This window comes from Agromyces arachidis (assembly GCF_052805135.1).
This window is the reverse complement of record NZ_JBRBDK010000002.1, coordinates 1-56647: the sequence shown is the minus strand read 5'-3', so window position 1 is coordinate 56647 and position 56647 is coordinate 1. Positions and strand designations below refer to the sequence as shown.

The 56647-nt window shown below is 69.7% G+C and carries 51 protein-coding genes (1 of these 51 cut by a window edge); 22 read left to right on the top strand and 29 right to left on the bottom strand.

The features are described from left to right. On the top strand, positions 1 to 1360 hold the 3' portion of the coding sequence (locus ACUY4T_RS03230; RefSeq protein WP_446017465.1) for a hypothetical protein. It extends 908 nt beyond the left edge of the window; the window shows 1360 of its 2268 coding nt (coding positions 909-2268); its start codon lies off the left edge, out of view; it ends in the stop codon at positions 1358 to 1360. Between the two features lie 79 nt (positions 1361 to 1439). Continuing rightward, positions 1440 to 2405 carry an alpha/beta hydrolase gene (locus ACUY4T_RS03225; RefSeq protein WP_446017464.1) on the top strand — a complete coding sequence of 322 codons (966 nt, stop codon included), beginning with the start codon at positions 1440 to 1442 and terminating at the stop codon, positions 2403 to 2405. Between the two features lie 33 nt (positions 2406 to 2438). Here ACUY4T_RS03225 and ACUY4T_RS03220 read toward each other — a convergent pair whose 3' ends face one another. Continuing rightward, positions 2439 to 3749, bottom strand: coding sequence for a cation:proton antiporter (locus ACUY4T_RS03220; RefSeq protein WP_446017463.1), 1311 nt, complete (start codon positions 3747 to 3749; stop codon positions 2439 to 2441). 108 nt (positions 3750 to 3857) lie between these two features. Further along, positions 3858 to 4895: an NADPH:quinone reductase gene (locus ACUY4T_RS03215; protein ID WP_446017462.1), complete on the bottom strand. Its 1038-nt coding sequence runs from the start codon at positions 4893 to 4895 to the stop codon at positions 3858 to 3860. 65 nt (positions 4896 to 4960) lie between these two features. On the opposite strand from ACUY4T_RS03215, the gene ACUY4T_RS03210 reads away from it, so the two are divergent. After that, on the top strand, positions 4961 to 5311 hold the full coding sequence (locus tag ACUY4T_RS03210) for a metallopeptidase family protein (protein WP_446017460.1): 351 nt from the start codon (positions 4961 to 4963) through the stop codon (positions 5309 to 5311). A 9-nt stretch (positions 5312 to 5320) separates the two neighbouring features. Here the strand turns inward: ACUY4T_RS03210 and ACUY4T_RS03205 are convergent, their stop codons facing one another. Beyond that, positions 5321 to 5674 (bottom strand): Fe-S protein, encoded by a 354-nt coding sequence (locus tag ACUY4T_RS03205; RefSeq protein WP_446017459.1) that lies wholly within the window; start codon positions 5672 to 5674, stop codon positions 5321 to 5323. A 187-nt stretch (positions 5675 to 5861) separates the two neighbouring features. Here ACUY4T_RS03205 and ACUY4T_RS03200 point away from each other — a divergent pair, with 187 nt between their 5' ends. Together ACUY4T_RS03200 and ACUY4T_RS03195 are read left to right on the top strand one after the other, a co-directional pair. Continuing rightward, positions 5862 to 7487 carry a hypothetical protein gene (locus tag ACUY4T_RS03200; RefSeq protein ID WP_446017458.1) on the top strand — a complete coding sequence of 542 codons (1626 nt, stop codon included), beginning with the start codon at positions 5862 to 5864 and terminating at the stop codon, positions 7485 to 7487. Between the two features lie 8 nt (positions 7488 to 7495). After that, complete coding sequence (locus tag ACUY4T_RS03195) at positions 7496 to 8779, top strand: hypothetical protein (protein WP_446017457.1); 1284 nt, start codon at positions 7496 to 7498, stop codon at positions 8777 to 8779. 33 nt (positions 8780 to 8812) lie between these two features. Here the strand turns inward: ACUY4T_RS03195 and ACUY4T_RS03190 are convergent, their stop codons facing one another. From ACUY4T_RS03190 to ACUY4T_RS03180, 3 genes are all read right to left on the bottom strand, one after another. Then, on the bottom strand, positions 8813 to 9196 hold the full coding sequence (locus tag ACUY4T_RS03190; protein ID WP_446017456.1) for a YciI family protein: 384 nt from the start codon (positions 9194 to 9196) through the stop codon (positions 8813 to 8815). Between the two features lie 7 nt (positions 9197 to 9203). Then, positions 9204 to 9671: a VOC family protein gene (locus ACUY4T_RS03185; protein ID WP_446017455.1), complete on the bottom strand. Its 468-nt coding sequence runs from the start codon at positions 9669 to 9671 to the stop codon at positions 9204 to 9206. A 93-nt stretch (positions 9672 to 9764) separates the two neighbouring features. Next, positions 9765 to 10244, bottom strand: coding sequence for a hypothetical protein (locus ACUY4T_RS03180; protein WP_446017454.1), 480 nt, complete (start codon positions 10242 to 10244; stop codon positions 9765 to 9767). Positions 10245 to 10450: 206 nt separating this feature from the next. On the opposite strand from ACUY4T_RS03180, the gene ACUY4T_RS03175 reads away from it, so the two are divergent. Continuing rightward, on the top strand, positions 10451 to 10819 hold the full coding sequence (locus ACUY4T_RS03175; protein WP_446017453.1) for a nuclear transport factor 2 family protein: 369 nt from the start codon (positions 10451 to 10453) through the stop codon (positions 10817 to 10819). A gap of 59 nt (positions 10820 to 10878) precedes the next feature. Here ACUY4T_RS03175 and ACUY4T_RS03170 read toward each other — a convergent pair whose 3' ends face one another. The 6 genes from ACUY4T_RS03170 to ACUY4T_RS03145 form a co-directional block, all read right to left on the bottom strand. Further along, a complete protein-coding gene (locus tag ACUY4T_RS03170) occupies positions 10879 to 13167 on the bottom strand; it encodes an exo-beta-d-1,3/1,6-glucosidase (RefSeq protein WP_446017774.1) in 2289 nt (762 codons plus the stop codon). 23 nt (positions 13168 to 13190) lie between these two features. Next, the gene (locus ACUY4T_RS03165) at positions 13191 to 14297 is read right to left on the bottom strand and encodes an ABC transporter permease (protein WP_446017452.1); all 1107 of its coding nucleotides are present in this window, start codon (positions 14295 to 14297) and stop codon (positions 13191 to 13193) included. A gap of 3 nt (positions 14298 to 14300) precedes the next feature. Continuing rightward, a complete protein-coding gene (locus ACUY4T_RS03160; protein WP_446017451.1) occupies positions 14301 to 15398 on the bottom strand; it encodes an ABC transporter permease in 1098 nt (365 codons plus the stop codon). Further along, positions 15395 to 16204, bottom strand: coding sequence for an ABC transporter ATP-binding protein (locus tag ACUY4T_RS03155; RefSeq protein WP_446017450.1), 810 nt, complete (start codon positions 16202 to 16204; stop codon positions 15395 to 15397). Before ACUY4T_RS03155 ends, ACUY4T_RS03160 begins: the two co-directional genes overlap by 4 nt. After that, on the bottom strand, positions 16201 to 17025 hold the full coding sequence (locus ACUY4T_RS03150; protein WP_446017449.1) for an ABC transporter ATP-binding protein: 825 nt from the start codon (positions 17023 to 17025) through the stop codon (positions 16201 to 16203). Before ACUY4T_RS03150 ends, ACUY4T_RS03155 begins: the two co-directional genes overlap by 4 nt. Positions 17026 to 17105: 80 nt before the next feature. Beyond that, positions 17106 to 18761 carry an ABC transporter substrate-binding protein gene (locus ACUY4T_RS03145; protein ID WP_446017448.1) on the bottom strand — a complete coding sequence of 552 codons (1656 nt, stop codon included), beginning with the start codon at positions 18759 to 18761 and terminating at the stop codon, positions 17106 to 17108. Positions 18762 to 18934: 173 nt separating this feature from the next. Here ACUY4T_RS03145 and ACUY4T_RS03140 point away from each other — a divergent pair, with 173 nt between their 5' ends. The 5 genes from ACUY4T_RS03140 (at position 18935) to ACUY4T_RS03120 (ending at position 26683) form a co-directional block, all read left to right on the top strand. Continuing rightward, a complete protein-coding gene (locus tag ACUY4T_RS03140) occupies positions 18935 to 19579 on the top strand; it encodes a TetR/AcrR family transcriptional regulator (RefSeq protein WP_446017447.1) in 645 nt (214 codons plus the stop codon). 52 nt (positions 19580 to 19631) lie between these two features. Beyond that, positions 19632 to 20543, top strand: a complete 912-nt coding sequence (locus tag ACUY4T_RS03135) for an aminoglycoside phosphotransferase family protein (RefSeq protein WP_446017446.1) — start codon at positions 19632 to 19634, stop codon at positions 20541 to 20543. Between the two features lie 159 nt (positions 20544 to 20702). After that, on the top strand, positions 20703 to 23804 hold the full coding sequence (locus tag ACUY4T_RS03130) for a M14 family metallopeptidase (RefSeq protein ID WP_446017445.1): 3102 nt from the start codon (positions 20703 to 20705) through the stop codon (positions 23802 to 23804). Between the two features lie 162 nt (positions 23805 to 23966). Then, positions 23967 to 24569 carry a TetR/AcrR family transcriptional regulator gene (locus ACUY4T_RS03125; RefSeq protein WP_446017444.1) on the top strand — a complete coding sequence of 201 codons (603 nt, stop codon included), beginning with the start codon at positions 23967 to 23969 and terminating at the stop codon, positions 24567 to 24569. Next, the gene (locus ACUY4T_RS03120; protein WP_446017443.1) at positions 24566 to 26683 is read left to right on the top strand and encodes an alpha/beta hydrolase; all 2118 of its coding nucleotides are present in this window, start codon (positions 24566 to 24568) and stop codon (positions 26681 to 26683) included. The genes ACUY4T_RS03125 and ACUY4T_RS03120 overlap by 4 nt, the downstream gene beginning before the upstream one ends. Positions 26684 to 26722: 39 nt before the next feature. Here ACUY4T_RS03120 and ACUY4T_RS03115 read toward each other — a convergent pair whose 3' ends face one another. The 4 genes from ACUY4T_RS03115 to ACUY4T_RS03100 all read right to left on the bottom strand — a co-directional run bounded on the left by ACUY4T_RS03115 (position 26723) and on the right by ACUY4T_RS03100 (position 31490). Next, positions 26723 to 28471 (bottom strand): ABC1 kinase family protein, encoded by a 1749-nt coding sequence (locus ACUY4T_RS03115; protein ID WP_446017442.1) that lies wholly within the window; start codon positions 28469 to 28471, stop codon positions 26723 to 26725. 37 nt (positions 28472 to 28508) lie between these two features. Continuing rightward, the gene (locus ACUY4T_RS03110) at positions 28509 to 29108 is read right to left on the bottom strand and encodes a PadR family transcriptional regulator (RefSeq protein ID WP_446017441.1); all 600 of its coding nucleotides are present in this window, start codon (positions 29106 to 29108) and stop codon (positions 28509 to 28511) included. A gap of 96 nt (positions 29109 to 29204) precedes the next feature. Then, positions 29205 to 29813, bottom strand: coding sequence for a dienelactone hydrolase family protein (locus tag ACUY4T_RS03105; protein WP_446017440.1), 609 nt, complete (start codon positions 29811 to 29813; stop codon positions 29205 to 29207). A gap of 114 nt (positions 29814 to 29927) precedes the next feature. Continuing rightward, positions 29928 to 31490: a peroxidase family protein gene (locus tag ACUY4T_RS03100; protein WP_446017439.1), complete on the bottom strand. Its 1563-nt coding sequence runs from the start codon at positions 31488 to 31490 to the stop codon at positions 29928 to 29930. A 330-nt stretch (positions 31491 to 31820) separates the two neighbouring features. Here ACUY4T_RS03100 and ACUY4T_RS03095 point away from each other — a divergent pair, with 330 nt between their 5' ends. Beyond that, positions 31821 to 32099 carry a helix-turn-helix domain-containing protein gene (locus tag ACUY4T_RS03095; RefSeq protein WP_446017438.1) on the top strand — a complete coding sequence of 93 codons (279 nt, stop codon included), beginning with the start codon at positions 31821 to 31823 and terminating at the stop codon, positions 32097 to 32099. Here ACUY4T_RS03095 and ACUY4T_RS03090 read toward each other — a convergent pair. The 3 genes from ACUY4T_RS03090 to ACUY4T_RS03080 all read right to left on the bottom strand — a co-directional run bounded on the left by ACUY4T_RS03090 (position 32011) and on the right by ACUY4T_RS03080 (position 34836). Next, entirely contained in the window at positions 32011 to 32775 is a 765-nt protein-coding gene (locus tag ACUY4T_RS03090) for a hypothetical protein (protein ID WP_446017788.1), read from the bottom strand. The two genes, ACUY4T_RS03095 and ACUY4T_RS03090, sit on opposite strands and share 89 nt — an antisense overlap. A 307-nt stretch (positions 32776 to 33082) precedes the next feature. Then, complete coding sequence (locus ACUY4T_RS03085; protein WP_446017437.1) at positions 33083 to 33643, bottom strand: hypothetical protein; 561 nt, start codon at positions 33641 to 33643, stop codon at positions 33083 to 33085. A gap of 224 nt (positions 33644 to 33867) precedes the next feature. Then, the gene (locus ACUY4T_RS03080; RefSeq protein WP_446017436.1) at positions 33868 to 34836 is read right to left on the bottom strand and encodes an EamA family transporter; all 969 of its coding nucleotides are present in this window, start codon (positions 34834 to 34836) and stop codon (positions 33868 to 33870) included. 72 nt (positions 34837 to 34908) lie between these two features. Between ACUY4T_RS03080 and ACUY4T_RS03075 the strand changes: the two genes are divergently transcribed. Beyond that, the gene (locus ACUY4T_RS03075; RefSeq protein WP_446017435.1) at positions 34909 to 35850 is read left to right on the top strand and encodes a LysR family transcriptional regulator; all 942 of its coding nucleotides are present in this window, start codon (positions 34909 to 34911) and stop codon (positions 35848 to 35850) included. 12 nt (positions 35851 to 35862) lie between these two features. Here ACUY4T_RS03075 and ACUY4T_RS03070 read toward each other — a convergent pair whose 3' ends face one another. The 3 genes from ACUY4T_RS03070 to ACUY4T_RS03060 all read right to left on the bottom strand — a co-directional run bounded on the left by ACUY4T_RS03070 (position 35863) and on the right by ACUY4T_RS03060 (position 37548). Further along, a complete protein-coding gene (locus ACUY4T_RS03070) occupies positions 35863 to 36336 on the bottom strand; it encodes an SRPBCC family protein (protein WP_446017434.1) in 474 nt (157 codons plus the stop codon). Positions 36337 to 36403: 67 nt separating this feature from the next. Further along, the gene (locus tag ACUY4T_RS03065; protein WP_446017433.1) at positions 36404 to 36976 is read right to left on the bottom strand and encodes a DUF6036 family nucleotidyltransferase; all 573 of its coding nucleotides are present in this window, start codon (positions 36974 to 36976) and stop codon (positions 36404 to 36406) included. Continuing rightward, entirely contained in the window at positions 36973 to 37548 is a 576-nt protein-coding gene (locus ACUY4T_RS03060; protein ID WP_446017432.1) for a helix-turn-helix domain-containing protein, read from the bottom strand. Before ACUY4T_RS03060 ends, ACUY4T_RS03065 begins: the two co-directional genes overlap by 4 nt. Positions 37549 to 37713: 165 nt before the next feature. On the opposite strand from ACUY4T_RS03060, the gene ACUY4T_RS03055 reads away from it, so the two are divergent. Then, positions 37714 to 38067: a SpoIIAA family protein gene (locus tag ACUY4T_RS03055; protein WP_446017431.1), complete on the top strand. Its 354-nt coding sequence runs from the start codon at positions 37714 to 37716 to the stop codon at positions 38065 to 38067. An 84-nt stretch (positions 38068 to 38151) separates the two neighbouring features. Here ACUY4T_RS03055 and ACUY4T_RS03050 read toward each other — a convergent pair whose 3' ends face one another. Next, positions 38152 to 38523: a 6TM ABC transporter family protein gene (locus ACUY4T_RS03050; RefSeq protein ID WP_446017430.1), complete on the bottom strand. Its 372-nt coding sequence runs from the start codon at positions 38521 to 38523 to the stop codon at positions 38152 to 38154. 52 nt (positions 38524 to 38575) lie between these two features. Between ACUY4T_RS03050 and ACUY4T_RS03045 the strand changes: the two genes are divergently transcribed. Together ACUY4T_RS03045 and ACUY4T_RS03040 are read left to right on the top strand one after the other, a co-directional pair. Beyond that, complete coding sequence (locus ACUY4T_RS03045) at positions 38576 to 39421, top strand: substrate-binding domain-containing protein (protein ID WP_446017429.1); 846 nt, start codon at positions 38576 to 38578, stop codon at positions 39419 to 39421. 72 nt (positions 39422 to 39493) lie between these two features. After that, positions 39494 to 39673: a hypothetical protein gene (locus ACUY4T_RS03040; protein ID WP_446017428.1), complete on the top strand. Its 180-nt coding sequence runs from the start codon at positions 39494 to 39496 to the stop codon at positions 39671 to 39673. 16 nt (positions 39674 to 39689) lie between these two features. On the opposite strand, the gene ACUY4T_RS03035 is transcribed toward ACUY4T_RS03040, so the two are convergent. Further along, complete coding sequence (locus tag ACUY4T_RS03035) at positions 39690 to 41036, bottom strand: SMODS domain-containing nucleotidyltransferase (RefSeq protein WP_446017427.1); 1347 nt, start codon at positions 41034 to 41036, stop codon at positions 39690 to 39692. Continuing rightward, positions 41033 to 41986, bottom strand: coding sequence for a CBASS cGAMP-activated phospholipase (locus ACUY4T_RS03030; RefSeq protein WP_446017426.1), 954 nt, complete (start codon positions 41984 to 41986; stop codon positions 41033 to 41035). Before ACUY4T_RS03030 ends, ACUY4T_RS03035 begins: the two co-directional genes overlap by 4 nt. A gap of 190 nt (positions 41987 to 42176) precedes the next feature. Between ACUY4T_RS03030 and ACUY4T_RS03025 the strand changes: the two genes are divergently transcribed. The 5 genes from ACUY4T_RS03025 (at position 42177) to ACUY4T_RS03005 (ending at position 51403) form a co-directional block, all read left to right on the top strand. Further along, the gene (locus tag ACUY4T_RS03025) at positions 42177 to 44018 is read left to right on the top strand and encodes an N-6 DNA methylase (protein ID WP_446017425.1); all 1842 of its coding nucleotides are present in this window, start codon (positions 42177 to 42179) and stop codon (positions 44016 to 44018) included. A gap of 38 nt (positions 44019 to 44056) precedes the next feature. Then, on the top strand, positions 44057 to 45208 hold the full coding sequence (locus ACUY4T_RS03020) for a restriction endonuclease subunit S (RefSeq protein WP_446017424.1): 1152 nt from the start codon (positions 44057 to 44059) through the stop codon (positions 45206 to 45208). Then, positions 45205 to 48150 (top strand): type I restriction endonuclease subunit R, encoded by a 2946-nt coding sequence (locus ACUY4T_RS03015; RefSeq protein WP_446017423.1) that lies wholly within the window; start codon positions 45205 to 45207, stop codon positions 48148 to 48150. Before ACUY4T_RS03020 ends, ACUY4T_RS03015 begins: the two co-directional genes overlap by 4 nt. Next, on the top strand, positions 48150 to 48479 hold the full coding sequence (locus ACUY4T_RS03010) for a M48 metallopeptidase family protein (RefSeq protein WP_446017422.1): 330 nt from the start codon (positions 48150 to 48152) through the stop codon (positions 48477 to 48479). The genes ACUY4T_RS03015 and ACUY4T_RS03010 overlap by 1 nt, the downstream gene beginning before the upstream one ends. A 302-nt stretch (positions 48480 to 48781) precedes the next feature. After that, complete coding sequence (locus tag ACUY4T_RS03005) at positions 48782 to 51403, top strand: ATP-dependent Clp protease ATP-binding subunit (RefSeq protein WP_446017421.1); 2622 nt, start codon at positions 48782 to 48784, stop codon at positions 51401 to 51403. Positions 51404 to 51497: 94 nt separating this feature from the next. Here ACUY4T_RS03005 and ACUY4T_RS03000 read toward each other — a convergent pair whose 3' ends face one another. The 4 genes from ACUY4T_RS03000 to ACUY4T_RS02985 form a co-directional block, all read right to left on the bottom strand. After that, a complete protein-coding gene (locus ACUY4T_RS03000; protein WP_446017420.1) occupies positions 51498 to 52139 on the bottom strand; it encodes a DUF2306 domain-containing protein in 642 nt (213 codons plus the stop codon). Positions 52140 to 52609: 470 nt separating this feature from the next. Beyond that, complete coding sequence (locus ACUY4T_RS02995) at positions 52610 to 54064, bottom strand: DUF1254 domain-containing protein (protein ID WP_446017419.1); 1455 nt, start codon at positions 54062 to 54064, stop codon at positions 52610 to 52612. Between the two features lie 181 nt (positions 54065 to 54245). Next, positions 54246 to 54944 (bottom strand): class I SAM-dependent methyltransferase, encoded by a 699-nt coding sequence (locus tag ACUY4T_RS02990; protein ID WP_446017418.1) that lies wholly within the window; start codon positions 54942 to 54944, stop codon positions 54246 to 54248. A 137-nt stretch (positions 54945 to 55081) separates the two neighbouring features. Continuing rightward, entirely contained in the window at positions 55082 to 55624 is a 543-nt protein-coding gene (locus tag ACUY4T_RS02985) for a TetR/AcrR family transcriptional regulator (protein ID WP_446017417.1), read from the bottom strand. A 91-nt stretch (positions 55625 to 55715) separates the two neighbouring features. Between ACUY4T_RS02985 and ACUY4T_RS02980 the strand changes: the two genes are divergently transcribed. After that, a complete protein-coding gene (locus ACUY4T_RS02980; protein ID WP_446017416.1) occupies positions 55716 to 56636 on the top strand; it encodes an oxidoreductase in 921 nt (306 codons plus the stop codon). Positions 56637 to 56647: the final 11 nt, after the last annotated feature.

The following is a 56647-nucleotide window of genomic DNA, read 5'->3' as shown; positions in this document are numbered from 1 at the left end:
CGAGGAGGACCCGACCAGCATCCTCGCCGAGTACGACCGGGTCTTCGACCGGTTCGAACGGCTCGAGGACCGTGAGTCGCTCGAGGCGTTCATCGACCAGGGCCTCGAGCCCGTCGTCAACCACGCCGCGTGGCTGTGCGGCGAACCCGAGGTGTTCGCCGACCGGCGACCGAAGGCCCGTCACGAGTACGTGCGCGTCGCCGCCGAGCTGGGCCCGGCCCGCCTCGATCCGGCCGACATGCGCCGGGGCACGCGTGCACTCCGCACCCGGTGGGACGAGCGCCGCCGCATCCGGCCGCCGGCGCCCGAGCCGCGTGCGATGCTGCTGCGCACGCTCATGCTGTACATGACGGCCGCGCGCAACTGGGCCGCGTACGTCGAGCTCGACGGCGGATCGGCCGATCCCGCGGCCGTCGACGATCGGCGCGCGCGCATCCGCGTCGCCGTCGACCGCTACATCGAGCTGCTGGAGCGCGAGAGCGCCGCGCCGCGCCGCGACCCCAACCGGGTGCTGTCGCGCATGCGGGCCCGTGCCGCGCTCTGCTACATGATCTTCAACCCGGATGCCGCGGACGACTGGGGCGTCGAAGGTGCCCCCGGCTCGGCGGCCGGGGCGACGGGTGACGCGTCGCGGCAGGCCGCGGCGGCGCGCCGCTGGCTGCGCGAGGCGGGGGCGTCGCTCGAGACCGAGATCCGCTACTCGTACGCCTGCTTCACGGCGCGGCGGGCGCGCGCGATGGAGGGCGACGCCGAGCGCGGGCTGCTGATCGACGAGGCGATCCGAGGGGTGCGCTACGCCCGCCACATCGACTCGTACCAGCGCGGCGCGGCGCGCGACCCGGAGCTCATGCTGCTCGGCAGCGAGCCCCGGATGCGCGAACTCGTGCTCGCGCCGATCGCGTCGGCCTGGCAGGTCGAGCGGTTCGCCGCGCTGCGCGACCGACTCGAGCGGCACGGCATCCTCGATCCGTCCCGGATCGCCGTCGACCCCGACCTTCACGCCTTGCGCGAGGAGCTCGGGCTCGGGACCGAGGACTTCTCGCAGCTCGTCGACGCGTCGTCGATCCTCCGCGCCGCGCTCGCGACCGACGAGGGCGGGCTCTCGACGGACGAGCGGCTCCGCGCCGTGCGCCACCTGGTCGACGACGTCGGCTACAGCGTGCGGGCACTCACCGGCACGTTCGCGGAGCAGTTCGACCGGCTCGCGCGCTCGGTCGCGGCGGCCGTCCACTGGGTGCCGACCGCCGACGAGCTCGAGGACGTCGCGCGTTTCCTCGCCGGGCTCACGGCCCGCCTCGACGCCGGTTCGGGGGAGCCCGCGCCGACCACTCCCGAGCCGCCCGTTCGCCTCGTCGGCTGACGCCGGTCGCCGAGGCGCCGTCCCGGCCCGTACGCTACGAGCAGTTCCGCCGGCGGCCGGCGGGCCGGTGGGAGGACGGATGTCGCAGCGTGCGCTCGACGAGCGACGGAGGATGCGCCTCGCGGACCTCGATCCGCAGCTGCGCCCCGCGTTCCGATGGTTCGCCCGCCTGCCGGTGCGGCGTGCCTGGCAGCGCCGGCTGGTGCAGGCGGCGATCGGGCGGATCCCCACGCCGAAGCCCGCGGGCGGCGTGCGGTTCGAACGCGTCGACTTCGACACCGATGGCACGGGCGTGAGGGTCTTCACGCCGGCCGGCGGCGGTGACGGCGGCGCCCTGCTCTGGATCCACGGCGGCGGCTTCGTGATCGGCGGGGCCGCGATCGACGACCGGTTCTGCGCGGAGGTCGCGGCGGAGCTCGGCACCGTGGTGGTCTCGGCCGAGTACCGGCTCGCACCGGAGCATCCGTTCCCGGCGCCGCTCGACGACTGCATGGCGGCGTGGGACTGGCTCCGTGACGCGGCATCCGCGCGCGGCATCGACGAAGACCGGATCGCGGTCGGCGGGGAGAGCGCGGGCGGATCGCTCGCGGCCGCCCTCGCCCAGCGGCTGCTCGACGACGGCGGCGCGCAGCCCTGCGCCCAGCTGCTCTTCTGCCCCATGCTCGACGACCGGACCGCCGCGCGGCGCGAGCTGGACGCCATCCGGCACCTCACGTGGGACAACCGCGACAACCGCGTGGGCTGGACCGCGTACCTCGACGGCCGCCCGGGCGCCGGGTCGCCGCCGCCCGGCGCCGTGCCGGCGCGCCGCTCCGACCTCCGCGGGCTCCCGCCGGCGTGGATCGGCGTCGGCGACATCGACCTCTTCCACGACGAGGACGTCGCGTACGCGAACGCGCTCACCGCCGCGGGCGTCGACTGCACGCTCGACGTCGTCGCCGGTGCGCCGCACGGGTTCGAGACCGTGGCCCGTGCCACCCCCGTCGCCCGAGCGTTCCACGCACGGGCCCGGGCATGGCTGGCGGGCCGGCTCGCCGTGCGATGACGGCGTGCGCCGGTCGTCGGGGAGGTCGGTACCTCAGCCGTCGAGGTCGTCCGGGCCGAGCGAGGTCGATGACCAGCGCGCCGCGGGCACCTGGCGGCGGCGACGCGGCATCCGTGCCGGCACCGCCTCCTCGGCCGACGGTTCGGCCGCCACGTGCCGCTCGTACCAGCGGTGGTACGCCCCGCTCAGAGGCACCGAGGTGAGGCCGTGCAGCAGGATGCTCAGCGCGATCGTCGTGAGCACGGTCGTGAGCACCAGGTCGTCCTCGGGGATGCCGCGCTCGAACGCGATGAGCGCGAACACCAGCGAGGCGAGGCCCCGCGGGCCGAACCAGCCGATGAAGGCCATCGTCTGCAGGCGGATGCCGCGGCCGGCCAGCGCCACGGCCACCGGCACCATCCGCACGACGGTCAGGCTGAGCACCGCGTAGAGGACCACCTGCCAGGTCAGGTTCGGGATCGTGAGCGTGAGCGCCAGCGCCCCGAAGGCGATCCAGGTGACCGACGCCAGCACCTCGCCCGCCTCCTCGGCCAGCAGGCTCACGGTCGACCGCACCGGCCCGGCGAGGCGACCGAACACCGCCCCCGCGACGAAGGCCGCGATGAATCCGCTTCCGCCCAGCGCGGCCGCCACGGCGTACGAGAGCAGCGCCGCGCTCAACGGCAGCACCTGCCGCCATCCCGACTCCATCCAGCCGCGCCGGTCGGCGATCCGGAAGAGCCATCCGCCGAGCAGTCCGGCGCCGACGCCGCCGACGAGGCCCCACCCGACCTGCTGGGCCATGCTCGAGGCGACCGCCGTCGTGATCCCGCCCTCGAGTTCGGCGTTGGCGATCGACAGCACGACGAGGAAGATCGGCACCGTCAGTCCGTCGTTCAGGCCGCTCTCGACGTCGAGCGACTGCCGCACGCGCGGGGGCACGGACGGGTCGGAGACGACCTTCTGCCCGAGCGCGGCATCCGTCGGAGCGAGCATCGTGGCGAGGAGCACGATCGAGGCGAACTCGACCCCGGGGAACACCAGCACGCCGGCCCCCACCCCGGCGAGCAGGGTGAGCGGCAGCCCGATCAGGAGCAGGCGGCTCGGCCACGCGAGCTCGTGCCGGAGCGCACGCAGGTCGAGGCGGGTGGCATCGCTGAAGAGCAGCAGCACCAGGGCGACCTCCGCGACCCGCGCCGCCTCCTCCGCCTCCAACGAGATGTCCGGCACGCCGGGGACGACGACGGCGACGGCCAGGCCGCAGACGACGAGGAACAGCGCCGACGTGATCCCTCGCCGGTCGAGCGGCCCCGAGACCGCGCTCCACACGAGGATGAGACCCACCGCGATCGCCAGTTCGACCATGTCATCCGCTCCCGGTGGCTCGCCGACGGGTTCCGCTGTGACGCGAGACTATACCCGCGCGCGGCCGACCCGGGCGGTGCGCACCGGAACGGCGGAGGGCGCGGCCCCCTACTCCGGTGCGGAACCGGCGACGTCGACGAGCACCTTCCCGACCGTGCCCGCCTCCACCGCGTCGTGCGCCTCGGCGGTGCGTTCGAGCGGGAACCGGGTGATCGGCAGGCCCGCGTCCGCGCCGACCGGCAGCGCGCCGTCGTGGGCGGCGGTCGTGACGTCCTCCGCGGCCGCCCGGAGCGCCGCGTCGCCGACCGTGTAGAGCAGCAGGAACTGGTAGCGGGCGTTGAGTGAGAAGTGGTGCCGCACGTCGAGCGTCATCTCGGCACCGCCGTCGGTCGCGTAGACGGCGATCGAGGCGTGGTTCGCGATGACCTCCGCGTTCAGGGACGCATTGCGGGCGGGGGAGACCTCGACGACGTGGTCGACCCCCTCGCGGGCGATCGCGCGGATGGCGCGCGCGGCGTCCTCCGCCCGGTAGTCGACGACGTGGTGGGCGCCGGCCGCGGTCGCGAGCGCGGCCTTCTCCGGGGAGCTCACCGTGGTGATCACGCGGGCGCCCGCCCATCGCGCGAGCTGGATGGCCGCGTGCCCGACCGCGCCGGCGCCGCCCGCCACGAGCACGGTTCGGCCCTCGAGCGCACCCGGGTGCAGCCGGCTCGGTCCTGACTCGTGGACGGTGAGGGCGCGATGCGCCGTCATCGCGGGGACGCCCAGCGAGGCGCCGAGGTCGAAGCCCGCGGCATCCGGCAACGAGACGACGCGGCCGGCCGGAAGCACCGCGTACTCCTGCGCCGTCCCCGTCGGGCGCTGGTGCGCGGCGAGGAACACCCACACCCGGTCGCCGACGGCGAGGCCGTCCACGTCGGGCCCGAGCGCGTCGACGACGCCGGCGCCGTCCTGGTTCGGCACGACCTCGGGGAAGGCCGTGGCGCTGCCGGCGGTCGCGCCTGCCCGCGCCTTCCAGTCGGTCGGGTTGACCCCGGAGACGACGATCCGCACGCGCACCTCGCCGGGCCCGGGCTCGGGGCGATCGCGCTCCACGAGCTGGAGGACGGATGACGGGCCGGTGGCGGAGTACGCGATCGCTCTCATGACCGTGGCAACGCGATCAGGGGCGGGGATGTTCCGACCGATGGTGGCGCGAGCATGATGAGGGGATGGTCCAGATCTCCGACGACGACTTCGATCGACTGCTCGGCGAGGTGTTCGACTCGCTGCCCGACGACATGGTCCGCGGGCTCGAGAACGTCGCGATCTCGTTCGAGGACCAGCCGCCGGGGCAGCGTCCGAGGCTCTACGGGCAGTACCGCGGCCACCCGCTGACCACGCGCGGCGTCTACGGATTCGGCGAACTGCCCGACCGCATCACGCTGTACCGGAACACGCTCCAGGAGCACAGCGCCGATCTCGACGCGTTGCGCGAGCGGGTCCGGATCACGCTCGTCCACGAGATCGGCCACTACTTCGGCCTCGACGACGCGCGCCTGCGGGAACTGGGCTGGGCGTAGCGGATCCGGTCAGCGCCAGAGGACGGCGATCGCCGCGTTCGCGAGGGTGAGGATGCCGATCGACCAGAAGATCGCCGGGGCGACCGAGCCGCTCTTGCGCTGGCGGGCCGAACCGATGCCGAGGAGCGCGCCGATGACCACGAGGATCACGAGCTTGGTGCCGAGCTTGGCGTAGTCCAGGTCGTGGTCGATGCCCCACGGCGCGGCGAGCGCGAGACCGGCGACCGCCGCGATCGCGAGGCCCCAGTTCATGATGCGCGTGACGCCGCGCTTGCCGTTGAACAGTTCGACGACCCAGGCGCCGAAGAGCACGGCGAAGCCGACGAGGTGGACGAGCACGACGAGGTGGCGGAGGAATTCCATGTCGTCACGCTACCGCGACGGGCGCGGCCGCCGTGGGCGACGCCCTGATGGCCGACCCACGATACGGCGTGCCGGGTCCGGGAAACCCCTCGTTCGGGGTTGGTGGCGCCCCGCTCATGGGCGTAGGACGAGGCATGTCTCGTCGCGCTCCGAACCTCGGCGACGAGGCATCCGGGGGGATGTCATCATGCGGGCAGCACGGGCGCTCATCGCGCCGACCGCCATGCTTCTCGTCGCGGCGCCGTTGGTCGTGCCGTCGCCGGCCTACGCCGATCCCACGGTCAGGGTGTCCGTCACCGTCGAGCGGATCCTGCTGCTCGCCGGCGACGACGGAGCGGGGTGCGGCGCGCCCGACTGGTATGTCAGGGTCGACCTCGCCGGGCAGCTGTTCGACAACGAGGACACCCCGTCGCAGGACGCGTTCGAGGGCAACGACGACATCAGTCCGGGTTGGGAGTTCGCCCGCACACTCGATCCGGGGGCGCTCGCCACTCCCGGGCAGATCCCGATCAGCGTGGAGGTCTGGGAGGAGGACGGGTTCACGTGCGGCTCCGATGAGCGGTTCGACGCCTCGGCCGGGCCCGGCGACGCGGTCACCGGCTTTGCGACCGTCGCACCGTGCGAGGCGCAGCTCGACGGCCAGGTCATCGGGTGCGCCACCACCGGGTCGTTCTCCGGCACGGCCGACGACCGGGTCCAACTCCAGTTGCGGGTCGTCGTGCAACCCCCGGTCAACGCGCCGGGCCTCAGGGTCCGCTGCACCCACACGCCGGCGTGGCCCCAGCCGGGCGAGACCGTGAGGATCATGGCGGAGGCGCTCGACGGCGCCCTCGCGCAGGTCTACGTCGACGACCTCGAGATCTGGATCCAGGACGACGTCGACGACCTCGCCACGCGCAGGCTGGAAACGGACCTGGCCGGAGTGAACGTCGCGTACGCCACCTTCACCGCGCCGGGGGACGATGCCGACGGCTTCCGGTTCGGATACGCATGCGGCCTCGCGAAGGGGTCGGAGCGGATCTCGAGCGGCTGGCGCATCGCCACCGAGGGAGACCCCGGCACGGCGGTCTTCCCGGTGGTCTACACGGGCCCCAGCTCCTCGCGCCTGGACGTCGTCTTCATCGCGGACGACATCACCTACCCGTTCGGCGTCGCGCCGCCGGCCGGGCGCCGATTCCTGAATGACGTCGCCAGGGTCATCGGCATCTCGTACTACGGGTTCGACCCGTTCCTCACGGCCCAGGACTCGTTCAACTTCTGGATCCTCACCCGTCCGGGCTCGGCATCCGATGCGAACGTGGAGTGCGCGCACGACGCGCCGGCCGGGTGGGAGGACGAGTACGCCTGGGCCGACGTCGGGATGATCCTCCACTTCCGGTCTCAGCGGGACTGCGCCCTGTCGAGCGAACGTCTCGCGTCCGGGACACTGAACCTCGCGTTCCGGGGGGATGCCTTCCAGATCGTCACGCACGAGACCAGCCACCAGCCGTTCGGGCTCGCCGATGAGTACTGCAACCTCCGGCCGGGCTCGTTCAGTCCGACGTGCGACGGAGGCTACTGGATGGCGGATGTCGCTCCGAACGTGTATGCCGAACGCGACATCTGCCTCGGCGAGCTGTCCCTGTTCGCCGACGGGCGCGACGCCGACGACTGCCAGGAATTCCTCGAGCCCACCGACTGGGCGCCCGACCCCGACTGGACGGTCTCGGACCCGGTCGTCAACGACATCATGGTCGACAACGGGATGGCGCGTGGCGCGGACCTCCGGCGGTACCGGTACATCCTCGACGAATGCCGCGCGGCGGGATGCTGAGGCCGACCATGCGATCGATCCACGCTGCCGCCGCCGGCCTCGGGCTCGCCGGAGCAGTGCTCCTCGCCCTCGCATCGCCCTTCGTCGCCCGGTCCGACCCGCCCGACGAGCTCGCCGAGGCCCCATTGCCGGTGTTCGTCGACGGCGCGGAGGACCCGGCGAAGTCCATGATCGTGCGGGTCGACTTCGCCTCGCGCACCGAGGCGACCCTCACGTCGGCCGAGGTGTCGATCGAGCGCGCGCACACGCACGTCGGCGATCCGCCGTTGCTCCGGCTGGTGGTCGAGGATGCCGACGGCGCGACGATCCGGACCCTGAACGCCTGGAGCCCGCTGTGGACGTTCACGTGGGATGACTCGGAGCGCCTCGAGATCCGCGAGTCGGGCGCGGGCACGTTCATCGTGCCGTTCAGCCCGGAGATGGCGCAGATGCGGGTGCTCGACATCGCCCTCGACGAGGAGGTCCTCGCCGTCGACCTCGCGGCGCCGGTCCGCGACTTCTGCATCGCCACCCCGGACGACCCGGACTGCGTCGAGGCGGACCTCGCGGTGACCGGCCTCGACGTCTCGGTGCCGCGCTTCGGAATCGTCGGGGACGTCATCGAGGTCGCGGTCGCGAGCGAGATCGCGAACCTCGGCCCGGACGGGCCGGTCGACGCCGAGGTCACCCGATCGAGCAGCGCGGGTGCGGGGCTGACGGTGGATCCGGCAGGCGATGACGTCGTCGACGTGGCGGCGATCCCCGCGGGCGGTTCCGAACGGCTCGACGCTGCGTACACCGTCGGCTGCGTCGACCCGGGACGGCACGAGCTGACGTTCCGCACCGCGATCGCTCCCGAGCGGGCGAGCGTCATCGATCCCGACCCGGACAACGACGCTGCGGAGGCGACGGTCGTCGTCGACTGCGCCCTGCCCGTTTCGATCGACGTGGTCCCGGGCAGCCCGACGAACCCGGTGCGCCTGAACGGAGGCGTCGTTCCGGTCGCTCTGCTGACCACCGCGGCGGGCGAGGATGGCGCTACGTCGGCATTCGACGCCGTCCTCGTCGAGCCGTCGTCGCTGCGCTTCGGCTCACTTGATGCCCTGTTGGACGATCGAGGCGTGGGTGAGGCCCATGGGGCCGTCCATCCGGCGGACTCGGATGGCGACGGCGACCTCGATGCGCTCCTGCACTTCGGTCCCCGTGTCGGTGCCCTTTCGGCTGACGACACGGAGGCGTGCGTGTTCGGTCGCACCGACGAGCCGTCGGGGTCCGTCGCCTTCGTCGGCTGCGACGCGGTCGCGCCGCGTTGAGCGGCAGCGGCGCCCGTGCCTCGCGTCGCGCGCTCAGGCGCCGGGCATCGCCCGTTGTTCGCCGACGGGACCGGGTGCCGCCGGGAACGCGAACGTGCCGGCCGCGACCCACCACTCCATGACGTCGTAGACGAGCCGGCCCGCGATCACCGACGGGTCGCCGTCCGAGAGCCGCGCGGCCTCCGCGAGGTCGCAGGCGTAGATCGACATGCCGCGGTACGACGGGTCGCTCTGCTCGCCGAACGGGCCGTTCGCCACGAGCACGCCGTCGCGGCGGAGCTTCGCCCGGTACGCGAGGTGCCGGCGCTGGAGCTCGTCGAGCTCGTCGTCGGAAAGCTCCGGGGGATCGGCGGGGCGCCGGAGGACGACGACGGTGTAGACGTCGAACGCGTCGGGGATGTCGGGGTTGCGTGACATCCGCGGCTCAGGCGTTCTCGAGTTCGGCGATGACGATCTTCTTCTGCCGCATCATCGCCCGGATCTGCTCCGGTCGGCGGGTGAGCTCCTCCATGTCCGCCGGCACGATCTGCCAGCTGACGCCGAAGCGGTCCTTGCACCATCCGCAGGCCTCGGCGTCGGGCTCGTGCGAGAGGCGCTCCCAGTAGTGGTCGATCTCGGCCTGGTCGGCGCACGAGACGATGAACGAGATCGACTCGTTGAACCGGAACAGCGGGCCGCCGTCGAGGCAGGTGAACGGCACCCCGTTCAGCGTGAACCGCCCGTTCAGGACCTTGCCCGACATCCCGCGGAAGTGCTCGTCGAGCGACTCGTCGGGGTACTCGTCGATGCGATCGATGCGCGAGTCGGGGAACACCTCGACGTAGAACTCCATCGCCTCGCGCGCCTGGTCGTCGAACCACAGGCACGGATGGATCGGTGCGAGCTCGGCCATCGGAAACCCCCTCGTCCGGTCGCGCACGTCGCGCGATCGAGGGCAGGCTACGCCCCGGCGCCGACCGGGGGGAAGGGGTCCTGCGTCGGAACGTCAGGGTCTCGTCCTGGTCTCGATGTCGACCCACGCGATGAGGCTGGGCAGCACGTCGTTGCCCGTCGGCGACCACGGGTCGTCGGTCGGGAGCGACGCGAACCACGAGTGCGCGAGCACCAGCGAGCAGATCGGAATCGCGATCACGAGCCGGCGGGCGCGAGCGAGGGTGCGGAGCGCGGCATCCGTCGTCGCCGACCCTTCGAGCACGGTGGTCATCGCGTGCATCACGATCAGCGCGACCGCGAGGTAGACGAGCGCGCTCGGCTCGAGCGTCACCGTCGTGCAGGTCTCGATGCCGCCGTCCGGACCCGAGCCGTCGCTCCGGCACGTACCGCGTGACGCCCGGGCGAACCAGCCGTAGAACGCCGAGGCGCCCACGGCCGCGCCGACGAGCACCCGCGCCTGGCGGAAGAGCGCCGCCTCGGCCGGCAGCATGGGCGTGGTCGGGGCGGGAGGGGTGGAGATCGGGTCGGACATGCGGCCTCCGCATTGGTAGGGTCGCCGCCATGCTCGCAGCGCGGCCGAGACCGGCACAAGAGCGCGATCAGGGATGCCGCGGCAGCTCGGAAGACGACGGCATCGTGCCATCCGCCCCGACGCATCTTGACGGGCGGGCTCCGGCGGGGTGAGGGTGAAGGCGTCATCCGCGACGGTGCGGATGCCGCGCGAGGGGAGCGAGCCGCATGCAGACCATGACCGACCTCAGCACCGAGCAGATCGCCCGGGCGTTCTCCGGCCATCGATTCGAGGTGGCGTTGCCGCACCTCGCCGACGACGTGATCTGGACCTCCGTCGGCGGAGGACCGCTGGTCGGCCGGAAGGCGGTGACGAAGGCGATCGAGCGCACCGCCGCCGAGCTCGCCGACGTGACCACGGAGTTCCAGCGCTTCCGCTCGGTCGTCGGGGAGGACAGCGTGGTCGTCGACGCGCTCGCCCGCTACACCGATGCGGACGGCGGGGTGTCGATCGTGGCGTCGTGCGACGTGTTCGACTTCGCGGCCGACGGACGCATCACCGAGATCGTCTCGTACATGATCGAACTGCCGAACTGAGCCGCGTCGGCGCCGGGGGCGGCCGTTCCGGCCGGTCCCCGGCGCGAGCGCGGTGCCGCCTACACCCGGACGGGGCCGTCGGCCTCCACGGCGAAGGACGCCGCGAGCAGCGCCTCGTCGCGTGAGGACGGACCGACCAGCAGCTCGAACGCGCCCGGCTCGACCACGCGCCTTCCGCGCGCGTCCACGATCGAGCAGTCCGCGACCGCCACCTCGATCGGGACGATGCGAGACTCGCCGGGGTCGAGGTCTACGAGTCGGAACGCCTTCAGCTCCTTGTCGGCCCAGCTCACCGACGTCACCGCGTCGCGCACGTACGCCTGCACGACCTCGCGGGCCGGACGGGTGCCGGTGTTCGTGACGCGCACCTCGGCGCGCACGGTGCCGCCCGGGTCGACGGCGTCCTCGAGCACGCGGAGCTCGTCGTACTCGACCGTCGTGTAGGTCAGGCCCTCGCCGAACGCGTGCGCCGGGCTCTGGGTGAGGTCGGCGTACCGGGTGCCGTGCTGGCCGCGGACCTGGTTGTAGTAGGTCGGCTGCTGCCCGGCGTGGCGTGCGAACGAGATCGGCAGGCGTCCGCTCGGCTCGGCGAGGCCCAGCAGCAGGTCGGCGATCGCGCGACCGCCCTCCATGCCCGGGTTCGCTGCCCACAGGAGCGCCGACGCGCGGTCCGCCGACGGCGGGAGCACGAGCGGCTTCGAGGCCAGCAGCACCACGACGAACGGCGTGCCGGTCGCGGCGACGGCGTCGAGCAGCGCGACCTGGTCACCGACGAGTTCGAGGGTCGCGGTGGAGCGGCCCTCGCCGACGAGCTCGATGCGGTCGCCGACGACCACGACCGCGAGGTCGCTGCGTCGGGCGGCGTCGGATGCCTCGGCGATGAGCTCGGCGTCGGGGGCGCAGGGCACGACGACCTGCGGTCGGGGCTGGCCGTCGGGGAAGAACGCGCCCTCCGGGTCCTCCTCGAGGGTCAGGATGCGCGCGCCCTCGGCGTGCTCGATCGTCCAGTCGGCCGGCGCCGAGCGCCGGAACCCGTCGAGCACGGTGGTGATCATCTCGCGCGGGTGCCCGTCGGGAAGCCAGTCGGCCTGACCGGAGGAGCCCGCCCAGTCGCCGAGCTGGGTCTGCGCGTCGTCGGCGAGCGGCCCGATCACCGACACCCGGCGCGGGGTGCCGTCGGAGACCGCTCGGCCCGCGTCATCCGCGACCCGGCCGGGCAGCAGCGGCAGCACGCCGTCGTTCTGCAGGAGCACGAGCGACCGGCGGGCGGCCTCGAGGTTGAGCGAGGCGTGCGTCGAGCTGCCGACGACGCCCTCGATGCGGGCGAGGTCGGGCTTGCGGGGATTCTCGAAGAGCCCGAACTCGAACTTCAGCAGCAGGATCCGCGAGACGGCGAGGTCCAGGTCGGACTCGGCGAGGAGCCCGCGCTCGATCGCCTCGAGCGCCCCGCGGAAGAACCCCGGGGTCGTCATGACCATGTCGTTGCCGGCCTTCACCGCGGCCGCGGCCGCATGGGCGTAGTCGGGCTGCACCTTCTGCTCCCAGACCATGCGGCCGACGTTGTCCCAGTCGGTGATGAGCGTGCCCGTGTACCCCCACTCGCCGCGGAGCACGTCGTTCAGGAGCCAGTCGTTGACCGTGATCGGCACGCCGTCGGTGGTCTGGTAGCCGAGCATGAAGGTGCGGCAGCCCTCCTTCGCGACCCGCTCGAACGGCGGCAGGAACCACGAGCGGAGCTTGCGCGGCGACAGGTCGGCCTCGCTCGCGTCGCGGCCGCCCTGCGTCTCGGAGTACCCGGCGAAGTGCTTGGCGGTGGCGAGGATCGCGGTGTCGTCCTCGAGCCCGCCGCCCTGGTAGCCGCGCACCATCGCCGAGGCGAGCTCGCCGATCAGGAACGGGTCCTCGCCGAACGTCTCGTCGATGCGGCCCCAGCGGAGGTCGCGCGCGATGCAGAGCACGGGGGAGAAGGTCCAGTGCACGCCCGTCGCGGCGACTTCGACCGCGGTCGCACGGGCGACGCGCTCGAGCAGGTCGGCGTCCCACGACGCGGCCATGCCGAGCTGCGTCGGGTAGATCGTGGCGCCCTCGAAGAACGAGTGCCCGTGGATGCAGTCCTCGCCAACGAGGAGGGGGATCCGCAGCCGCGTCTGCTCGACGAGGTCGTGGGCGCGCGCGATGCGCTCCGGCGAGGCGTGCAGGATCGACCCGACGTGCTGGCGCAGCACCTGGTCCTCGAGGTCCTCGCGGGCGTCGAGCTGCATCATCTGGCCGACCTTCTCCTCGTTGGTCATGCGTGCGAGCAGGTCGGCGATGCGGTCGGCGACGGGGGTGGCGGGGTCGAGGTACATGGGAGTGACGATATCGGCGGTGGTCACTGGTTCTCCTCGGTCGAGTTCGTCGGGTCGGTCGCGGGGGTGTGCCGGGATGCGCTCGGCGGGCGCACGACGGTCACGGTGTCGTTGACGTCCAGGCCCTTCCGCTTCATCGCCCGGGCACGTTCGCCCGCCGAGCGCAGGCGAGGGTTCACGTACTCGTCGATGCCGAAGTTGATGAGCGACAGGGCGACGCCGATCGCGGCGATGCAGAGGCCCGGCGGCAGGTACCACCACCACTGGTTCTGGCGGAACGCGCCCTGCGCGCTCGCCCAGTTCAGGATCGTGCCCCAGTTGTAGGTCGTGACCGGGATGACGCCGATGTACGACAGCGTCGTGAGGGCGAGGATGGCGGCGGTCACCGTGCCGACGAAGCTCGCGGCGATGAGCGCCATGAGGTTCGGGAGCATCTCGACGGTGATGATGCGGCGCAGCGGCTCGCCGTTCGCGCGCGCGGCCTGGATGAAGTCGCGGTTGCGCAGCGACATCGTCTGGGCGCGCAGCACGCGGGCGCCCCACGCCCAGCCGATCAGGCCGAGCACGGCGGCGATGACCCACAGCGGAGGATCCTCGAACATCGACGCCACGATGATGATGAGGGGGAGCCCGGGGAGGACGAGGAACACGTTCGTGAGCGCCGAGAGGCTCTCGCTGCGCCATCCGCGGAGGTAGCCGGAGAGCACGCCGACGACGATCGCGATGAACGTGGCGATGATCGCGGCGAGGAAGCCGACCGCGATCACGCCGCGCGTGCCGTGGATGACCTGACTCAGCACGTCCTCGCCGATGTGGGTGGTGCCGAGCCAGTGCTCGGCCGACGGCGGTTCGAAGCGGGCCGTGTGGTCGACGCCGGTCGGCGAGTACGGTGCCAGGACGTCGGCGAAGATCGCGACGAGGACGAAGAAGCCGAGGATCGACAGTCCCGCGATCGACTTGCGGTTGCGGAACATCGCGAAGGCCGCGCCGAGCTTCGCCCCGAACGCGGGTCGGGGACGCGCGGGCGTGGTGCTCGCCTCGTCGGCGGTGCGGATCGTCGCGGTCGCCGGCGCACTCGCGGGCAGGTCGGCCGCGCGGTCGGTCGGGCGGTCGGTCAGGATGGGGTCCATGGGTCAGGCCTCCGTCTGGCGGGTGCGCGGGTCGAGGAATGCGTAGGCGACGTCGGCCAGGAGGTTCGCCAGCAGCACCGAGAGCGTGATCACGAGGAACACGCCCTGCATGAGCGCGTAGTCCTTGGCGTTGGTGGCATCCAGCAGCAGCTTGCCGACGCCGGGGTAGCTGAAGACCATCTCCATGACGATCGTGCCGCCCACGATGAAGCCGATCGACAGCGCGAAGCTCTGGATCTGCGGGAGCACGGCGTTGCGCGCCGCGTAGCGCCAGAGCACGCGCCCGCGGGGCATGCCCTTCGCCTCGGCGACCATCACGTAGTCCTCATCGAGCACGGTCAGCATCATGTTGCGCATGCCGAGCATCCAGCCGCCGAGCGAGGCGATGATGATCGTCGCGGCGGGCAGCGTGCCGTGGTGGATCACCTGGCCGATGAACTCGGGCGTGAACTCCGGCGTCATCCCGACGCCGTAGGCCTTGCCGATGGGGAACCAGCCGAGGTTGACCGAGAACAGGGCGATCGCGAGCAGCCCGAGCCAGAAGTACGGGATAGTGCTGAGGAACGTCGTGATCGGGATCAGCGCGTCGAGCCGGCTCCCGCGCCGCCATCCGACGATCGCGCCGCCGATCGTGCCGATCGCGAACGAGACGAGGGTCGCGAATCCCACGAGACCGATTGTCCACGGCAGTGCCTGGCCGATGACCTCGGTCACGGGGCGCAGGCCGTGCAGCAGCGAGACGCCCAGGTCGCCGCGCAGCAGCAGCACCCAGTAGTCGACGTACTGCTGCCAGAGGGTCTTGTCGGTGTCGAGCCCGAGCAGCGAGCGCAGCGCGTCGGCCGCCTCGGGGCTGACGTTGCGGTTGCGCGCGAGGTACTGCGTGACCGCGTCGCCCTTCATCATGCGGGGCAGGAAGAAGTTGATGGTGATCGCGGCCCAGAGGGTGAAGAGGTAGAAGAGCGCGCGTCCGCCGAGGAACCGCCAGGGGATGCGCGAGTGGCCCTTCACGGCGCCGGTCGCGGTCGTGCCGACCTCGACGGCGTCGGCGTCGATGCCGCGCTCGGCGTCGTCGGTGACGGGCTGGGGCTGGACCGCGGTCATTCCGCACCTCCGAGGATTCCGGTCGTGGTCGCGAAGTGCGCTTCCGGGTCGGGCGAGGCCGCCCGGAGCTCGCGCGTGTACGGGTTCGCGGGTCGGAGGATGACGTCGTCGGCGGGCCCGCGCTCGACCACCCGCCCCTGGTTGAGCACCAGGATCTCGTCGCTGAAGTGGCGGGCGGTCGCCAGGTCGTGCGTGATGTACAGCACGCCGAGGCCCTCCTCGCGCTGCAGGTCGGCGAGCAGGTTGAGCACGCCGAGGCGGATGGACACGTCGAGCATCGAGACCGGCTCGTCGGCCACGAGCAGCCTCGGCCGGGAGGCGAGGGCACGGGCGATCGCGACGCGCTGCCGCTGGCCCCCGGAGAGCTCGTGCGGGCGGCGGTCGATCACGGCGTCGGGATCGAGTCGCACCCGCTCGAGGAGACGGCGGACCTCGTCCTCCTCCTCCGCCCTCGGCACGACGCGGTCGAGCCGGAGCGGACGCTGCAGGTGGTACCGGATCGAGTGGTACGGGTTCAGGGACGCGAACGGGTCCTGGAAGACCATGCGCAGCTGCTGGCGGTAGGCGCGCAGCCCGGCTCCGTGGCGCGGGATCGGCGTGCCGTCCAGTCGCACCTCGCCGGTCGTCGGGGTCTCGAGTTGGGTCAGGATCTTCGCGATCGTGGACTTGCCGCTGCCGGACTGGCCGACCAGGCCGATCGTCTGCCCGGAGCGGAGGGTGAAGCTCACGTCGTCGAGGGCCTTGATGTGACCGGCGCCGCGCACCGAGTACACCTTGGTGACGGCATCGAACTCGAGGAGGGTCATCGCAGCACCATCCGCTTCTCGCCGGTGAGGCGTGGGAAGGACGACAGGAGGGTCTTCGTGTAGTCGTCCTGGGGGTCGGTCCAGATCCGCTCGGCGGTGTCGAGCTCGACGATCTCGCCGCTGCGCATGATCGCGATGCGGTCGCTGATCTCGAGGAGGAGCGGCAGGTCGTGGGTGATGAAGACGACGGAGAAGCCGAACTCGTGGCGCAGCGCCGAGATCTGCTTGAGGATCTCGCGCTGGACGAGCACGTCGAGCGCGGTGGTCGGCTCGTCCATCACCATCAGTTGCGGGCGGAGGGCGAGGGCCATCGCGATCATGACGCGCTGGCGCATGCCGCCGGACAGCTCGTGGGGGAAGGATCGGGAGCGTTGCGCGCCGACCTTGACGATCTCGAGCAGCTCGACGACTTCGGCCTTGCGCTGCGCACGGGTCATGCCGGGGCGGTGGACCTCGTAGACGTCCTCGAGCTGCGAGCCGATCGTCGCGACCGGGTTCAGCGAGTTCATGGCACCTTGGAACACCATCGAGATCCTGTCCCAGCGGAAACGGCGCATCTCGTCGGTGTCCAGGGCGTTGACGTCGACATCCTCGCCGTTCGCATCGTGGAAGACGACCGAACCGCCGGTGATGACCGCGGGCGCCTTCAGCAGGCGCTGCACGCCGTAGGCGAGGGTGGTCTTGCCGCATCCGCTCTCGCCGGCCAGGCCGAGGATCTCGCCGCGGCGGAGGTCCAGGGTGACGTTCCGGACCGCGTGGACGGGCGGGTCGACGTCGTACACGACCGAGAAGTCGTGGACGGACAGCAACGTGTCTCTCATCGGAGCTTGTTCCTTCTCGTGGTGCCTGGCGGATGGGCGGGGCGGATGCACCGGGGTGCACCCGCCCCGCCCGGTTCGGATCAGCCGGCCGGCGTCAGCTTCGTCAGGATCTGCACGATCCCCGGCTGCGTCGGGTCGGCGGACGCGTACTGGTCGTCCTCCGTCGGGAATCCGACGTAGTTGCGGGTGTTGTACTCGCCGAGCAGCGGGTGCGAGCCGAGCGGGATCGCCGGGACGTTCTCGACGAACGCCTCCTGCATGATCGCCAGCGCCGCCTGGCGGTCCTCGTCGGAGGACGCGTTGGCGTAGGTGTTCAGCGCGTCGGTCACGGCGGGGTCGTCGAAGCGGCCGAAGTTGAACTGCGCGCGGTCGTCGACGATCCACTTCTGGTCCATCGTGGAGGTGTAGAGGCCGTAGGCGTTGCCGGAGTCCTCGAGCCAGTGGATGATCGCCTGGAAGGTGCCCTCCTGGCGCGCGGCGTCCCAGCCGCCCCAGTCGGGCTGGTCGACCTTGACCTCGATGCCGAGCGCCGCGTCGAGCTCCTCGGCGATGAGCGCCTGCTCGGTGTTCCAGTCGCTCCAGCCGGCCGGCACCGAGATCGAGAACGAGACGGCCTCGCCGTCCGGGTCGATCAGTCGGTCGTCCTTCCACGTGTAGCCGGCGTCCTCGAGGATGCCCTTGGCCTTGTCGACGTCGACCTCGTAGACGTCGTCCTCGTACTCGGGCAGGATCTCGTCCCCGAGCAGGTCGCTGAGGCCCGTGGCGCTCCAGATGGCGCTGCTCGCGCCCTCGCGCGCGATGTCGACGTAGGCGTCGCGGTCGATCGTCCACGCCAGCGCCTTGCGCAGGGCGGGGTCGTCGAACGGCTTCGCCTGGAGGTTCATGAAGAGGGTGCCGGCGCCGGCGGTCGGCGACGCGAGGAAGTGGTTGTCCTCGTCGGCGGCGAGGTAGCTGTCCTCGACCTGGGGGATGAACGCCTGCGCCCAGTCGGCCTCGCCCGAGACGAGCGCGGTCGTGAGGGCGGCGTTGTCGCCGTAGGAGATGTAGTTGAGCTCGGGGACCGCGAGGTCGCCGCCCCAGTAGTCGGGGTTGGCGCTGAGGGTGACCGACTCGGTCGACCAGGTGTCGAGCACGTACGGGCCGGTGCCGACGGCGAGGCCGTCCTCGGTGAGCGGGTCGGTGTTCGGGTCCGCGATGCCCTCCCAGATGTGCTTGGGCACGATCGGGGTGTGCAGGACGCGCGACTGTGAGACGAACTTCGAGTCGGCGAACTTCAGCGTGATGGCATCGCCGTCGACGGTCGCGCCCTCGTACTTCAGGCCCGAGGAGTCGGCGAGCTTGCCGTTCAGGTACATGTCGAAGGTGAAGACGATGTCGTCGCCGGTGAACTCGGTGCCGTCGCTCCAGGTCACGCCGCTGCGAGGCACGACGGTGAGCTCGGTGTAGTCCTCGTTCCACTCCACCGACTCCGCGAGCCACGGCGTGGTGCCGAGGTCGCCGGTCGGGTTCACGAGGGCGAGCGGCTCGAAGATGACCTTGGCGTAGCCGTACTTCGAGGCGGACGAGTCGCCGAGGTACGGGTTGTGCGATTCGGTGGTGATCGCGCCGTCGGGCTTGGCGATCGTCAGGGCGGCGCCGCTCTCCGCCGGGGTGGTGTCGGTGTTCGCGCCGGCGCAACCGGTGAGCACCAGCGTGGCGGCGATGCCGACGACGCCGAGGGACGTACTGAGCCTCATTGCTTCTCCTTCGTGTGGGGGCACGACACCGTGCCCTGCCCGAAGGGGCGACGCCGGCGTCGAGTGATTGCGGGGTTAACTTACTATCAAGTAAGTAAGTTAAACAACGCACGCCGTCGAGCCCCCGGATCGCGTGCGTAGACTCGGTTCCGGCGGGCCGGAAGGGGGCGATGATGTCAGGAGCGACGGCCGGCCAGCGCCGGCAGCCCCGTTCGCGCCCCGAGACCCTCGCGCGTCGGCGCGACATCCTCGACGCCGCGGTCGAGATCTTCGGCAACAAGGGGTTCGCGGGCGGGACCCTGCAGGAGATCGCCGACCAGGTCGGCATGACCCACGCCGGGATCCTGCACCACTTCGGCTCCAAGGACCAGCTCCTCCTCGCGGTGCTCAGCCACCGCGACGAGACCGACGTGGCCGACCTCGAGGAGCAGCACATCCCCGGCGGGATGGCGCTCTTCCGGCACCTCGTGCGGACGGCGTTCGTCAACGCGCACCGGGCCGGCATCGTGCAGGCGTACGTCGTGCTGTCGGCCGAGTCGGTCACCGACGACCACCCGGGGCGCGTGTTCTTCCAGAAGCGCTACGAGACGCTGCGGGGCGAGGTCGCCCGCGCCTTCGAGGTCGTGTGCGCCGAGCGCGGCGTCACGGCGCCGGACACCATCGAACTCGCCTCGGCGAGCATCCTCGCCGTCATGGACGGCCTGCAGGTGCAGTGGCTGCTCGACCCTGACGCGGTCGACCTCGGCCGCGCCTCGGAGTTCGCGATCGAGGCGATCGTCGACTCGGTGGTCTCGCCGTCTCCGTCGCCGCTGGCATGAGGGCCGGGGCGCGCCGGCGGTGAACCGGGGCAGGGGCTGCGAGACTGGCCGGATGCCGTTGCACCCCGACGAGTTCGCGATCGACGCCGGCCTCGCGGCATCCCTCGTCCGGCGGGAGCGCCCGGACTGGGCGGACCTGCCGCTGACGCCCGCCGGCGGCGGAACCGACAACGTGATGTTCCGCCTCGGCGACGACCTGCTGGTGCGGATGCCGCGCACGCCCGGCGGCGTCGCGTCGCTGCGGAAGGAGCGCGGGTGGATGCCGCGGCTCGCGCCCGGCCTGCCGGTCCGCATCCCTGAGCCGGTCCACGCGGGCGCGCCGTCGGAGGCGTACCCGGTCGAGTGGTCGGTGTACCGGTGGATCGAGGGCGCACCGCCGGGGGATGGGACGGTCGCCGACTGGGCGCGCTTCGGGGCCGACCTCGCGGCCTTCGTCGCCGACCTGCACCGCATCGACCTGATGGGCGCCGAACGCTCCGGGGCGTTGAGCTGGTACCGCGGCGGAAGCCTGCATGAGCCGGTCGACTGGGTCGAGCCGTCGTTCGCGGCGTCCCGCCCGCTGGTCGGCGACGTGCTCGACGTCGACCGGCTCGAGGCGTGGTGGCGGGAGGCCCTCGCGCTGCCCGACTCGCCGGCGCCGCACGTGTGGCTGCACGGCGACCTGCGCCCGGGCAACCTGCTCGCCCGCGACGGGCGCCTGCACGCCGTCATCGACTTCGGCGCGCTCTCGGTCGGTGCGCCCGACGCCGAGCACGCCGCCGTCTGGGACCTGCCCGCGGCCGCGCGCCGCGCCTACCGTGACGCGCTCGACCTCGACGAGGCGACCTGGCTGCGCGCCCGCGGCTGGGCCATCGCCGTGGCGATGAGCGGCATCCCGTACTACTGGGAGACGTTCCCCGAGTTCGTCGCCGAATGCATCGCGCGGCTCGAGGCGATCCTCGAGTCGGGCTCATCTGCGTCTTGACAGACGGCGGCGGCGACCGACAGTGTTGCCGCTAGGGTCCGCACGGCGCCAGAAGCGCAGCGGGCTCGGTACGCATGAGCGCCAACCGCGTGGCGAGCCCCCGAGCGCACGACAACGACGTCACATTCCGCTGGTCAGGGGCGGGCCGGAGGGGTCGTCATGACAGGAAACCGTTCCACCCGAACCCGGATCGCCCTCGGAACCGCGGCGATGGCGATGCTCGCAGCGACGCTGAGCCCCATCACCGCGAACGCGGCCGAGGACGACGTCGGGGAACTCGACATCTACGCTGCCGAGGTCAGTGCCGAGCAGGCCGCCGAGCTCGCGAACGCGGGACTCGACATCGCGGCGAGCAAGGCCGGCGCCGACGGGGTCTCGCTCGACCTCGTCCTCACCGAGGCCGAGGCCGAGGGGCTCGCCGAGCGCGGCATCGACGTGAAGGTGAAGAAGGGCAAGGACGGCAAGTCGGCCAAGCAGGCCGCCGCTGAGCAGGCTGCGGAGGGGTACACGGTCTGGCGGTCTTACGACGAACCCGGCGGCATCCGCGACCAGATGTACGAGATCGCCAAGAAGTACCCGGATGTCGTGAAGCTGGTCGTGCTCGGCGAGACCTACGAGGGCCGCGAGATCATCGCGCTCAAGGTCACCCAGGGCGCCAAGGCCAAGAAGGACGGATCGCGCCCGGCGGTGGTCTATAGCTCGACGCAGCACGCGCGCGAGTGGATCTCGACCGAGACGAACCGGCGGCTCCTGAACTGGTACCTCGACGAATGGCGCTCGGGGAACCAGGAGGTCAAGAACCTGCTGAAGTCGACCGAGCTCTGGTTCCTCGTCGTCGCCAACCCCGACGGCTACCAGTACACGTTCGACAACGAGCGGCTCTGGCGCAAGAACCTGCGCGACAACGACGGCAACGGCGAGATCACCCGCGGTGACGGCGTCGACCCGAACCGCAACTACCCGGAGCACTTCGGGTACGACGAGGAGGGCTCGTCGGCGCAGACGTCGAGCGAGACCTACCGGGGGCCGTCCGCGGCATCCGAGCCGGAGACCCAGGCGATGATGGCGCTGTTCGATCGCGCCAACCCGGAGTTCCAGGTCAACTACCACTCGTACGGCGAGTACCTGCTCTACCCCGAGGGGTGGCAGATCGGCACGCCGAGCGCCGACGACCCGATCTACTATGCGCTGTCGGGCAACCTCGACGAGCCGGCGATCGAGGGCTACGAGCCCGGCCTGTCCGCCGACGTGCTGTACGTCACGAACGGTGAGACGACCGACTTCGCGCACGTGTCGCACGGCACGCTGGCCTGGACGCCGGAGCTGAGCGACGGCGGATCGGGCCAGGGCTTCGTCTTCCCCGACGACGAGGCCCTGGTGCAGGAGGAGTTCGAGCGGATCCTGCCCTTCTCGACGGATGTCGCGAAGTCGGCGAAGGATCCGGCGAACCCGGTGTCGCACCTCGGCATCGAGACCGAGCCCTTCTACCTCGAGAGCGACGACGACTACAAGGTCGGGCTGCCGCAGTCGAACTTCACGTTCGACTACTCGTACGGGGACCCGCAGGAGGTGCGCGTCCTCGCGAAGCGCAGCCTCGGCGACGTCACGCTGAAGTACTCGATCAACGACGGCGCCGCGCAGAGCGCGCCGACGGAAGAGTGGGACGGCGGCGACCGCTACGGGAGCGCGACCGACGTGCACTACCGGGTCATGAGCGGCGTCGTGACGGGAACCTCGCCGGGTGACACCGTCGAGGTGTGGTTCGAGGGCGGCGGTGAGACGAGCGACTCGTTCGACTACGAGATGATCTCGGACTCGGACGCCGACGTGCTGGTGCTCGCGGCGGAGGACTACACGGGCGCCTCGCCGGGCATCGGCGGCACGTCGCCGGCCTACCTGTCGTACTACACCGACGCGCTCGACGAGAACGGCACGAGCTACGACGTCTACGACGTCGACGCCCGCGGCCGGACCGCGGCCGATGCGCTCGGCGTGCTCTCGCACTACGACGCCGTCGTCTGGTACACCGGCGACGACATCGTGACGCGAGAGCCGGGTTGGGGCGGTGGCAACGGGTCGCGCCTCGCGATGGACGAGCTGCTGAACGTGCGCGACTTCATGAACGAGGGCGGGCGCGTGCTGTACACCGGCGATTGGGCGGGCAGCCAGTTCACCCCGAACGTCGGCACGCAGTACTTCGACCCGACCTCGGCGAACGCGCAGTGCCGCGCCGACGCGGCCGTGTTCGCGCGGTGCAAGCCGCTCGGCGGATTCGGCGACGGGACGAACGACGTGCTGCAGTACTGGCTCGGCGCCTACGTGGCGGTCGACGGGGGCGGCCTGGACGACCAGGGCGACGCGCTCGACGCGTTCGGCATCGGCGACCCGCTCGAGGGGCTCAGCTGGAGCTTCAACGGCAGCGACAGCGCGCAGAACCAGTTCCACACCAACTCGTTCATCACGACGAGCGGTGTGCTGCCGGTGGCCGACTACCCGCAGTTCGAGAGCCGCGTCGCGGGCCGCTGGGATCGCGTGGGCGGCCCGTACGAGCCGCATACGGGTGACTACTACCTGTACTCGCAGCTCGGCGACGTCTCGTACAAGCAGGTGAAGCGCACGATCACGGTTCCGGCCGAGGGCGCGACGCTGTCGTTCTGGACGTCGTACGACACCGAAGCCCACTGGGACTTCCTGTTCGTCGAGGCGCGCACCGCGGGTGGGGACGACTGGACGACGCTGCCCGACATCAACGGGCACACGTCGCAGGACACGGGTGACAGTTGCCCGTCGGGGTGGAACGAACTGCACCCGCAGGTCGACCACTACCAGACTCCCGGCTCCTGCGAGCCGACCGGATCGACCGGCGAGTGGAACGCCGCGTCGGGCAACTCCGGTGGATGGCAGGAGTGGGAGGTCGACCTCTCCGGCTACGCCGGCGGCCAGGTCGAGGTCGCGCTGTCCTACGCCAGCGACTGGGCGACCCAGGGACTGGGCGTGTTCTTCGATGACATCTCGGTCACGACGGGCGAGGGTACGACCTCGTTCGAGTCCGACCTCGGCGGCTGGGAGATCACGGGTCCGCCCGAGGGCAGCTCGCCGAACCCGAACAACTTCATCCGCACCACGGCGGGCGGGTTCCCGGAGGGCGCGATCGTCGCCACGCCGGGCTCGCTCTTCGCGGGCTTCGGGTTCGAGGGCATCTCGGATGCCGCGACCCGGGCGGACTGGATGGCACGCGCGATGGACTACCTGCTGGACTGACGCGCGCCCGTTCGGGTTCTCACGACGGAGCGGCCGGCGACCTTCGGGTCGCCGGCCGTTCCGGCGCGCGAGGCGGCCCGACTGTTGACGCGGGCAGCGAGGAGGAGTAGCTTACGTCGCATATTCGGTCGAACGACCGAACGAAACGAAGGGATCGATCTGATGCCGACACCCGTAACCGTCGCCAGCATCCTCGACGCCACCCGTCGGATGGTCGTCGAGCAGGGCTACGCCGCCCTGTCGACCCGCAAGGTCGCCGACGCCGCGGGCGTGCCGCTCTCGCAGATCCACTACCACTTCGGCTCGAAGGAGCTGCTCGTGCTGAGCATGCTCGACGCCGAGAACGCACAGCTGCTCGAACGCCAGGGCGCCATGTACGCGGAGGACGAGCCGCTGTCGCAGCAATGGGCTACCGCGTGCGACTACCTCGACGACGACCTCGCGTCGGGCTACGTGCGGGTGCTGCTGGAGATGATGGCCGCGGGCCTGTCGAACGAGCTGATCGGCGAGCGCGTGCACGCCATCATCCGCGGGTGGAGCGACGTGCTCACCACGGCGGCGCGGCGGCATGCCGACCGGGGCTTCTCCTTCGGCCCGCTCACGATCGACCAGGTCGTCGCCCTGACCTCGGCCGCCTTCGTCGGCGCCGAGCTGCTCATCCTGTCGGGGCACGAGGACGAGTTGCCGCTCCGCGACGCGCTCCGCGCGATCGGCACCCTCATCGAGGCGGGCGAGCGCGTGCAGGCGGAGGCGGTGGCGTCGTGAGCCTCTCGCCCGCGACCGTGGAGGGGGTCGTCGAGCGCGCCGGTGCGAGCATCCACTACTCGGTCCACGGGGCAGACGGGCCCACGATCCTCCTCCTGCCGACGTGGGAGCTCGTCCACGAGCGCGTCTGGAAGATGCAGGTGCCCTACCTCGCGCGCCATTTCCGCGTCGTTGTCTACGACGCCGTCGGGGCCGGTCGCTCGTCGCGCCCGCTCGAGCCGGCGCGGTACAGCTTCGGCCACCGCGTCGCCGATGCCATCGCCGTCCTCGACGCGACGCGGACGGACTCGGCCGTCGTGGTCGGGTACTCCATGGGCGGCGAGATCGCGATCAACCTCGTGGCGAGCCATCCGGACCGGGTCAGCGGGATCGTCTCGATCGCGGGCCACCACCCCTGGATCGTGCCGCTGCCGGCGCGGGAGCCCGACGTCCCCTACGACCCCGTCGCGAATCCGGAGCCGAGCGGCTGGGCGAAGTTCGACTTCGACTACTGGCAGCGCGACTGGCCCGACTTCGTGGAGTTCTTCATGTCGCAGGTCGCCTCCGACCCGCATTCCACGAAGGGCTGGGACGACCTCGTGGAGTGGGGGCTCGACCAGCGACCGGACGTCCTCGCATGGTCGATCACCGACGACTACGACGACCTCACCGTCGACGAGGTCCGCGAGCGACTCGAGACGCTCGAGACCCCGATGCTGCTCATCCACGGCACGGACGACCGCATCACCTCCTTCGCCTCGTCGAAGGCGATGCAGCGGATCGTCCCGGGCGCCGAGCTGCTGGCCATCGAGGGTTCCGGGCATGCGCCGCACGTGCGCTACCCGGTCCGGGTGAACCACGCCATCCGCGCCTTCGCCGACCGGATCTTCGGCACGCGTCGGCCCGAGCAGACCTGGTGGGTCGGTCCCGGCCGGGAGCAGACGGTGCTGTACCTGTCGTCGCCGATCGGGCTCGGCCACGCCCGCCGCGACCTCGCGATCGTCCAGGAGCTGCGGGCGCTGCACCCGGAGGCCCGTGTCGACTGGCTCGCGCAGGACCCGGTGACGCGCGTGCTCGCCGTCGCGGGCGAGCGACTGCACCCGGCGTCTGCCGCCCTCGCCAGCGAGTCGTCGCACATCGAGCACGAGAGCGGCGAACACCACCTGGCCGTGTTCCAGTCGATCCGGAACATGGACGAGATCCTGCTGCACAACTTCATGGTGTTCGACGAGGTCGTGGCATCCGGCGAGTACGACCTCGTCATCGCCGACGAGGCGTGGGACGTCGACCACTTCCTGTTCGAGAACCCGAACCTCAAGCGCAGCGCGCTGGCCTGGATGACCGACTTCGTCGGCTACCTGCCGATGCCCTCGCGCGGCGCCCGCGAGGCCGAGGTCGCGGCCGACTACAACCGCGAGATGATCGAGCACGTCGACCGGTACGGCCGCATCCGCGACGCCGCCGTGTTCGTCGGGTCGGCGGACGACATCGTGCCGCACACGTTCGGCCCCGGCCTGCCCGCGATCCGCGAGTGGACCGAGGAGCACTTCGACTTCTCCGGGTACATCACCGGCTTCGACCCTGCCGCGCTCGGCGAGAAGGGCGAGCTGCGCGAACGCCTCGGCTACCGCGACGACGAGCGCGTCGTCATCGCGGCGGTCGGCGGGTCGGGCGTCGGCGTGCCGCTGCTGCGCCGCATCGTCGCGGCGGCCGAGGCGGCACGGCGCGCCATCCCGGGCCTTCGGATGATCGTCGTCACCGGGCCGCGCATCGACCCGGCGAGCCTGCCGCAGGTGCCCGGCGTCGAGTACCGCGCCTACGTGCCGAACCTGCACGAGCACCTCGCGGCGTGCGACCTCGCGATCGTGCAGGGCGGCCTGACCACGACGATGGAGCTCGCCGCCGCGAAGGTGCCCTTCATCTACGTGCCGCTGCAGGAGCACTTCGAGCAGCGCTTCCACGTGCGCGCCCGCCTCGACCGGTACCGCGCGGGCCGCTTCATGGAGTACGACGACCTCGAGCCCGAGGCGCTCGCCGCCGCCATGGCCGAGGAGATCGGCCGTCCGGTCGACTACCGCGACGTCGAGACGGATGGCGCGGCCCGCGCGGCCGCGATGATCGGGCGCCTGCTCTGAGGCCTCCGGACCCGGCTCCGCGCCTGCGGTGACCCCCGGTCACCCCGGCCCGCGGCGCGCGAACGCGCCCGCGAACACGGCGTGCAGCAGGGGGATCGCCGACGCCCAGAGGAGGATGCCGCCCCACACCGGCTCGTCGAGCCGGAGCAGGATGCCGCCGAGGAACAGCCCGACGAAGATGACGGCCGACACGATCCGCCCGGCGGTGCGCTCCAGGCGCGTCATCCGCTGCTCGATCTGGGGCGCGCGCGCGACGAGCCGCCCCTGCTCGATGCGGTCGACGACCTTGTCGAGGCGCTGAGGGAGCCGCCAGGCCGTGCCGACGACCGAGAGCGCCTCGCGGCCGACCGCCTGCACGATGTTGCCGCGCTCGTCGCGTAGCAGCTGGGCGGCGTAGGGCTCGACGGCGTCCCAGATGTTGAACTCGGGGTCGAGCGAGCTGCACATCCCCGACGTCAGCGACATGGCGCGGATGATGAGCAGGAAGTTCTCGGGCAGCTGGAACGGCAGCGTGCGCATCACCTCGCCGAATTCGATGGCGAACCGGCGCAGTTCGCGCTCGTCGACCTGCGCGAGCTCGGCGAAGCCCATTCCGCCGAAGCGCGCGAACAGTTCCGTCATGGCGCGCTCGAGCTCCGCCGTCTCGGCGGTCGGCAGCAGGAAGCCGACGCTCCGGAAGCTCTCGACCAGCCGCTTGCCGTCGCGTGCGGCGACGGCGATCATCAGCTGCTGCAACGCCTGCCGCAGGCCGTCGGGCACCTGCCCCATCATCCCGAAGTCGATGAAGGTGAGCTGCCAGGCGGGGGCCGGCGCAGCGGCATCCGTCTCGGTCGAGGTCGAAGCGGATGCCGCGCCATCCGCGTCGCCCGACAGCACGCCGACGGGGGTGACGAAGATGTTGCCCGGGTGCGGGTCGGCGTGGAAGTACCCGTCGCGGAACAGCTGGTCGAACATGACCGCCGCGAACCGGTGGGCGACCTCCTTCGGGTCGATGCCGGCCGCGACGAGCGCCGCGCGGTCGCTGATCTTGATGGCGGTGACGTCGGCGAGCGTCAGCACGCGGCGGGTCGAGCGCTCCCAGACGACCTCGGGTGCGGCGACGCGCTCGTCGCCGGCGAAGCTCGCGGCGAACCGCTCGGCGTTCTGCGCCTCGTTGACGTAGTCGATCTCCTCGAGGCTCGTGGTGGCGAACTCCTCGACGAGTCCGGGCAGGTCGACGCGGTTCGCCACGAACCGCACGCGGCTGAGCCAGTCGGCCACGCGACGCAGCGCCGCGAGGTCGGTGTCGACGACCGCCTCGATGCCGGGCCGCTGCACCTTGACCACGGCGTCGTCGTAGCCCATGTCGGCGGCGTCGACGGGGGAGAGGCGGGCGCGGTGCGCCTGGCCGAGGGATGCCGCAGCGACGGGGGTCGGGTCGAACGACGCGTACGCGCGCTCGAGCGGCATGCCGAGCTCGGCCTCGGCGAGGCGGCGGATGTCGTCGAAGGGCACCGGCGGCACCTCGTCCTGCAGCCCGGCGAGCTCACGGGTGATCTCGGGCGGCAGCACGTCGAGCCGTGACGACAGGTACTGGCCGACCTTGATCATCAGCCCGCCGAGGTCGACCGCGAGCACGTGGAAGCGCTGCGCGATGCGCGTCATCCGCGCCGTGCGCCCGCGTGCCGCGAACCGGGCGAGCCCGAAGCGCGGCAGCACGATCTCGAACCACCAGGTCTGGACGATGTACCTGGCGGCGAACCGCAGGATCCTGCGGTAGCGGGCGCGCATGTTCCCCACATCGGGCATCCTGCCTGCCGGATGCCGACGTGTCGAGGGCACTCCGTCAGTCCTGGGCGAGGATCGAGTAGAGACGCCGACGCGCCTCGTCGAGCACCTCGACCGCTTCCTTCACCTGCTCGGGCGTCCCCGTACGGCCGACCTGCGCCGCCGCCTGGGCGAGTTCCATGCCCGCCTTCGGGAGCGCACCGGCGTTGCTCCAGTCGCGTCGGCCGCCGCCGCCGCTGCCGCTGCTGCTCGCGCCGCTCGCCCCGGTCGGCCAGGGCGCGCGATCGGCGGATGCCTCGGCTTCGGCCCGTCCCGCGTCGGTGAGGGTGTAGGTCTTGCGCCCGTTCGATTCCTCGGCGCTGATGAGCCCCTCGTCGGCGAGCAGCTGCAGCGTCGGGTACACCGAGCCGGCGCTCGGCTTCCACATGCCGCCGCTGCGCTCGGCGATCTCGGTGATGATCTGGTAGCCGTGCATCGGCTTCTCGGCGAGCAGTGCGAGCACCGCCAGCCGGACGTCGCCGCGACCCATGCGGGGTGCGACCTTCTGCTCGAACATGCCGCGCAGCTGCTCCATGGCCTCCCACAGCCCCTGGCCCGGGTTGCCCCGGCCCCAGTTGCCTGCGCCGCTGCCGAAGCCGCCGCCATACGAATCGCTCATGATGACCTCCTTGAACCGGGGCCCTGATCGGGTCTCGACGATATGTCAACGATATATCGCTCAGGTTCGCGGATGGTCGTGAATCCGCTGTGAAGGTCAGCCGACGCGGCCCAGGAACTCGAGCACCCGGCGCATGAGGAGCGCCGCCGCCTCGGGGTCGTAGCTCGGCAAGGTCGAATCGGCGAAGTAGTGCTGGTCGCCGGGGTAGAGGAACAGCTCGGCGTCGTCAGCAGCGGCGACGAGCTCGCGTGCGGCATCCACGTCGCCCTCGTCCATGAAGAACGGGTCGGCGTCGGCCCCGTGCACCTGCACCGGAACACCGGCGGCCCACGTGCCGAACTCCTCGACCGGCATGCAGGAGTAAAAGAACAGCGCGCCGCTCGCGCCGGCCCGGGTCTGCGCGAGCTTCTGCGCCGGCACGACCCCGAGCGAGAACCCGGCGTAGACGAGCCCCGTCGGCAGCGACTCGGCGGCGCGCTCGCCGCGGGCCATGATCTCGTCCCAGCCCACCTCGCGGGCGTAGCCGACGCCGGCCTCGATCGAGTCGAACGTGCGGCCGTCGAACAAGTCGGGGGTGTGCACGGTGTGACCCGCGCGGCGGAGTTCGTCGGCGAAGGCGCGGATGCCGTCGGTGAGTCCGAGCGCGTGGTGGAAGAGCAGGACCTCGGCGGGTGCGGTGTCGGCGTCGGTGGTGTGGTCGGTCATGGGCCGACTCTTCCGCGGTCGACGCGACCTGCCAACCGCCTTGCGTGTCGGCTCCGGGGTCGGTATCGGCGGCGCCGATCCGACCCCGCAGCGACGGATGCCATCACGCGTGGGTCACGGACTGTCGGTGACCCCGAGCCCGTGGCCGGCGACCGCGACGAGGTCGCCTGCGGTGAAGTCGCCCGCGATGGTCGACGGCAGGAACGGCTTCCAGCCGGGTTCGTTGCGCAGGTACGACGAGGGATCCTTCTCGAGCAGTCCCAGGAAGACCTCGGCGACGATCCGTCCGCCGGTCTCGCCGAGATGCCGGCCGGCGGCCTGCACGGAGGCCTCCTTCAGCACGTAGTACCAGAGCGGCGCGGGCCCCGGGCTCGGGAGGTCGAGCTCGGCGTCGGTGAGCACGGCGAACCCCATGTGCCGGGCGACATCCTGGCCCGACGGGAGCAGGAGACGCGCCCCGCGCAGCAGGTTGCGCTCGATGAGCGAGGGTCGCGACCCGCCGATTTCGGGAGGCAGCCTGGTCAGCACGTTCGCGAGCTTCGTGTCGATGAGGCGCGACGGCTGCAGGTCGGCCGATGCCGCGCCGCCCAGTTCGAAGAACCGGGCCCACTCGATGGTCCATCCCGGCGGGAGGATCCGGAAGCCGCCGAAGTGGCCGAGCGGATTCGTGTTCACCGGGTCGGGCGTGAAGGTCGGCAGCGGCGGCACGAGCGTGTTCAGCTTGTAGCCGCCGCGGATCATCGAGTGGCCGAATCGGTACGCGGCGACCGAGAACTCGACGGGCATGTACGGGTTGTGCTCCCACTTGTAGAAGCGCCGGTCGACCTTCGGGAGCGGACCGCTCTCGTCGAGGACCTTCGCGAGCATGGCGTCGCCGACGATGCGGCGAAGCAGGTCGTGGATGACCAGCCACTGGTAGTGCCACCGGGCGATGCGTTGCGCGGCCTCGAAGGTGGTCTCGCTGCCCCGCTTGAGCGAGGGGTCGGCCTCGACCCGGTCGACGATCGCATTGTGGAACTTCAGCATCGTGAGCTGCCACTGGCTGACGAAGGTGTTCTCGTCGTTGCGCGGGTCGCCGATCAGGGCGGTTCCCTGGCTGTTGCGCTGCAGGTCGTCCTCGTTGTCGTGGTGGTCGATGAGCAGCTTCACGCGATCCGCATCGGCGTCGTAGAGGAACGGGTCGTCGGCGGGCCCGCGTCCATAGACGCAGTCGAGGTCGAACCGCGGCGTGCGGAAGTTCGTCAGGGCGTCCGGGTCGTTCTGCCGCTCGAGGCTCGACGCGGTGTCGAACGTGATGTCGTGATCGACGAACTGGCCGAGATACGTGTAGCCGGCGGGGATGTCTGGGTTGTCCAGCAGCGGGTCGCGCCCGGCGTCGCCTTCGGTCATCGCCTCGGCGATCTCGGTGATCCGCTCGTCGGTCGGCACGAAGGGCGGCAGCCGGAACATGCGTCCGAACTTGCCCTCGAGCAGCCGCGAGGCCGGCACGTACGCGAGCCCGCGTTGCTCGTAGCCGTGTCCGCGGGCCGATCGGCGTGCGTAGCCCATGCCGTGAGCGGATGCCGCCCGGCCGACCAGCTGTTCGGTGGTCCTCGGTGCCTGCGGCGGCGGGGCGGTCTTCCGGCCGCGTCCCTTGCCGGGCTTGCTGTTGTCGGGCTTGGCCTTGTTCGGTGACATCGGATACCTCCCAGGTGATCCGTAGGGTGGGATTCAGGCTGGGGGAGTCCACGCGAGCGGCCGTGTCGCGCGGCTGCGACCGAGGGCGCGAGGTGATGCCGCCCTCCGAGAGACCTGGTCGCAGGCTAGTGCCATCCGCGTACCGGACGTGTCCCTCCTCCGGGGGTTTTCGATGTCATCGGTACGGCGTCAGTCTGCTACCTGACGCAATGACAGACGGCTATACGACGGCCCGCGCTGCGCGGCCCACCCCAGTCTGTTGGCGCCGAGCTTGCGGGGGTGCGCTGATTCGGTCCACGCTGCCGCCAGCGCGCATCGCGTGGGGGATCGATGGAGCTGCGCCAGTTGAGATGGTTTCTCGCGACGGTCCAGTCCGGGTCGATCTCGGCTGCTGCCCGGGACGGACCTATTTCGCAGCCCGCAGTCTCCGTCGCCATTTCGCAGCTAGAGCGAGTTTGTGCCAGGCCACCGGCCGTGGGACACCACGGGCGGCACTCCGGGCCGCCTAACCGCGCAGAGCCTACTCGGCTTGGTCGGTGGACGTCGCCGCTTCGCTTCGGCTTGGACTGGAGACGCTATCCAGCACGCTCTGTGCCCGGCGATCGATGAGGCGGGTCACGGTCTCCTGCGCCACGCCGAAGAGCACGGCGTAGGCGGCAATCTGCCCACGGTCGCTGACCTCGAACCCGGGGATGATCTTCAGGAGGAGGACCCCTACCACGGCGATCACCGCGCCAATAGGCAGCTTGACGATGAGGGACATGGTCGGCACGGCGTACGGTGTGCTGGTCCCGCGCATGTTGCGAACAGCCAGTGCAGCCGTTATCGAAGCGCCCGTGACCCCCAAGAGTTCAACTATGAGAATGTCGCTGCTTGCTGGCCCCTCCGGGCCGCTCGGGCAGACGAGAGCCGTGTTGGCGCGGAAACATAGGCTGATAGCTTCGGGCGCCATCCACCCGACGGTCGCCAAGACTCCCGCGAGGAGTAAGACGAGGGAAGTAGTCACGATAAGGATGTTGCGGAAACTCCGAATTCGGCGATGCTGGTCGTCACTTGCGCCAAGTGCTGCGCTTAGTACACTCGCGGCCTGAAGCATCGTTCCTGGGGGAAGCGCGAGGGAGCCGTCGCGACGAGGCCGGGCCAACCTGTCCAGCGCCTTTAGCCTTTCGTCCGTGGGCCTCAATCGCTCAGCAGCGCGCTGTCGGACGTTGTCGATCACCGACAGATTGGCTACCGTCTCCGGCGTCCAGCGAACGATGACCACCTCGACTCTGTGTATCGCCATCCAGGCTTCATCGACGTCGCTGCCGCGCCACGCCGCCGCAACACGGGCCGGGCGGCCTAGATTGCGCGTTGCGGCGAGGCGCGCAGTTTCCAACCAACGTTCCGCTTCTCTGTACGAGGTCGCGGCGGAACTCGATTCGTCGGAGCTCGGATCGATCGAGCGGACTGCTTGCCGCAGTTCCGATTCCAGACTCGCGTGACGATCCAGGACTCGGGTTCGCCAAGACTGCAGGTTTGCGGAAGGTCGCCCATCAGGTCTCGCTGACTGTGAAGAAGGTGAGCTTCGTGCGAAGGGCGCGCTCGCAGTGTCAGTAGCCATGGTCGCCCCTGGCTTGCTGCGCACCGGTCGTCACAGTACTGCCATCCAGATCACTCGGCAGGGGTGATACCTGCGGACCATCGGCATCCTGGGTGACCGCGGCCGGCAACGGATCGAGCGCTTCCGTCCAGAACCACAACATGAAGAACAGCAGGAGCAGCCCGGACACGACGGCCACCGGCGCTGAGATCCAGATCCACCCGCTTTCGACCGTGCCGCCGATCCATGCGAGTAGTGCCCAGACGACCAACGGGGTGACGACCGTCGTCAGCAGGATTGCAGCGGTAAGCCATGGCAGGCTGATTTTTCCGCGAACCGACTGACGCCGCGCTTCACGAGTTTGGATTCGCCCCGCTTGAAGCTCGGCGATCTCTTCAAGGATGTGTCGCGCACCCGAGGCAGACTCAGGAAGGTCTTTGAGTAGCGCAGCGCTATGACGCAAGCGACGGTATAGCGCGGGCGTCCGTTCTGCTCTCGTGATGATTGCGGCCGCAAAGCCAAGGATCGGCACGCCGAGCGTGATGATGAACTGCAGTGAACCGGGATCCATCGTCAATCTCCCTCCGAGCGGCAGCGACGCCAATGCGTCAAGCGCTTTCGGCGCTTGGAGGGAGCGCATGAGCGGACGGCTGAGCAGCCACGTCGAATGCCAATCCAATTCTTCGCGGGCGCAAGGGTCAGATCAACGCGGCCCGATGAAGGTGCCATAGCAATTACCTATGGTTCGGCCTGGAGACGATATTCACCGCTCAAGTGCACAGCAGCGTGCGGGCATCAGTCGTCGTCGTGAGACCGCTTCGTGGCGATTTTCACGTCGACAAGCGCTGCGCTCCGGGAACTCTGCTCGTCAGCCCAAGGCCGCCCGCCTGGTGTCCGCCGGCCCGGCGCATTCGCGACGAACACTCCGGCGACGAGCACCGCCCCGCCGACCGTCTCCCAGACGTTCGGCACCTGCCCGAGCAGCAGCGCGGCCGACGCCATCGCGACGACCGGTGCGAGCAGCACCCACGGCACGACCGACGCCGAGCGATTCCGCGCGAGCAGTCCGTTGAAGATCGCGTAGCCGACGAGCGTGCAGAGGCCCGCGGTGTAGAGCGTCGAGAGGAGCGGGCGCCATCCGAATGCGGCGATACCCGCGGCGATCGCGTCGGGGCCCTCGATGAGCGCCGACAGCCCGAGCGCGGGCAGCGGTACGACCAGCGACGACCACACGGTGAGCGAGAGCGCGCCGAACCGGCGGGCAGGTGCGACCGGCCCCGCCTTCCGTGCGATGACGTTGCCGATCGCCCACGAGAGCGCGGCGAGCAGGCACAGCACGACCGCGAGCGCGGGCGCGTCGCCGCCGCGGCCGAGGGCCACGACGCCGAGCCCCACCGTGCCGAGCAGCACGCCCGCGACCTGCGGGCGCGTCGGCCGCTCGCGCAGCGCGAGCGCGGCGACGAGGATCGTGAGCACGACCTGCGCCTGCAGCAGCAGGGCGGCGATGCCGGGCTGCAGGCCGAGCGCGATCGACGTGTAGAGCAGGGCGAACTGGCCGAGGCTCATGAAGAGGCCGACGCCGACGACGGTCCTCCAGCTCGCGAGCGGCCGAGGCACGAGGACGACGGCGAGGGCGACGACGGCGAACCGGACGGCGACGAAGAACAGCGGCGGGATGCCATCCATGCCCCAGTCGATGACGACGAAGTTGAAGCCCCACATCGTCGCCACCAGGGCCGCCAGCAGCATGTCGCGTCTCGTCATGGGTCAAGGGTCGCCCGCGGCATCCGGAAACACCAGCGACCATTTCTGCTCACGAATCGGTAGCATCACTGCATGATCGATCTCGAAGCCGTGGTCGCGCTGCGGGCGGTGGCCACGAACGGCAGCGTCGCGGCGGCGGCCGACGCGCTCGGGTTCACGCCGTCGGCGGTGTCGCAGCAGATCAAGCGCCTCGAGCGCGGCACGCGGGTCGCGCTGCTCGAGCGGGCGGGCCGCGGCGTGGTGCTGACGGATGCCGGCCGCCACCTCGTCACGTCGTCGGCGACGGTGCTCGCCGACCTCGAGCGCATCGAGGCCGACCTGCATCTCGCGGGCCGGGGTCCGGGGGCGGATGGCGCGGCCGCGCGCCGCATCACCGGGGAGGTGCGCATCGGGGCGTTCTCGACCGCCGTGCGGGGGCTGCTCGTCGACGTGCTGCCGCGGCTGCGCGCCGAGCATCCGGAGCTGCGGGTGCCGATGCGCGAGAGCGAGCCGTGGGAGACGATCGCGCTCGTGGCATCCGGTCAGCGCGACCTCGGCATCGTGCACCGGTGGGGCGGCGTCGCGCTCGCGATGCCCGACCACCTGATCGAGACGCCGCTGTTCACGGATGTTGCGGACGTGATCCTGCGCCGCGAGCACCCGCTCGCCGATCGCACCGAGCTGACCCCGGCCGACCTCGCCGAGGAGGAGTGGGTCGCGACGTTCGACTCGACGATCTGCCGCCAGTGGCTGCGGCGGCTGTTCGACGGCGTCTCGAACGCGCCCCGCATCGTGCACGAGTCGATGGAGTTCGAGAACCACCTCGACCTCGTCCGCGCCGGGCTCGGGGTCGCATTGGTGCCGCGCCTCGGGCGTTCGCCGCTGCCCGACGACCTCGTGGCGATCCCGACGGTCGAACCGGCGTCGGTGCGTGGGGTCGCGGCCGTGCACCGGCGCAGCCAGGCCGACTCGCCGGCCCTGCAGGCGGTGCTCGACGCGGTGCGCGTCGGGGCGGCCGGGCTCGATGCCGGCTGAGAGGGGCTCGGCTCAACCGAGCTCAGCGGCGCCGGTCAGTCGGTCCTTCAGGATCGCGGCGCGCGCCAGTTGCACGCTGCGCGCCTGGCCCGCGGCGAAGCGCAGCAGTCCGAACGGCGCCCGCAGGTCGAGCTCGTCGGCGACGCGCGAGCCGGCGCCATCCGCGGTGATGCCGAAGCGGTACCGCATGCGCACCCAGCCGGGGCTGCGCACGTCGCCGCCGACGGTCACCGTGTCGGGGTCGCCGTCGGCGCCGTCGTCCCGCCGCAGGGTCACGCGGATCGGGTTGTCGAGGTGGCGCCCGAACGGCAGCGGGAAGCGCTCGACCGCCGTGTAGTGCGTCGTGCCGTCGACGTGGGCGATGTCGCGCACCTCGAAGACCAGCGGCGACAGGCCGAGGTAACTGCGGGGCTCGGCGAGGTGGGCGGCGATGACCTCGGGCGGGGCGGCGAGAACGAACTCGTGACGGATGATACGGCGGGGCATGCGGGTCCTCTCGGTCGCACCACCGTAGTGGGGTGCGAGTTCGGGGGGCGGCTGCCGTCGGCGTGCCTCAGCCGATCTCGGGCCTCGGCGGCCTCGCCGGGCGCGGCGGCAGGCCGACCGCGACGATACGCGCCACCATGCGCACGGCTCGATCGGGCAGCGCCTCGCCGGAGTAGAAGTCCTCGTACAGCTCTTCGGCGGCGTCGACGGTCCGGATGTCGCAGATCACCATCAGCTTGGCGATGTCGGTGTCGTCGCGGCCGGGCCGGTTGGCCCGGAGCTTCATCGCGAGCAGCGCGTCGGCGGAGGCGACTTGGATGACGACGACACCGTCGTCGTAAAGTGTCTCCCATTCGGTGGCGCGGCGGCCATAGCTCGGGATGAAGCCCGCGGCCTGGTCGTTCAGCCAGTCATCGGGCCATCCGTTGGCCTCGGCGATCGCGCGACCCGCCTCAAGGACCACCTCGTGATCGCCGATCAGGTGTGCGTCGATGTCGACGGTGGACTCGCGATCGAAGTAACGGAGTGCGAGCGCCGCACCACCCACGATCCCGATGCCGCTGCGTTCGCTGCGCTCGGTGAGCGTACTGACCAGTTGGCGGAGCCCGACGACGAGGTCGTCGCGTTCGAAGCGGGTCATGCGCTGACCAGGGTGTCCGCGTCGACGAGGACCCGGCGCCGAGCGAACTCGGGAGGCACCCGGTCGGGCGACGGCGTCAGCGTGTACGGGCCCTCGCCGAGGGTCCACGGGCGTCGAAGCGTGCGATCGGGGTTGACGGACCAGTCGGGCACGGGCAGCTGCTCGGCCACGAGGTGGTGGGCGACGAGTGCCGCGAGCGCGGCATCCCACTGGCGACTGCCGGTCGGCTCGGGCGGTGAGATGGCCAAGGCGAAGCGCGCCGCGCCGTGTTCGGCGTTCAGGTTGTCGTTGAGCTGGACGAATCGGCGCAGCGCCGTGCCCTCGCGGCCGTCCGCGACGGCGAAGCGGATGTCTGCGGCGATCGCCGCCGCGTCGTCTCGGACCGTCGGTACCGAGACGAGCCGGTGGCCGGCCGCGCGGAGGGCGCGCTCGACCGCCTCGAACGACGGATTCTGATGGCCGCGCTCGATGAGCGAGAGGTGCGACTGCGACAGCCGGGCACGCCGGCCGAGCGCCTGCTGGGTGAGCTTGCGGCTCCGCCGCGCGGCGCGGATCAGGGTTCCTGCGCTCACGATGACCTCCGAATATTCGATTCATCTCATACTAGCGCGTCTTCGCCGGCCGTCGGCCAGGTCGGATGCCTCGGCCCTCGCACGGCCGAGGGACCAACGCCCTCTCGACGCCGACGCCCCCTCGCGCAAGGCTGGGCAGAGGCGACGAGAGAGCGGAGCACTTCGATGACGATCACGCAGTCCGACCGCAGCAGCGGCGACATCCTCGGATTCGCCGTATCCGGCGACGTGACGAAGGCCGACTACGACGTGATGACGCCGGCGGTCGAGGCCGCGGTCGAGGAGCACGGCACGGTGAAGCTGCTGCTGGACCTCACCGACTTCAGGTGGGAGAAGGTCGGCGCGTGGGGTTCCGACCTGCACTTCGGTCGCGAGTTCCACGAGAAGGTCGCGCGCATGGCGATCGTCGGCCACAAGAAGTGGGAGGAGCGCCTCGCGCACCTCGCCACCCCGTTCTACGCGCAGGAGGCGGCGTACTTCGAGGACCCGGATGCCGCTTGGGCCTGGCTGCGCAGCTGACGCCGAGGGCGGCCCGCCGCGGCATCCGTGCGTCGGCCAGACGGGCATCGACGGCCCGACCGGTGGCGCAACGGCACCGGCCGCTCAGCTCAGCGCGACCAGCAGGCTCAGCACCGCCAGCACGGCCACGACCGGCGTCATCGTGTATCGCTCCGGCTTGCTCCGCGAGATCGCGTTGAGCGGGATGCCGAGCACGAAGTACCCGAACACGATCCACATGCCCACCGCGGAGACGGCGTCGGGCACCACGTCGATCAGGTTGACGCGGTCGAGCGCGAGCACGGCGATGACGGCGTACATGACGATCGACACCAGGCTGCCGATACGGAGCCTGGCCGGCAGCACGCGGTGGGCACCGCCCCACGCGAACCTGCCGATCGGTGCGCCGAGCGCGAGGGCGAGCTGGAACACCGCCAGCAGCGCGAGGATGACGGTCAGGGCGATCGCGGCGGGCATGGGGCGAGCGTAGCGGCGGTATCGGCCTCCACTCAGCAACTGCCGCCGCAACGTGTTCGCGTCGAGCCTCCGGCGCGGGGCGACGGCGACGATCGGCGTGCTCGTCCCGCGCCTGACCGACACCGTGATGGCGCTCATGTTCCAGGCGATCGAGGAGGCCGCGGGCCGACGCGGCTACTTCGCCGTGGTCGCGACCTGCGGCGACGAACCCGACCACGAGCGCCGCGCCACCGAGACCCTCCTCGATCGCAACGTCGACGGCGTGATCCTCGCGACCGCCCGCCTCGACGACGAGCTCCCGGCGTCGCTGCGCGCCCGCGACATCTCCCACGACCTCGTGCTCCGCACCGACCGCATCAGCCCCTCATCGCTCGGCGACGACGAGACCGGGGGATACCTCGCGACCCGCCACCTGATCGACCTCGGGCACCGCGACATCGGGATGGTGACCGGACCCTGGTTCACCTCGAGCGCCCGCGATCGCCGTGCCGGCGCGGAGCGCGCCCTCCGCGAGGCCGGGCTCCCGATCGACGACGCCCGCATGCTCTCGGTCGGGTACGGCGTCGACGACGGGATCGAGGCGGGCATGCGCCTGCTCGACCGCCCCGACCGGCCGACCGCGGTGTTCGCGGCGAACGACAACCTGGCGATCGGCGTGATGACCGCGGCGAGCGGGCTGGGGCTGCGCATCGGCGCCGACCTCTCGATCGTCGGCTACAACGACATCCCGCTGGTGTCGCGGCTGCCGGTGGCGCTGTCTTCTGTCCGGACGCCCTTCGAGCAGATCGCCTCGACGGCGCTCCAGCTGCTGCTGTCGCCGGAGGAGGGGGAGCGGGGGATCCGGATGGCGCTGCCGACCCTGATCCCGCGGGCGTCGACGGCGCCGCCGGGGCGCTGAGTCGCGGTGCTCGGCTCGAACGGTCGGGCAAATCGACGCTGCTCGGCGTGCTGACCGGTGAGACCGAAGCGGATGCCGGAACCGTCTCGTCGGGCGGAGGGCGTCGGGTTCGTCTCGTGCACCCGGGTCGACGCCGAGCTGGATCTCGACGACACCGTCGGCCACGCGGTGAATGCGAGCTGGATTCGAAGCATGGACGTCCGCTGGCGGACCGTCATCGACACGGGGGCCGAGTGGTTGGAACGACACTAGGGCCCTGTCTAGACCGCTATTTGATGCGGACCTCCTGCCGGTTGATCGCGACGCAAGTGCCGTCCTTTACGACATACACCTCAACGTAGTGGCGTCCGCGGTATGAGGTCGGCTCCGTCCGAGTCAGCGTCCCGTTGTCCTTCACGACTTGCCCTCGGATGCAATCGGCGCGGATCGCTTCCTCGCCGGTATTGCGCACCTTCCAGTAGACCTCAACCGACCCCGGCACGTTGTGCCGGACGCTGAACTTGATGTCTGACTTCACGGGCACTACGTTCCCGTACCGGCTGAGCTCGTAATCCCGAAAGCCCCGCCGCTTCGCAACGCGACCAGTCAGGTTCACGCGATAGCGCGCATCGAGGCGGATCGGGATGCCCCAGCGATCAGTGATCGTCTCGTCTGTGTTGCGGACACCCTCGACACCGAGGTGCGCTTCGGATGCCTTCTTGACGGCCGTGTCGTAGGTGCCGAACTTGTCGCCGAAGAGTCGACGCCACTTGACCTTGGACTCCTCAGGATCCTCTTCCAGATACGCCTCATCGATCCAGCCGCGGTATACGTGAATCTTGGTGCGGAAGTTGGCGTACTGGTCCTGATCCCAGCGGTGGTTGTAGTTCTCGGTCGGCTCGCTCGGGTCGTCGATGCTCGGCATCAGTTCGTTGTCCTGCAGGTAATCGTCGAGCGCACCGACGATGCTTCTCAATGCGGTCGGTACGTCGGAGTACTGCGAGTCGTCGCCCCATGCAGCGGTGTCACTGACACTGTTGCCGAGCAGGATGGACAGGATGACGGACTTGCAGCTGAACGTGTCCTTGAAATCGCGCAGGTACTTCACGAGACGGATGACCTTGACGAGACGGCCGCTCGCGAGACCGTTCTGCTCGTCGAGCCACTTGTTGTAACCCTCGGGGTTCGTCAGCTCGAACTGGTTCTCGACCCGGTTGGTGATGTAGTGGGCGTTGTGCCGTTCCATGTACGGCACCAGGTCGATGTGGAACTCGTTGGCGTAGTCGATCCGGATGCAGCGGTCATGCCGGCTGACCATGTTCCGATACGTCGAGCTGTCACGGAAGACCGTGTACAGCTCCTGGACGTAGTCCTCGGCCTCCCAGTCGTCTACCTCGTCCATCTCGAGCAGGAGGTCGGCGTCGAACTCGTCGTTGGCGCGCACCGGATTGATAATCGTGCGGTGGGCGTAGCTGCCCTGCGGAAGGATGTCGATGAAGTTCGTCGCGAAGGCATCGTCGCCCGCCTGGACGAAGTTCGTGATGGCCGTGACGCGTTCGTCGAGCTGCTTGATGCGGCGATCGCCGAGGTTGACCTTGTTGACGAGGAACGCGTCAAAGTGCTTGATCAGCTTCATCGTGCCACCGCCTCCTTCTCGAGAGCCCGAACCGGTACAAACGGCGCCGCGCTCGCCGAGAAGAATCGGGCGCGTAGAAACGGCAGCTGTGTGCGCGCCTGGTCAGCACCAAGCGCGCGGAGCTCCGGGATTCCTTCCACGCCGTCCAACTGGTACTGCCGCTCATCAACGACGGGAGAGACGCGCACGACGTGGCCGTGACCAAGCAACAGCATCGCCGATCCGATCGACGAGGATGACTGTCCCGACATGAACACCTTCACGATGCGCTTTGCCCAGTAGTTGGCGAGCCCATGACGGCGATCTCGACTTGCCTGGAAGTTGGCGGGCGCCTCCGTGCAGCCGACACCGAGGAGCTCAACATTCCCCTTGTTCCACTCGAGGAGCCCGATCGCCTCCACTGCCGCCGTCCCCATCGGGTTGTTGGCCCACATGCCGCCGTCCACCAGTGGAACCCCGTTGTTAAGGCGATGCGTCGGGAAGTAGGTCGGTGCGGCAGCCGTCGCCATCGCCACGTCGACGGCCGGAAGCTTGTAGTCGCGCTCGAACCGCTCGTGATGGGCGGTCTTGAAGACGTTGACCTCGCCTGTCGAGAGGTTGAGAGCCGGGATGACCAACCGCGTGGTGCTCTCGCCGACTCGCCGATCGCCGAACACTTCAGTCAGCGCTGCCTTCAGCGGGGCGGGGTCGTACTTGGCCGTGACGAGTTGGCGAAGCGGTCCGAGGCGCTTGCTGCCTTTGAAGATCGCCGGGCCCTTTTCCTCGTAGAAGCGGAGGATGTCCGACGCTGGGATGCCGAGACCGAGTGCTAGGGCGATGATGCCACCTGTGGAAGTGCCTACGATCAGATCGAAGTAGGACGCCAGCGGCTGGTCGAGTTCGCTTTCCAGATCAGCAAGAAAGGCAGCGGGGAACACGCCCTTGATACCTCCGCCGTCGATGGTAAGCACGCGTCGATGCTTCCCCGAATTGTCATGCTCCAAATTCACTCGAACCCCTGTCTATCCGCCCTAGAACCCAACCTCGCATGCGCCAACGACACGCGCGCCCGCCGCGGTTGCTCCCTCTCTGATCTTGAACTTCATATGTGTCACCACCACATGATTGCATTTGCTAGATCACTGTGCAAATATAACAGACATGACAGAAGCGCCAACTGTTCCTCTGCTACTCCAGACGATCCGTGCCGCACTCGATCTGACCCAGGCCGAGCTGGCCGAGCGTCTTGGCGTCTCGTTCGCCACGGTCAACAGGTGGGAAGGTGGCGCCAACAAGCCGCAGAGGGCCCAGCTGGCCAGGATCGGGGCGTTGGCCGAACAGGCCGGAGTTGAGGCCGGCGATGCGCTGATCGCCAGCGGCCCGGTTCTAACCCGTCGTCGTGGCCGTCAAGCCAAGTCGGCGACGCCGACCACCAAGCCGATGGAGCAGATGCTCTGGGACGCTGCCTGCTCGATTCGCGGCGAGAAGGACGCGCCGAAGTTCAAGGACTACCTGCTCCCTCTGCTGTTCCTGAAGCGCCTATCCGATGTCTTCGACGACGAGATCGACCGCCTCGCCGAGGAGTACGGCGACCGCGAGGTCGCTATCGAGATCGCCGACAACGACCACAGTCTCCTCCGCTTCTACCTCCCGCCCGAGTCTCGATGGGCAGTCATCAGTGGCCGCTCCCAGCACAACTGGCCGAACGACGAGCGCGGTCGCGCGACCCGCCCCCGCGACATCGGAGAGCACTTGACCAAGGCGGTGCGTGCGGTGGTTCGCTACAACCCGACGCTGGCAGGCGTCATCGACGTCGTCGACTTCGCGGCCGAGCGCAACGGCGAGCGAGACATCAACCCTGCCAAGCTCAACGGTGTCGTCGAGACCTTCTCGGATCCGCGCTACCGACTCGGCCTCGCCGATGTGCAACCAGATTTCCTCGGTCGTGCCTACGAGTACCTCCTCCGCAAATTCGCCGAGGGGTCCGGCCAGAGCGCGGGCGAGTTCTTCACGCCGACCGAGGTCGGCTTCCTGATGGCCCGGATCTTGCGGCCGAAGCCCGGCCAGACCTGCCACGACTACGCCTGCGGATCGGCCGGGCTCCTCATCAAACTCCAGCTCGTCGCCAACGAGCTCGATCCGACCGCGAAGGTGCCGCTGAAGCTCTACGGGCAGGAGCTCCAGGCCGAGAGCTATGCGGTCGCGCGGATGAACGCAATCATCCACGACATGGACGTCGACCTCCGACGGGGCGACACCATGATCAATCCGAAGTTCCGTACGCACTCAGGCTCACTCGACCAGTTCGACCTCGTTGTCGCCAATCCGATGTGGAACCAGCCCTTTGGCGCGAGCATCTTCGAGGACGACCCCTACGACCGTTTCATCAAGAACGGTGGTGCGACTTCGGGTAAGGGTGACTGGGCCTGGCTGCAGCACACCCTTTCGGTCCTCAAGGACGGAGGGCGTGCCGCGGTGGTTCTCGACACCGGCGCTGTCACTCGCGGCTCCGGCTCGAAGAACGAGGACAAGGAACGCAACATTCGCAAGTGGTTCGTCGACCAAGACCTCATTGAGGGTGTCATCCTCATGCCGGACAACCTCTTCTACAACACCACCGCCGCGGGCGTGATCGTGGTGCTCAACAAGCGCAAGCCCGAGTCCAAGAAGGGCAGGATCACGCTCGTCAACGCCAGCAAGCGCTTCACGAAAGGGAAGCCCAAGAACCACCTCGCTGACGAGGATGTCACCGATCTCGCAAGGCTTTTCAACTCGGGCGAGTCTGTGGACGGTGAGGTCGCACTCATCGACCTCCAGCGGGCCGCAGATGCGGACTACAACCTCAGCCCGAGCAAGTGGGTACTTCAAGCGGATGCGACAGCTCACGCTGAAATTCCGGAGCTGCTGGCGAAGCTCAGTGCATTGGCGACCGAGGACGCCAATCTGACCACGGAGTTGCTGGAGTTGCTGCAACCGCTCGCTGTGACTGGTGCCGAGCGATGAACGCAGGGTGGAAGACGGCAACAGTCGGAGAGTCCATCGTGCCGGTGTCCGTCACTGGGAAAGCGAAGATCCAGACGAAGGACTACAAGAAGGCAGGCGCCTATCCGATCGTGGACCAGGGCCAAGCGCCCGTCGCCGGATGGACCGATTCGCTTGATGCGGTCATCGATGCCCCACTGCCGATAATCGTGTTCGGGGACCATAGCCGAACCTTCAAGTACCTGGACCGGCCCTTCGCCCGAGGAGCTGACGGCACCCAACTACTTCGCCCGATCGACGAGATCGACCCGTTGTTCTTCTTCTACGCTTGCCGTGCGATCGACCTGCCGCCTCGGGGCTACAACCGTCACTTCACCATCCTGAAGGAGAAGGAAGTCTCGTATCCGCCGGATGAGGCAGTTCAGCGGTCGATCGCCGCACTCTTGGGTCGTGTCGAGCGTGCGCTTGTGCTTCAGCAAGAACTGGCTGCATTGCTTGAGCAAGCAAGGGCTGCAGCGATGCACCAGTTGTTTTCGCGAGGACTGCGGGGGGAGGCGCAGAGGGAGACGGAGATCGGCGCGATCCCCGAGAATTGGGATCTCGTGCCGTTCGATTCTGCTTTCGAGGTTGCGAAGGGGCTGGTGGACCCCCGCGAGGACCCCTATGCCGAGATGCTTCATCTTGGGCCGGACAACATCGAACAGAGTTCGGGATTTGTGAGCGGTTGCAAGACCGCAGCGGAATTGGGGCTCATCAGTGGGAAGTACCTGTTTACGCCCGGCCAAATCGTGTACTCGAAGATTCGTCCCTACCTAAACAAGGTGGCGATGCCGTCGTTCCCGGGGCTCTGCAGTGCAGACATGTACCCTCTTACACCTGATCGTGGCTTCAATGCGCGCTACCTATTCCATTTCCTCCTGTCCACAGGTTTTCTGGATCAAGTGGTTCCCAATCAAATGCGGACCGGCATCCCCAAGGTGAATCGCGAGGAGCTCTCAAGGACGTGCATTCCGCGACCTGCGCGCGAGGAGCAGGACGAGATTGCATCGATCCTTGACGCGCTCGAGCGAAAGATCGGGCTGCACCGCCGCAAGGGCGAGGTGCTCGAACAGCTCTTCAAGTCGCTGTTGCATGAGCTGATGACCGGCGACGTTTCGGTGGAGAATCTCAACCTGAGCGCCCTGTCGACGACTGAGGAGAGCGCCGCATGAGTCAGATCAAGATCTCCGAGGCCAAATCGGTGCAGTTCCCGATGGTGAAGCACGCCTCGGCTATCGGTTGGGAACAACTCACTCCCGAGGAAGCGGAGGGGATGCGGCGCGGTCGGGCGAACATGCTGTTCCCCGAGGTGTTGGAGGACAAGCTCCGAGAGTTCAACCCATGGCTGACCGAGGATCAGGCCCGGGCGATCGTCGAGCGTATCGAGGCGCTCCCGGCGACGATCGAGGGCAACCGCGAGGTGCTGCGATGGCTGCGCGGAGAGCGACAGTGGAACGACGAGGACGAGCAGCGACAGCGCCCGGTAAAGGTCGTCGACTACGTCTTCCCGGACCAGAACGCGCTGCACGTCACCTGGGAGTGGAAGGTTGAGCCGCCGGCACGCGCCAAGGGCAACCGCGCGGATGTCATGTTCGTCGTCAACGGCATCCCGGTGACAATCGTCGAACACAAGAACCCGAAGGATCGTGACGCTCTGACGAAGGCGGTCACCCAGCTTCGGCGCTACGAGAAGGAGACGCCCGAGCTCCTCACTCAGGCGCAGCTCCACAACGAGACCCACCTGATCGACTACTGGTACGGGGTCACCTGGAACGTCAATCGCCGCATGCTCTTCAAGTGGAAGCACACGAGTGATGAGTCCTACCGTGACGCGGTTCAGGCGTTTTTCGAGCCGCATGAGTTCCTGCGCACGTTGCGGGAGTGGGTGCTCTTCTACGTCGAGGACGGCGAGACCCGGAAGTCTGTCCTCCGCGAGCACCAGCGCGGGGCTGTCGACGCCGTGGTCGAACGCTGCGCCGACTCGACGAAAAACCGTGGGCTGATCTGGCACACCCAGGGCTCGGGCAAGACCTTCACCTTGCTTACTGCCGCCCAGCTGATCCTGAGCCAGAAGGACCGGTTCCAGAACGCGACCGTCGTCCTTGTCGTCGACCGCACTGAACTGGAGGGCCAGCTTAAGGAGTGGGTCGACAGACTCCTTGGTGAGATGCAGGCCAATGACATCCCCGTCCGGCGGGCCAACAGCAGGGACGACCTGCAGGACATCTTCGACTCAGACTTCCGAGGGCTCGTGGTCTCGATGATCCATAAGTTCGAGACGATCCGGAAGGACAGCTCTGACCGGGACAACATCTTCGTCTTCATCGACGAGGCTCACCGATCGGTAGCTGCCGACCTCGGGTCCTACCTCATGGCCGCCGTGCCGAACTCCACCATCATCGGCTTCACCGGAACCCCAGTTGGGGGCACTCAAGGCGGTGGGTCCGGATCGTTCCAGATCTTCGGCGCCCAGGACGAGCAGGGTTATCTGCACAAGTACTCGATCATCGAGTCCATCGACGACGAGACGACGTTGCCGATCAAGTACATGCTCGCTCCCTCGACTATGTCGATGGAGCCCGAGGATCTCGACGAACAGTTCTACGCGCTAGCCCATGACGAGGACGTCACCGACGTCGAGGAGCTCAACAAGGTGCTCCAGCGGGCGGTCGGGCTACGTACCTTCCTCGGTGCGGACAGCCGCGTGAAGCAGGTGGCCGAGTTCGTCGCCAACCACTTCCGAGAGAACGTCAACCCCTTGGGGTACAAGGCATTTCTTGTTGCCGTCGACCGGGAGACGTGCGCCAAGTACAAGCGTGCCCTCGATGAGCTGCTGCCCCCTGAATGGTCCGAGGTCGTTTACAGCAAGAACGCCAACGACGTCGTCGAGCGGCCGGACGTTCACGAACTTCAACTCTCGGACGACCGCGAGAAGGAGGTGCGCCGCCAGTTCAAGAAGGCAGACCAGCAGCCCAAGATCCTCATCGTGACGGACAAGCTGCTGACGGGCTACGACGCACCCGTGCTGTACGCGATGTACCTCGATAAGCCGATGCGCGACCACGTGCTCCTCCAGGCGCTTGCGCGCGTGAATCGTCCCTACGTCGATAGCGACGGTGTGCAGAAGAAGGTTGGACTTGTCGTCGACTTCGTTGGCATCCTCAAAGAACTGCACAAGGCTTTGCGCTTCGACTCGGCTGATGTCGAGGGCGCGTTGGAAGACCTCGACGTCCTGATGGCCGACCTCCTCGTGAAGATCGACGCGGCCTCGACCGAGTATCTTCAGGTCAAGAGCGGCCAGGGCGCGGATAAGCAGTTGGAGAGCCTCGTCTACGGCAAGTTCCTCACCGAACAAGCGCGCAAGGAGTTCTTCGACGCCTACCGCGACATCGAGTCGCTGTGGGAGATCCTCTCGCCGTCAGCAGAGTTGCGAGACCACATCGCAACGTACAAGCGACTCTCCGTGCTCTACGCCGCTGTGCGCAACGCCTATTCGGACGCCGGTGGCTTCACCGCCGACCTGGAGCACAAGACGAAGCGGCTGATCGAGGAGAGCGCGACGCAGGAGGGCCTCGGGCGATTCACCAAGGTCGCTACTTTCGACGTCGACACGTTGGAGGCGCTGGGGAACGACGACGGCCCGCCGGAGGAAAAGGTCTACAACCTCCTGCGCGGCCTGCGGAAGGAAATGGAGGACAACCCCGCAGCTGCCGTCGTGCTCCAGAGCATCAGGGACAAGGCAGACCGCGTTATTGAGAACCTCGAAGAACGCAGGGTCACCGGTCTGGCCGCTCTCGACGAACTCAAGGCCATTGCTGAGGAGAAGGATCGGCTGCGTGAGTTCGCGAAGCAGGCTGGACTGTCCGATCGAGCCTTTGGCGTCTACGCCGCGCTGAGCGCAGAGCCGGCATTGAGCGGGCTCAAGGTAGACATCCAGCACATCGCGACGACCATCGAGATCGAGGTCGACCAGTTCCCGCACTGGAAGCAGAACCCGGACGAGCGCCGCCGCCTCCGTAGTGGCCTCTACAGGCCGCTGCTGGACAACAAGGTTCCGGCGAAGGCGTGCAACGAGATCATCGAGAACGTAATGAACGTTCTGGAGAAGGTCTAATGGCCCGGCCCAAGTTGATCCTTACCGCTGACCAGGTGCTCACCCGCAAGGTTATGGCCTGGGCGACGAAGATACGCGTGAACCCCACTCAGGTCGTGATCACGGAGCTGGAGACCAAGTGGGGTTCGTGCGCGCCCGATGGTGTCATCACGCTGGCTGGAGACCTCGTCGACATGCCTGAGGAGTTCCAGGACTACGTCGTCGTCCATGAGCTCCTTCACCTGCGGTACCGCTCCCACGGCAAGACCTTCGCCGCGATGATGACCGCACTTGTCCCCGCTTGGCGAGAGCTCGAGGCGTCGAGCACGGTCAGGGAGAGGCGACAGTGACTTCACCATTCTTGTGAGTGGTCAACGTGACTCGATTGGTCCAAAGAAGCGGACACACTTGCGAGCTTGCCTGCGGGAGCCAGCTGCGGCCAAGGAGGCGCGGGACCGCCGCTGTTCGCGAGCGCCGTGGAATTGCTGTGGCGCCGTGGACCGCGATTGCATGGGTCGACCCCGCCTCCACGCCGAACTCGAACTGGGTTCCCTATTTGCGAGGCCCACGGACTCGACATGTCGGGAATACCCAAGGCCCCGTCGCGTTGAACTTGAGCGTACCCAACTCAAGTTCCCCCAGGAGGACCTAGGTGCCAGACGACTTCAACGAGGCCGGCTCGAGCTCGTTCGACGAGTTCCTGAGCCGCTACCTCGCGGGTGAGCAGGCCAGGCAGGCGCGGTCGATCGACCTCAGCCGGTTCCTGACCTCGCGCACCCAGAGCATCCTGCAGCGTGCCGGACGCTTCGCGCTCGAGCGCGGACAGACCGAGCTTGACGCGCTGCACATCCTGCGCGTCATCGTCGAGGACGAGTCCGTCGCGCAGGCGATCACGCGCGTCGGCGCGAGCCCCGAGCGCATCATCACGGCGACCGAGGCGCGGCTGCCCGCGGCATCCGACACCGCCGACGCCAACGCGGCGACCATCACCCCGTCAGCGAGCCGCGCGCTGTTCCACGCGTACCAGGTCGCACGCTCGAGCGGGTCGACGTACATCGACCCCGAGCACCTCTTCTTCGCGCTCGTGCTCGGGCAGGACGCCCCCGCCGGGCAGGTGCTCGCGCGCGCCGGCGTCACCGCCGACGCGCTCGCGGCCGGACTGGGCGAGCACGTGGCATCCGACGCGTCCGTCAGCCCCGAGACCGCCGGCATGGGCGAGCAGACGGATGCCGCGGCATCCGCCACCCCCATGCTCGACAAGTTCGGCCTCGACCTCACCGAGCGGGCCGCGAACGGCGAACTCGACCCCGTGATCGGGCGCACCGACGAGATCGAGCAGACCATCGAGATCCTCAGCCGCCGCACGAAGAACAACCCCGTGCTGATCGGCGAGGCCGGCGTCGGCAAGACCGCGATCGTCGAGGGCCTGGCCCGCGCGATCGTCGAGGAGAACGTGCCCGAGGCGCTGCTCGGCAAGCGGGTCGTCGCACTCGACCTGCCCGGCATGCTCGCCGGCACCCGCTACCGCGGCGACTTCGAGGAGCGCCTCACCAAGACGATGGAGGAGATCGCCGCCAACAAGGGCGAGCTGATCGTCTTCGTCGACGAGGTGCACTCCGTCGTCGGCGCCGGCGGTGCCGGTGAGGGCATGGACGCGGGCAACATCCTGAAGCCCCGCCTCGCCCGCGGCGAGCTGCACCTCGTGGGCGCGACCACGCTCAAGGAGTACCGCACCATCGAGAAGGACCCCGCGCTCGAGCGCCGGTTCCAGCCGGTTCGCGTGGGGGAGCCCTCGATCGAGGACTCCGTGCTGATCCTGCAGGGCCTGCGCCCCGCGTACGAGGAGCACCACGGCGTCACCTACACCGACGATGCCCTCCGCGCCGCCGTCGAGCTCAGCGCCCGGTACCTCACCGACCGCGTGCTGCCAGACAAGGCCATCGACCTCATCGACCAGGCCGGCGCGCGCCTGCGCCTGAAGCTGGGCGTGAAGGTGGATGTCTCGGGGCTCATCTCGCGCCTCGCCGACCTGGAGGCCGACAAGAACGCGGCCGTCCGCGCCGAGCACTACGAGGAGGCGTCGCGCATGCGCGACGAGATCTCGAAGGTGCAGGAGCGGCTCGACGAGGCGACGTCGAAGGCGGCGGAGCAGGGTCGTGCCGTGGCATCCGCTTCGTCTTCGGCGGATGGCGCGGCCGCGACCTCGACCGTCATCGACGAGGCGCAGATCGCCGCGGTGATCTCGCGGGCCACCGGCATCCCGGTCAATCGGGTCACCGAGGGCGAGCGCGAGCGTCTCGCGAACCTCGAGGGCGAGCTGCACGCCCGGGTCATCGGGCAGGATGACGCGGTCACCGCCGTCTCCCGCTCGGTGCGGCGCAACCGCACCGGCATGGGCGACGCGAAGCGGCCCGTCGGGTCGTTCCTGTTCCTCGGACCGACCGGCGTCGGCAAGACCGAGCTGGCGCGTGCGCTGGCGTCGTCGCTGTTCGACGACGAGGGCGCGATCATCCGCTTCGACATGAGCGAGTTCGGCGAGCGGCACACCGTGTCGCGGCTCGTCGGCGCCCCTCCCGGATACGTCGGCTACGACGAGGCCGGCCAGCTCACCGAGCGCGTGCGGCGCAACCCGTACTCGATCGTGCTGTTCGACGAGATCGAGAAGGCGCACCCCGACGTGTTCAACCTGCTGCTGCAGGTGCTCGACGACGGACGCCTGACCGACGGCCAGGGTCGCACGGTCGACTTCCGCAACACGGTGGTCATCATGACCTCGAACCTCGGTTCGGAGTTCCTCGCGTCGCGGTCGGGTGCGCTCGGGTTCGTGGCGTCGGCGGATGCTGCGGCCAACGGCTTCTCGTCGATGGACGACGTGCGCCAGCGCGTCATGGGCAAGGTGCGCGAGGCCATGCGGCCGGAGTTCCTGAACCGCATCGACGAGATCGTGCTGTTCCAGAAGCTCTCGTCGGCCGAGATCGCCGAGATCGTGCGCCTGATGCTGGGTGCGACCTCGTCGCGGCTGGCCGCGCGCGAGATCGGCTTCGAGGTGACGGATGCCGCGGTGGCGCTCCTGGCGGAGCGCGGCTACGAGCCCGAGTACGGTGCCCGCCCGCTGCGTCGCCTGATCCAGCGCGAGATCGACGACCGCATCGCCGACCTCTTCGTCACCGGCGCCCTCGGCGACGGCGAGGCGGTGCGGGTGGATGCCGCCGACGGCGCGTTCGTCGTGGCATCCGTGCCCAACGCGACGGTGTCGCTCCCCGACGCCGCCTGACACCACCCACCCACCCACCCCATTCCGTGCAGAAACGGTGCCTTCGCCTCCGGCGAAAGGCACCGTTTCTGCACGAGATCAGGTCACGACGAGATCAGGTCACCGCGAGCCGGTACGCCGGCAGCCCGCGCCGACGGATCAGCCACTCGGCGACCACGAGGTTCGGCAGCCACGACAGGAACGGCACGACCGCGTATGCGTTCGCGAACGCGGCATCCGCGTCGAACCCGCCCGGCCCGGCGAGCGGCACCTGCGCGAAGATGAGCAGCGGCAGCCAGATCCGCAGCGTCACCGCCGCATACGTGAGCGAGAAGTTGCGCATCATCCAGGCGCGGTGGCTCGCGACATCCCGCGCCCGGATCGCGCGGTACGCCCGCCACCCGGTGACGAGCCAGAGCACCCCGAGCGCCCCGAAGCCGAACAGCCCGACGATGCCGGCCTGATTGACGGGTGCGAGCACCAGGCCGGCGATCGCGGCCATGCCGACCGACGTGAGGTAGGTGCGACCGATCCAGCGATGGGCGAGCGGATGCCGCGTGCGGAACCCGCGCCAGAACTGCACCGGTCCGAGCACGAGGGCGACCCCGCCGCCGATGATGTGCGCGTAGAGCGCGGCGAGGATCGGCCACGGCCGCCCGTCGTACCACTCCGCGAGCCCGCCGCCCGACTCGCTGAGCGGCCCAGTCAGGTACGGCACGACCGCGAACGCGGCGATGCCGAGCGATGAGAGCAGCACCCACGTCCAGCCGATGCGAGCGCCGGCTTGGCGCGGGCGCCGGGCCGGCGGGCGAGCGGATGATGGCGCGGCGCCGGCCCGCACGCCGGATGGTGCGGGGCCGGACGGCACAGGCGTCCCGGCGGGCGCCGGCGTCGCGCCATCCGCTCGCGAGGCGACGACGGCGGAAGGAGGCTCGATCTTCGTCATGCCGCCGAATCTAGCCACGCCTCCGTAGGCCCGGCATGGGGCTGACCCCCGGATCCGCAGGGTGGATCTCGGCCGTCGCCCGACACCTCCTGACCACCCACTCACCCCATCTCGCGTAGAAACGGTGCCTTCGCCTCCGGCGGAAGGCACCGTTTCTGCACGAGATCGAGCCGACGGCGCGGCGTCACCGGGCGCGAGGTCATCCGCGGAGGCGGCCCCGGCTGGAACCTGCTGGCGCGCACCGGGCAGGCGGCCCGGAACCCCTGGGCGCCGGGCCCCGCTCACGCCGGCGTGATGTCGGACGGCTTCCAGGTGTGGTCGAAGTACCCCTGCGTCGGGCCGTACAGCCGGAGGATCGTGAACCAGCCCTTGCCCGGCACGGTGCGGATCCAGTTCGCGGCGCCATCCGCGGGGGGCTCGGGCCCGAACGTGATCGTCACCGCGCCGTCGGCGTCGGCATCCACGTCGGCGAAGCTGTTGAGGCTCGGTGCGGGCTGGCCGTTCGCGAGCATCGACCGCGTCCACACGTCGTACACGACGACCGACCAGAAGTTCGCCGCGGGCACTCCCGGCGGCAGGCGGAGCTCGTACGTCCGCGACCCGTCGAGCCATTCGCCGTCGGCGCCGTGGAACGTCCACATGTACGCCGACCCCTTGCCCGGCGGGGGAGTGACCATCGCGATCGACGACCCCGTCGCGAACCAGCCCACGAGGCTCAGCCCGTCGAGCATCGTGTGGCCGTCGAGCTCGTAGTACGGGTAGCCCGTGTTGCCGATCTCGATCCACGTGCGGTCGTCGTAGCGCTGCAGCGGGAGTCGCGTGCGATAGCTAGTGGCGAGCGCCATCGCCGACCCCACGGTCGCCGCTTCCGAGAGGATCCGCGTCATCCGCTCGTCGGGCTCGAAGTCGCGGCCGTGGGCGATGCCGATCGCCGCGAGCATGCCGGCGGTCTCGGGATCGACCGCATCCGGGTGCTCCTCCCGCACGAGCGCGGCGAGGTCGTGGAAGAACCGGATGTCGACCGGATGGATCGTGTCGAGGTCGCGCCCGGAGGCGTCGACGACGGTCGTCGGTCGCGGGCTCGCCGACTCGGAGAGCGGGTAGATGCGGGTCTGCCGCTGCCGCTCGACGGCGTCGGCCGACGACCCGTCGGGGGTGCGCATGCCGCGGAGCACGAACCACAGGCCGTACGTCCGCGAGTGCACGACGTGGAAGCCGAACGGCGGCAGCTCGCCGTCGAAGCCCGGCGGCACGAACAGGAACCGCCCGCCGCGACCCTGGTCCGGGCCGGCGGGACCGATGTTCGCGACCTCGCGCATCCACATGTCGTTGACGAGCCCGAGCATGCCCGGCGCGACCTCGCACACGGTCGGCCCGTCGGCCTTCAGGTCGAGGTAGGTCGTGCCGTACACGGTCTCGGAGTTCGCGGTCAGGAGCAGCGACCGGGCGTCGAACGCGCCCTCCCAGACGACCAGCTGGCTCGGCGACGTCACGCCGAGGTCGCGGCGCAGGCCCTCCCGGAACGAGTACATCGACGAGGCCGTGATATTCCGGAGGAAGACCTGGCAGCCACGCTGGAAGTCGAGTTGGTCGTAGAGCTTCTCGACGGTCGCTGCGGTCGGGTACTCGTTCTCGAAGTGCAGGTCGCCGACGAACTCGGAGGTCACGACGGGCGGCGGCGCCTGCGGTGCGGTGGTCCGCAGGACCTCGGTGGGGCCGGTCGGTTCGAAGGGCATGGCGACTCCTCGCACTCGTGGTGCCGCCTCGCCGCGGCCCGATGCCGATGCTCCCACCGCCGGGGCGCTGCTCACGGGACGTTCGGCCCGGGCGCGATCTCGTGCAGGAACGGGGCATCCGGCAGGCGGGATAGCGTCCGATACTGCACGAGATGCCGTGAGGCCGGGGCGGGGAGGCGGCTCAGCGCGCGCGGCGCGCGAGCAGGGTCGCGTCGTGCACCTGCATCGGCTCGCCGTCGCGCACGGTCGTGCGCGGGCGCTGCTCGGCGACGAGCACCTCGAAGTCGTCGGGGAGGCCGGGCAGCAGGTCGGCGGCGAGGAACAGCGCGTCGTGGTGGCTCGCCGCGAGGTGCGCGAAGACAGCGGATGGCGCGTGCCCGACGACGAGCAGGTGCCCGCCGGGCGCGACCGCGCCGGCCAGGCGGCGCACGACGTCCGCCATCCCGTGGTCGGGCGGGTGCAGGAAGTGCGACGTCACGAGGTCGAATGAGCGGCCCGCGGCGTCGAAGGTGCGCGCGTCGACTTGCCACCAGTCGGTGCGGTCGGCGACGCCGGCTGCGGCGGCGTGCTCGGCAGCGCGGGCGAGACCGTTCGCCGAGAAGTCGGCGCCGGTGGCGTGCCATCCGTTCTTCGCGAGCCAGATCACGTCGCCGCCCTCGCCGCAGCCGACGTCGAGCGCGGTGCCGGGCGTCAGGGCGGATGCCTCGGCCACGAGCTGCGCGTTCGGCTCGCCGCTCCACCGCGCCTCGTCGCCCGAGTAGACCTCGTCCCACGCGGCCGGCTCGAACATCTCGGCGGCATCCTCGTGGTCGTGGTCGTGGTCGTGGTCGTGCCCGCGCCTCTGGTGGTGCCCGTGCCCGTGGGCGTCGTGTCCAGCCATGCGGCATCCTCCCGTCCCGGCCCCAGCGTACGTCCGGACCATGCGAACGACCGCGCTCGTCGAGTTCCGCTCGCATGCCCCGTGCCGATGCCGGTCCGAGGGGGCGGCGTGATACGCCGCCACGCCGCCCGGCACCGTCAGCCGAGCAGGCGGGCGACCGCCGTCGTGACCACCTCGCGCGCGCGCGACCCGGAGGCTTCGTCGAGCACCAGCGGGAGGATCGACGAGAGCACGGTGACGATCGCGAGCGTCTCGGCGGGGGAGAACCGCGTCGAGACGGCGCCCGACGCCTGGGCGCCGGCGATGGCGGTGACCTTCGCGGCATCCGTCGCCAGCAGCTCGGGGGAGCCCATGCCGGCTCCGCCGCGCTCGAGGCGATCCCACAGGGCGAGGCGGACGAGCTCGGGGCTGGCGAGGTAGGAGTCGACGAGCGTGCCCGCGTAGGCGTCGAGGTGCTCGGCGTCGATGGGGTTCTCGGAGACGAGCCGGGCGACGAGGGCCGCGAAGACGGTGTCGAAGAGCTGCTCCTTGTTGCCGAAGTAGGAGTACAGCAGGGCCTTGTTGCACGCGGCGGCGTCGGCGATGCGATCGACGCGGGCGCCGGCGATGCCGCGCGCCGAGAACTCGGCGGTCGCGGCCTCGAGGATCCTCGCGCGGGTGAGCTCAGCGTTGCGTGCCATCCCACGAGTATATAACCGGTTAGTTGCATTGCGGATGGCGACGTGCGAGACTCGTCGGGTCGTAAGTAACCAATCGGTTAGGAAGAGTCCCATGGAACGTCAGGTCGCCCTGGTCACCGGTGCCTCGTCGGGCATCGGCGAGCAGACCGCCATCGAACTGCTGCGCCGCGGCTTCACGGTCTACGGCGCCGCCCGCCGCGTCGATCGCATGTCGCCGCTCGTCGACGCCGGCGGCCACGCCATCGAGATGGACGTGACGGATGACGCGTCCGTGCGCCGCGCCGTCGACCGCATCACCACCGAGCAGGGGCGCATCGACGTGCTCGTCAACAACGCCGGCTACGGGTCGTACGGCGCCCTCGAGGACGTGCCGATCGACGAGGCGCGACGCCAGTTCGAGGTGAACGTGTTCGGGCTCGCCCGCGTCACGCAGCTCGTGCTGCCGGGCATGCGCGAGCGCCGCTCGGGCACGATCGTCAACATCTCCTCGATCGGCGGACGCATCTACGAGCCGCTCGGCTCGTGGTACCACGCCACGAAGTTCGCCGTCGAGGGTCTCAGCGACTCGATGCGCGTCGAGCTCGAGCCGCACGGCATCCGCGTCGTGATCATCCAGCCCGGCGCCATCCGCACCGAGTGGAACGGCATCTCGCGGCGCAGCGCCATCGACCGCTCGGGCGAGACCGCCTACGCCGCCCAGGCCCGCGCGCTCGTGCGCGTGCTCGAGGCGGCCGACACCACGGCGGCGGCCCCCGGCCCCGACGTCGTGGCCGCCACGATCGCCGCGGCCGTGACCGCCAAGCGGCCGCGCACCCGCTACGCCACGCCCTTCAGCGCGAAGGCGATCGTCGGGCTGCGGCGCATCCTGCCCGACCGGGTGTTCGACGCCGTGGTCCGCCGCGTGTTCGCCCCCACGCAAGCCGAGCTCGCCGCGACGGCGGATGCCGCGGCCGTGCCCGCGGCATCCGCCGACGCCGCACGCCCCTCGGAGTCCGACCGCGCCGCCGCCTGACGCTGCGGCCT

Coding starts and splice junctions, on each gene's coding strand:
- ACUY4T_RS03150 (WP_446017449.1), bottom strand. CDS start 17,025: ATGAGAGACACGTTGCTGTCCGTCCACGACTTCTCGGTCGTGTACGAC.
- ACUY4T_RS03155 (WP_446017450.1), bottom strand. CDS start 16,204: ATGACCCTCCTCGAGTTCGATGCCGTCACCAAGGTGTACTCGGTGCGC.
- ACUY4T_RS03215 (WP_446017462.1), bottom strand. CDS start 4,895: ATGAGAGCGATCGCGTACTCCGCCACCGGCCCGTCATCCGTCCTCCAG.
- ACUY4T_RS03165 (WP_446017452.1), bottom strand. CDS start 14,297: ATGGACCCCATCCTGACCGACCGCCCGACCGACCGCGCGGCCGACCTG.
- ACUY4T_RS03135 (WP_446017446.1), top strand. CDS start 19,632: ATGCCGTTGCACCCCGACGAGTTCGCGATCGACGCCGGCCTCGCGGCA.
- ACUY4T_RS02995 (WP_446017419.1), bottom strand. CDS start 54,064: ATGCCCTTCGAACCGACCGGCCCCACCGAGGTCCTGCGGACCACCGCA.
- ACUY4T_RS03105 (WP_446017440.1), bottom strand. CDS start 29,813: ATGACCGACCACACCACCGACGCCGACACCGCACCCGCCGAGGTCCTG.
- ACUY4T_RS03085 (WP_446017437.1), bottom strand. CDS start 33,643: ATGGATCCCGGTTCACTGCAGTTCATCATCACGCTCGGCGTGCCGATC.
- ACUY4T_RS03100 (WP_446017439.1), bottom strand. CDS start 31,490: ATGTCACCGAACAAGGCCAAGCCCGACAACAGCAAGCCCGGCAAGGGA.
- ACUY4T_RS03115 (WP_446017442.1), bottom strand. CDS start 28,471: ATGCCCGATGTGGGGAACATGCGCGCCCGCTACCGCAGGATCCTGCGG.
- ACUY4T_RS03140 (WP_446017447.1), top strand. CDS start 18,935: ATGTCAGGAGCGACGGCCGGCCAGCGCCGGCAGCCCCGTTCGCGCCCC.
- ACUY4T_RS03200 (WP_446017458.1), top strand. CDS start 5,862: ATGCGGGCAGCACGGGCGCTCATCGCGCCGACCGCCATGCTTCTCGTC.
- ACUY4T_RS03075 (WP_446017435.1), top strand. CDS start 34,909: ATGATCGATCTCGAAGCCGTGGTCGCGCTGCGGGCGGTGGCCACGAAC.
- ACUY4T_RS03065 (WP_446017433.1), bottom strand. CDS start 36,976: ATGACCCGCTTCGAACGCGACGACCTCGTCGTCGGGCTCCGCCAACTG.
- ACUY4T_RS03025 (WP_446017425.1), top strand. CDS start 42,177: ATGACAGAAGCGCCAACTGTTCCTCTGCTACTCCAGACGATCCGTGCC.
- ACUY4T_RS03015 (WP_446017423.1), top strand. CDS start 45,205: ATGAGTCAGATCAAGATCTCCGAGGCCAAATCGGTGCAGTTCCCGATG.
- ACUY4T_RS02990 (WP_446017418.1), bottom strand. CDS start 54,944: ATGGCTGGACACGACGCCCACGGGCACGGGCACCACCAGAGGCGCGGG.
- ACUY4T_RS03010 (WP_446017422.1), top strand. CDS start 48,150: ATGGCCCGGCCCAAGTTGATCCTTACCGCTGACCAGGTGCTCACCCGC.
- ACUY4T_RS03210 (WP_446017460.1), top strand. CDS start 4,961: ATGGTCCAGATCTCCGACGACGACTTCGATCGACTGCTCGGCGAGGTG.
- ACUY4T_RS03035 (WP_446017427.1), bottom strand. CDS start 41,036: ATGAAGCTGATCAAGCACTTTGACGCGTTCCTCGTCAACAAGGTCAAC.
- ACUY4T_RS03070 (WP_446017434.1), bottom strand. CDS start 36,336: ATGCCCCGCCGTATCATCCGTCACGAGTTCGTTCTCGCCGCCCCGCCC.
- ACUY4T_RS03130 (WP_446017445.1), top strand. CDS start 20,703: ATGACAGGAAACCGTTCCACCCGAACCCGGATCGCCCTCGGAACCGCG.
- ACUY4T_RS03225 (WP_446017464.1), top strand. CDS start 1,440: ATGTCGCAGCGTGCGCTCGACGAGCGACGGAGGATGCGCCTCGCGGAC.
- ACUY4T_RS03050 (WP_446017430.1), bottom strand. CDS start 38,523: ATGCCCGCCGCGATCGCCCTGACCGTCATCCTCGCGCTGCTGGCGGTG.
- ACUY4T_RS03190 (WP_446017456.1), bottom strand. CDS start 9,196: ATGTCACGCAACCCCGACATCCCCGACGCGTTCGACGTCTACACCGTC.
- ACUY4T_RS03080 (WP_446017436.1), bottom strand. CDS start 34,836: ATGACGAGACGCGACATGCTGCTGGCGGCCCTGGTGGCGACGATGTGG.
- ACUY4T_RS03160 (WP_446017451.1), bottom strand. CDS start 15,398: ATGACCGCGGTCCAGCCCCAGCCCGTCACCGACGACGCCGAGCGCGGC.
- ACUY4T_RS03170 (WP_446017774.1), bottom strand. CDS start 13,167: ATGTACCTCGACCCCGCCACCCCCGTCGCCGACCGCATCGCCGACCTG.
- ACUY4T_RS02980 (WP_446017416.1), top strand. CDS start 55,716: ATGGAACGTCAGGTCGCCCTGGTCACCGGTGCCTCGTCGGGCATCGGC.
- ACUY4T_RS03040 (WP_446017428.1), top strand. CDS start 39,494: ATGCCGGAACCGTCTCGTCGGGCGGAGGGCGTCGGGTTCGTCTCGTGC.
- ACUY4T_RS03180 (WP_446017454.1), bottom strand. CDS start 10,244: ATGTCCGACCCGATCTCCACCCCTCCCGCCCCGACCACGCCCATGCTG.
- ACUY4T_RS03110 (WP_446017441.1), bottom strand. CDS start 29,108: ATGAGCGATTCGTATGGCGGCGGCTTCGGCAGCGGCGCAGGCAACTGG.
- ACUY4T_RS03220 (WP_446017463.1), bottom strand. CDS start 3,749: ATGGTCGAACTGGCGATCGCGGTGGGTCTCATCCTCGTGTGGAGCGCG.
- ACUY4T_RS03195 (WP_446017457.1), top strand. CDS start 7,496: ATGCGATCGATCCACGCTGCCGCCGCCGGCCTCGGGCTCGCCGGAGCA.
- ACUY4T_RS03205 (WP_446017459.1), bottom strand. CDS start 5,674: ATGGAATTCCTCCGCCACCTCGTCGTGCTCGTCCACCTCGTCGGCTTC.
- ACUY4T_RS03095 (WP_446017438.1), top strand. CDS start 31,821: ATGGAGCTGCGCCAGTTGAGATGGTTTCTCGCGACGGTCCAGTCCGGG.
- ACUY4T_RS02985 (WP_446017417.1), bottom strand. CDS start 55,624: ATGGCACGCAACGCTGAGCTCACCCGCGCGAGGATCCTCGAGGCCGCG.
- ACUY4T_RS03145 (WP_446017448.1), bottom strand. CDS start 18,761: ATGAGGCTCAGTACGTCCCTCGGCGTCGTCGGCATCGCCGCCACGCTG.
- ACUY4T_RS03125 (WP_446017444.1), top strand. CDS start 23,967: ATGCCGACACCCGTAACCGTCGCCAGCATCCTCGACGCCACCCGTCGG.
- ACUY4T_RS03185 (WP_446017455.1), bottom strand. CDS start 9,671: ATGGCCGAGCTCGCACCGATCCATCCGTGCCTGTGGTTCGACGACCAG.
- ACUY4T_RS03175 (WP_446017453.1), top strand. CDS start 10,451: ATGCAGACCATGACCGACCTCAGCACCGAGCAGATCGCCCGGGCGTTC.
- ACUY4T_RS03090 (WP_446017788.1), bottom strand. CDS start 32,775: ATGGCGATACACAGAGTCGAGGTGGTCATCGTTCGCTGGACGCCGGAG.
- ACUY4T_RS03055 (WP_446017431.1), top strand. CDS start 37,714: ATGACGATCACGCAGTCCGACCGCAGCAGCGGCGACATCCTCGGATTC.